Source organism: Aeromonas sp. s7(2024) (genome assembly GCF_040907825.1).
GTDB lineage: Bacteria > Pseudomonadota > Gammaproteobacteria > Enterobacterales > Aeromonadaceae > Aeromonas > Aeromonas veronii.
In genome coordinates, this window is sequence record NZ_JBFOCM010000021.1 from 55,844 (window position 1) to 113,514 (window position 57,671).

The following is a 57,671-nucleotide window of genomic DNA, read 5'->3' on the forward strand; positions in this document are numbered from 1 at the left end:
GGCCTTTATCGTGCCCTGAGCGCCCCACTTTGCCGCGGATGTGACTAACCGCTTACTCACTGTCATCACGTCGTTTTATGGCGTGATGACAGGGAGTGATGGATAAAAAACCAGTTCTGATCGCCATCTCGGGCTATAACCTGCGGGCGCATCTGGTATAGTTAGGCCCGCATTTTATCCCCATCTGGCTCGCAGGAATTTCAAGATGTCCAAATTTGCCCGTTCAGTTCTTCTGGCCTCACTGATCAGCGTAACCGCCCAGGCCAATACGCCGGTGCCGACACCGACCCCGAATGCCATGCCCATGGTGGTTCCCGCCGCGCCGGAGATCTCCGCCAAGGCCCATATTCTGATCGACTACTACTCCGGTCAGGTGCTGGCCGAGCAGAACGCCGAAGAGCGTCTGCCGCCCGCCAGTCTGACCAAGATGATGACCTCCTACATCATCGGCCAGGAGCTGCTGAAGGGGAACATCAAGCGCACCGACATGGTGACCATCAGCCAGAACGCCTGGTCCAAGAACTACTCTGACTCCTCCAAGATGTTTATCGAGGTGGGCAAGCAGGTCTCCGTCGATGATCTCAACAAGGGCATCATCATCCAGTCCGGCAACGATGCCTGCGTCGCCATGGCCGAATTCCTGGCGGGCAGCACCGACTCCTTCGCCAGCCTGATGAACAGCTGGGCCGCCAAGCTCGGCATGAACGACAGCCACTTCATGAACCCGCACGGTCTGGATGCGGAAGGTCACTACAGTACCGCTCACGATATGGCCCGTCTGGGTCAGGCGCTGATCCGCGACCTGCCGGAGGAGTACAAGATCTACTCCCAGAAATCCTTTGTGTTCAACGGCATCACCCAGCACAACCGCAACCGTCTGCTGTGGGATCAATCCCTGCAGGTGGATGGCATCAAGACCGGCCACGTCAGCCAGGTCGGCTATAACCTGGTCTCCTCTGCCACCAACAACGAAGGCATGCGCCTGATCGCCGTGGTACTGGGCGCCAGCAGCGAAGCCTCTCGCGCCGCCGAGAGCAAAAAACTGCTCACCTACGGCTTTCGCTTCTTCCAGAGCCTGACCCCGTACAAGGCAGGCACCGAGCTGGTCACCCAGAAGATCTGGATGGGCGACAAACCGGAAGTGAAACTGGGCGTCGACAAAGATGTCTCCGTGCTGGTCACCCGCGGTCAGGGCAACAACCTGAAGGCTGACTTCCAGCTCGACAGCGAACTGAAAGCGCCGCTGGCCAAGGGTCAGCGCGTCGGTACCGTGTTCCTGAAGCAGGGCGACAAAGAGATCAAGCAGGTGCCGCTGGTTGCCCTGGAAGAGGTGCAGGAAGGTGGCTTGATGAGCCGTCTGTGGGACTATCTGGTACTGCTGGTCACCAGCTGGTTCAAGTAATCCAACGCACAATCCTCACCAAACAGCGGCGCCAACAGGCGCCGCTGCTGTCTGTGACGGACAAAGGCAGTGAATAACCCTGTAAACTGCAGGTTCCGCCTTACCCTGATTTGTGGTAAAAAGCAGCACTTCCATCCTTGTCTGACCGATCCTGGCCTTGATCCCGGTCCGGGCAGCGCCCATATAGTTATGAGCCGTGCCCATATAGACTTGAAATGGCGGCCTCCACGGGCCATCGGCCACTAGCCATCCAAGATGAAGTCATCCCGGTGATGACGCAAAAGGTGAGTAAATGAATACCAAGTTTGATGAACTGCTGGAGTTTCCCTGCAAATTCCCGTTCAAGGTACTCGGCGTTGCCGACCCGGCACTGCCGGAAATGGTGGTTGAAGTGCTGCAGCAGCACGCCCCCGGCACCTACAGCCCGACAGTCCAGCCCAGCTCCAAGGGCAACTACCACTCGGTCCGCGTGACCGTGACTGCCCAGAGCAAAGAGCACATCGAAGCGATGTACCACGCCCTTGGCAAGATCGAGCTGGTGAAATACGTACTGTAATTTCTCTCTCGCCCCGTTCTGCGGGGCGACTGTTTTTGGCCGCAGCACGCCGCGAGGACGCCATGTCATCCCAGATCCCCGCCCAGTCCAGCCTGATTGTCAGGCAGCTGGGTCGCCGCCCCTACCAGCCGGTATGGGACGCCATGAAAGCCTTCACCGACAACCGCACCAGCGACACCCCGGACGAGTTCTGGGTGGTCGAGCACGATCCCGTCTACACCCAGGGCCAGGCCGGCAAGGCCGAACACCTGCTCAATCCGGGCAATATCCCGGTGGTGCAGAGCGATCGCGGCGGTCAGGTGACCTATCACGGCCCGGGCCAGCTGGTGCTCTACGTACTGGTGGATGTCCGCCGCTGCAAATTCTCGGTTCGCGAGCTGGTGACCGCGCTGGAGACAGCCATCATCAATACCCTCGCCAAAAGCGATATCCAGGCTTATGCCAAGGCCGATGCCCCCGGGGTCTATGTGAAAAATGACCTTGGCATGGAGGCAAAACTGGCCTCGCTGGGGCTGCGCATCCGCAAGGGGTGCTCGTTCCACGGGCTGGCCCTCAACATCAACATGGACATGACCCCCTTCCTGCACATCAATCCGTGCGGCTATGCGGGCATGGCCATGACCCAGACCAGCGCCTTGGGCGGCCCGCAGAGCGTGGCCGAGGCGCAATCCATTCTGGTGGCCGAGCTGGCTCGCCTGATTGGCTATCAAACAATAACAAACACCGAGAGTGAATCATGAGCAAACCCGTTCGTATGGAGCCGGGCGTCAAGCTGCGCGATGGCGACAAGATGGCCCTGATCCCGGTGAAATTCATGCCGGATCCCAACGAAGAACTCCTTCGCAAGCCGGACTGGATGCGGATCAAACTGCCCCCCTCCAGCCAGAAGATCGAACACATCAAGAGCACCTTGCGCAAGAACAAGCTGCACTCGGTCTGTGAAGAGGCCTCCTGCCCCAATCTGGCGGAGTGTTTCAACCACGGCACCGCCACCTTCATGATCATGGGCGCCATCTGCACCCGCCGTTGCCCCTTCTGCGACGTGGCCCACGGCCGCCCGCTGGCACTCGATCCGGAAGAGCCGAAGAAGCTGGCGCTGACCATCAAGGAGATGAACCTCAAGTATGTGGTGATCACCTCGGTGGACCGCGACGATCTGCGCGACGGCGGTGCCCAGCACTTCGCCGACTGCATCCGCGAGATCCGCGAGCACAGCCCGCAGACCCGCATCGAGATCCTGACTCCGGATTTCCGTGGCCGAATGGAGCAGGCCCTTGAGGTGTTCCGCGAGACCCCGCCGGACGTCTTCAACCACAACCTGGAAACCGCACCGCGCATGTATCGCGTTGCCCGCCCGGGTGCCGACTACAAGTGGTCGCTGGAGCTGCTGCGCCGCATCAAGGAGATGCACCCCCACGTACCGACCAAATCCGGTCTGATGATGGGCCTTGGCGAGACCAACGAAGAGATCGTCGAGGTGCTCAAGGATCTCCGCGCCCACGGCGTCAACATGCTGACCCTGGGTCAGTATCTGCAGCCGAGCCGCCACCACCTGCCGGTGAAACGCTACGTGCCGCCAGCAGAGTTTGACGAGCTGAAAGATGTCGCCATGGAGTTGGGCTTTACCCACGCCGCCTGCGGTCCTTTCGTTCGCTCTTCCTACCATGCTGATCTGCAAGCCAAGGGCGAAGAGGTCAAATGATCTCGCACGACAGAGTGGCCAAGTAACCGCCACCCTCACAATAAAAAAGAGCGCCTATTGGCGCTCTTTTTGTTGGTATCACTGACAGTTGCAGCTTGATGTACTCAGTAGCCTTGGTCGAAGATCCCCTGCTGATGCCAGCGTTGCAGCTGGGCCAGCACCCGGGTCTCTCGCGCCGTCCACTGGGGACAGGGTCCCGCCAGCTGGGTCTTGTTGGTTTGCAGCGCTTCGTCGAGGGCAAACCAGCCGGGCACGAAGCCAAGGCGGATCTCGTAGGGCTGCGGCTGCGGGGCCACCAGCTGATCGCCAATCCGGCACAAGTAGTAGAGCGAGCGGATACAGTAGGCATCAAACCCCGGCTCGCGGGCGGCGCGATATTCACGGGTCTCGCCAAGCAGGCCCCCCACTTCCCGCAGCTCGGCACCGCACTCCTCCAGCAGCTCGCGAGCGAGCGCCACATGGTGGCTCTCCCCCGCTTCAATGCCGCCCCCGGGGAACATCAGATCGCCATTGACCCGGGAGTGCACCAGCAGCAGCTCGTCACCACGGGGCACCACGGCGCGCACCGTGAGGCGCTCCAGAGTACGGCCATCGGTACGTACCTCGCCATGAACGAAAGAGAGATCGAACGGATTGGGCCAGCAGCTGGCCGGGGAGAACATCGTCATCACTGCATCAGGGCCGGTAGTTGCCATGCTTTAGCTGCTCGACAATTTCGGCAGCCCGCACATCGTAACCATCCTGCTCTGTCTTGCTCAGGGTGTGGTAGATGCCAAAACGCTTGGCTGAGACCTCGGGGCTATCCTGAAACGACTCGCTCACCTTGCCCCACAGATAGGCCAGCCCATACTGTTTCTGGCCCATATAGAGGGTGCTGAGGGAGGTGAATATGCGGCTGTTCACCTTATCTCCCTCCTGATAGAGGGAGAGTCCGTGCTGCAGGGTGGCGATGGCCTTTTCGGGGTCGCTCTTGGCGTAGATACCGCCGAGCGCCAGTTGCAGCTCGGGTTCATCCAGCGCCTTGGTGCCTTCCAGCGCCATAAACTGCTGACGAGCCAACTCGTTGGTGTTGTTGGTCCAGTGCCAGAGCAACAGGTAGGGCTCTTGCGAATTGCGGGTCGCCGCATCGAGCTGAGCCAACTGATCCCCGGCCGCCAGCATACCCTCGACCCGTGGACTCTTCTGCTCGCGGGCATTCTTGTATTCAATGCTGGTGGAGCGCTCGGCACACTTGAGATAGCGCTCAAGGTTGCGCATCAGCTCGTACTTGCGCCGATCCGTCCCCTCTTCCTTGAGATAGAAGCGACTGCGGATCACATCGGTACGCTCGTAGCGACACCAGCCATCGTCCACCAGATCCTGGCAGAGCTCGGGATGATTGCCACAGATATTGTGGATCCGATCGTCATTGCAGCCAGCCACGGCAAGGCCGACTGAAAGCATGATGAAGGTCTGTCGCAGGGGGAAATTGGCCATGGTTCACATCTTGTTGGTAACGCGGGTTGGTAACAACTGGCGCCTTTACGGGCCACCTCCGGCTAGCAAACCGGTTACATATCCATTACAATGCGCGCGCCATATAAGGCCGCGATTGCAGAATAATATAACGAAATATACACCCCTACACTGATCTGCATTCGACGAATTTTCTATTTACACCAACAACGTGAAATAAAGGATCTGGTCAATGACCCACGAGCACTACTTGCAAGCGTGGCAGGAGAGCCAGGAGCTCGCCGAAGCCATGCAGCCCTTGATTGGTCGCCTCTACCGACAACAAGGGGTCGAGATCACCCTCTACGGCCGCCCGCTGCAAAACGCCTCCACCATCGATATCCTCAAGGCCCACCGGGTCGTCCGCCGCCACCAGGGCGCGCCCCTCCCCATCCAGCAAAGCTTCCCCCTGCTTCAGGCCATCGTTGCCCTCAAACCCACCGCCGCCGAGGTTGACCTTGGCAAGCTGGCGGTTGGTTACTGGCAGGATCATCAGGATGAGGCGGGGATCGAGGACTATCTGCAAGCGCGACTGGCTCCGGCCCTTGGCCGCAGCCAGATGCCGCAGCCGACCGACGTGGTGCTCTACGGCTTTGGCCGCATCGGCCGCCTGCTGGCCCGCCTGCTGATCGAGCGCACCGGCGCTGCCAATCCGCTGCGTCTGCGCGCCATCGTGGTACGCGGTGGTCGCGACGGGGATCTGGAGAAACGCGCCAGCCTGCTGCGCCGCGACTCGGTGCACGGTCCCTTCAATGGCTCCATCGAGGTGGATGTGGAGCGCAGCGCCATCATCGCCAACGGCACCTTCATTCAGGTGATCTACGCCAATAGCCCGGCCGACATCGACTACACCGCCTACGGCATTCACGATGCGCTGATCGTCGACAACACCGGCGTCTGGCGTGATGAAGCTGCTCTCTCCGAGCACCTGAAGGCGCGCGGTGCTGGCAAGGTGCTGCTGACCGCCCCCGGCAAGGGCGAGATGAAGAACGTGGTGTTCGGGGTCAACCATGAGGTGATAGGCCCGGGTGACAGGATCATCTCCGCCGCCTCCTGTACCACCAATGCCATCACTCCGGTGCTCAAGGTGATGCAGGAGCAGTACGGCATCCGCCACGGCCACGTGGAGACGGTCCACTCCTACACCAACGATCAGAACCTCATCGACAACTATCACAAGGGGGAGCGCCGCGGTCGCAGCGCCGCCCTCAACATGGTGATGACCAGCACCGGCGCCGCCAAGGCGGTGGCCAAGGCGCTGCCCGAGCTCAAGGGCAAGCTGACCGGCAACGCCATCCGGGTGCCGACCCCCAACGTCTCGCTGGCGATTATCAATCTGTCGCTGGAGCAGGCCACCGATCGGGAGAGCCTCAACGCCTATCTGCAGCAGATGGCGCTAAGCTCGGCCCTCCATCGCCAGATCGACTTCAGCGCCAGCACTGAGCTGGTCTCCTCCGATATGGTGGGTTCCCGTTATGCGGGCATCGTCGACTCCCAGGCGACCATCGCCGAGGGGGATCACTGCGTGCTCTACGTATGGTATGACAACGAATTCGGGTACAGTTGTCAGGTAGTGCGGGTGATGGAGCAGATGGCTGGCGTAGTCCGCCAGGATCTACCGGCATAGCCCGCCAGGAGCTGCCGGGCTGACCCCGAAGTTTATGGCTCAATAGTTCAAGGAGAAGGCCGGATGTCGTTTCAACAGGGTGAGTTTTTACAAGCAATCAGGCAGATGCCCGAAGAGGTGTACGAGCGGCTCAAGACCGCAGTCGAGCTTGGCAAGTGGCCCGATGGCAAGCCCCTCACCGACGAGCAGAAGGCCACCTCCCTGCAAGCCGTGATGGCCTGGCAGGCGATGCATCTCGACAACCCGGAGCACATGAACATCGGCCGTGACGGCGAGATCGTGATGAAGAGCAAGAGCGAGCTAAAGCGTCAGTATCGCGACGAGGAAGAGATAGTGCGGGTCGACCTCAACCACTGAGTCTTACCCGGCAGGCCGCCCGCTGCGGCCACAACAGAGAGGGGAGCCATAATGGCTCCCCTCTTTTTTCCTAACTTATCACCCCTCGTCACCGGTGCAATGCGCTGCGCTTATTGCACCCTACCGCGAGGGTTATCAGGGAGTCAGCTCCCCACGCAGGGACTGCTGCATCAACTCGCGAATGCGGTGGGATGGCAAGTCCTGACTCAGCAGGAAGTGCAGCTTGGTGAGCGCCGCTTCGGCGGTCATGTCAAAGCCCGAGATCACCCCGGCCCGCGACAGGGCGTTGCCGGTGGCATAACCCCCCATATTGACCTTGCCGTGCAGGCACTGGCTCAGGTTGACGATGATGACGCCACGGGCCGAGGCCTCGGAGAGCAGTGCCAGCATGGCCGGGTTCTGCGGCGCATTGCCGACCCCGAACGAGAGCAGGATCAGCGCCTTCACCGGCTGTTGCAGGATATTGGCGATCACCTCGCTGGAGATCCCCGGATAGAGGGTCACCACGCCGATCGGCTGGGGGGTGATGTCATGCAGCACCAGCGGCCGCTCGGACGGCACGCCCAGCTCGCCCGCCTCCAGCGAGATGGCGATCCCGGCATTGAGCAGCGGCGGATAGTTGGGCGAATCGAAGGCGTGGAAGCCGTCGGCGTGCACCTTCTTGCTGCGGTTGCCGCGATAGAGCTGGTTGTTGAAGAACAGCGTCACCTCGTGGATCGGGTAGTTGGCCGCGATATAGAGGGCGTTGAGCAGGTTCTGCTGACCGTCGGAGCGCAACTCGGCCAGCGGGATCTGGGAACCGGTGATGATGACCGGCTTGTGCAGATCTTCCAGCATGAAAGAGAGCGCCGAGGCGGTGAACGACATGGTGTCGGTGCCATGCAGGATCACGAAGCCATCGTATTTCTCGTAGTTGTCTCGAATGTCCTCGGCGATACGCTGCCAATCCGCCGGGGTCATGTCGGAGGAGTCGATGAGGGGCGCATATTCGTGGATATGGTAATCCGGCATCTCGGGGCGGTGGAACTCGGGCATCCGGGCCAGACAGTCTTCCATAAAGCCCGCCATCGGTACATAACCGTGGTCGGAACGCTGCATCCCAATGGTGCCGCCTGTGTAGGCAATGTAGATAGACTTCTTCACACCCTCTCCTCTTGATGAAGTGAACACCGCCAAAACATGAACCATGTCGGGGTGAACCACAATGTCAACGCCCGCCAGAGCCTCTGCATGCAGCGGAAACCGGCGAATTATAGAGACTGGCGCCCCAAATGACAGCCGTTCCATGCACCCTTTTCGGCTTTTCTGCCCTCTACCCACATAGTGTTAAATGTCACAATAAACCACTAAAACGAGCATTAATACGACAAAGATGGAATTAAACGATGCTTTTTGCTACAATCCGCCGGATTTTACTAAAATCTCATCTGGATGCCTGAGCATTTCAGGCCCGCACAAGCCCCATCTTTCCTGGGGCGGGGAGATGTTTCCCCTTCTTTGCTGGCACATAAGCCACACTGTTTTCATCCCGGCTGAATCTGTAAGTCTTTTGCTATGAAAGACACAGCCAATCAACATGGGAGTACTGAATGTTACAACTTGATTCCTACGCAACGCTGGTCGCTGCCACTCTGGTATTGCTGCTTGGCCGGGTGTTGGTTACCCGAGTCGGGCTGCTGCGTACCTTCAACATCCCCAAACCGGTAGCCGGCGGCCTGGTGGTCGCGCTGGTACTGCTGCTGCTGCGCTCCACCCTGCAGATGGAGCTGCAATTTGATACCAGCCTGCAAACCCCGCTGATGTTGGCCTTCTTCGCCTCCATCGGTCTCTCCGCCGATCTCGCCAGCCTGAAACGCGGCGGCAAGGCGGTGGTTACCTTCCTGATGGTGGTCACCGGCCTGCTGCTGGTGCAGAACAGTCTGGGTGTCGGTCTGGCGACCCTGCTCGGTCTGGATCCCCACATGGGGCTGCTGGCCGGCTCCATCACTCTCTCCGGCGGCCACGGCACCGGGGCGGCCTGGAGTGCCACCTTCTCCGAGAAATACGGGGTGCAATCCGCCGCCGAACTCGCCATCGCCTGTGCCACCTTCGGTCTGGTGCTGGGCGGCCTGATCGGCGGCCCGGTGGCTCGCTATCTGGTGAAGAAAGTGCAGGTGCCCGGTGAGGAGCACAATCAGGATGAGGCCCCCCAGGGCTTCGAAATGCCCGACATGGAGCGCCCCCTCACCACTTTCAGCGTTATCGAAACGCTGGCACTGATCGCCATCAGCCTCAAGGGCGGCGAGCTGCTCTCCGCCTCGCTCAAAGGGGGCGCCTTCGAGCTGCCGATCTTTGTCTGCGTGCTGTTTGTCGGCGTGCTGCTGCGCAACGTCCTGACCCTGCTGAACTGGCATGAGGTGAGCGATCGCGAGGTCTCCCTGCTGGGCAACGTCAGCCTGTCGCTGTTCCTCGCTATGGCACTGATGAGCCTGAAACTGTGGGATCTGGCCAGCCTGGCACTGCCCATCTTCATCCTGCTGGCCGCCCAGACAGTGGCGATGGCGCTCTACGCCATCTTCGTCACCTTCCGGGTGATGGGCAAAAATTACGATGCAGCCGTGCTGGCGGCGGGTCACTGTGGCTTTGGCCTGGGGGCCACCCCGACAGCCATCGCCAACATGCAAGCCATTACCCAGCGCTTCGGACCCTCCCACCTGGCGTTTCTGGTGGTGCCCATGGTGGGCGCCTTCTTTATCGACATCATCAACACCATGGTGATCAAGCTGTTTATGGCGATGCCATTCCTGTAATTCCCTTTCCGTCAGACGTATATGATCAGAGCCCACCTTTCGGTGGGCTCTTTGTTTGTTATCGACTCGCCAGCTGACGCAGGCAGAGCCGGGGCTCGTATCCGCCACCTGGGTGACCCGTGAGCAACCCGAACTACCCGGAATCCCCCGAACAACAAAAAGCCCCGCACTCGACAGAGAGCGGGGCTTGTTTATCTCAGCCGGAACAGACCGGGACGTGCACCTTACAGGATAAAGGTCGACACCTGCTGGTTAAGGTCAGCGGCACGCCCTTTAAGGCTGTGGGCCTGATCCAGATCGCGCATGGCAGATGCGGTGATCTCGTCACTCACATCCTTGATGGCGGTGGTGTTCTGGGTGATTTCGCCGGTCACCTGGGTCTGCTCCTCGGCGGCGGTGGCGATCTGGCCCGCCATGTCGGAGATGAGGGAGATGGCGCTGGTGATCTCTTCCAACGCGCGTACCGCCTGATCCGCATCCTGCACGCTGTTGTCCGCCAGCCCCTGACTGGTCTGCATCAGGCTCACCGCACGGGCAGTGGTCTGTTGCAGGGTCTCGATGGTGGACTGGATCTGCTGGGTGGAGTCCTGGGTACGGCGCGACAGCACCCGCACCTCGTCAGCGACCACCGCAAAACCACGACCCTGCTCACCGGCGCGAGCCGCTTCGATGGCTGCGTTCAGTGCCAGCAGGTTGGTCTGCTCGGCAATCCCCTGAATGGTGGAGAGGATGCTGGTGATCGCCTGCGCGTGGCGGCTCAGCTCGCCGATCACCTCGGTCGCCTGCCCTACCTCTTCGGCCAGACCATTGATGGACTGGCGGGTCTTGTTGACCAGCATCTTGCCCTGCTCACTGCTCTGGGCAGATTGCTGGGCAGCGGCGGCGGTGTTCTCGGCGTTGCCGGCGATCTCCATGGTGGCGCTCGCCATCTCGGTGACCGCAGTGGCGACCATGGTCACCTCCTGCTGCTGACGCTGCAGCTCGTCCACCGCGGCCTGGTTGGTCACCAGACTGCGCTCGGCATCGGCGTTCAACTCGTTGGCCAGCTGACGGATATTACCGATCAGCTGATGCTGGCTGCCGACGAAACGGTTGAAGCTGTTGGCCAGTTGGCCCACTTCGTCGTTGGCGTCGATCTTGATGCGCTGGGTCAGATCGCCGTTACCATCGGCAATGCGGGCCAGTGCCTGGGAGACCTTGGTTAGCGGGCCAAGCAGCATGCTGACCAGCCAGGAGATAGCGAGGATGCTGCCCACCAGCACCAGCAACGCCATCCCCAGCTGGGTCATCAGCAGGGAGGAGAGCGGCGCTTCCAGCGCGGCCTTGTCCAGCACCAGCACCAGCTCCCAATCCGTGTCAGGGATATCAGCCGCCCACAGCAGCTTGTCGCGACCTTCGCTGTCAAAATAAGCTGGTACCAAATCCTTGCTCGACTTGCTCTGCTCGATCAGCGCATTGGTCAGATCGTTGTCGATCTCGCTGGCCGGTTTCATCGCCTTGGCGGCATCCTTGTAGGCGATGATGGTGCCATCCTTGTGCATCATGATGGCGAAACCGTCGGCAGGCAGCTGCATCTTGGTCACGTCTTCCACCAGCGAAGCGATGGAGAGGTCACCACCGACTACCCCGCCAGAAACCGGCTGGGCCAGGGTCACCACCATGATGTTGTAAGCCACGTCGAGATAGGGTTTGGTGACAATCAGGCCACCTTTGCTCATCGCCTCCTGATACCAGCCACGGGAGCGCGGGTCGTAGCCATCGCGGTTGATGGAGGGATCGGAGTCATTCATCTTGCCGCTGCTCTCACCGAAATAGGTGAGCTGGAAACGGCCGGAAACTTGTGCCTGTTGCAAGGCATTGAGGGGTTCGGCACCGGCCTTGTTGCCGAGCGCCTGGATCACGTCGCGACGGGCGGCGAGCCAGTCGCTGACACGCTCGGCCTGCTGGGTACCCAGCCGTTGCAACTGCTCCTGGCTGCCTTGCAGCAACAGGGACTTCTGGCTGCTATAGCTCTGCCAGGAGAGCAACAAAATCACCAACGAAAGGGCGATCACCACTGACAACAGTATCTTCTGCTTGAGTGACAGGTTTTTCATCATGTGTTCTTCTTATTGAGGTGAGGAGCGGGTTTTTCCCTAAATTGCACAACACTACACGTAGTCATTAGCGACCCGAATGGCCAAAACTGAACCTGAAAATGGGTCTGCGGGCGATATTTTCTACCGAGGTGGAGAAAAGTGCACCAGAAATTGACGGCATGAGCCGCACAAGCCAAGGCAACCCTGTTTATTCCTTCCACAATTGGCTAGAATATCCCGTTTTTAAATCACATCGACCCTGAGAGTTTTCACGATGTTCGAAGTTAATCCCGTATTAAATAAACTTAAGGAGCTGTCTGAGCGGACCGAGCTTCTTAGGGGGTACCTTTGACTATGACGCCAAGAAAGAGCGTCTAGAAGAGGTCAACGCCGAGCTGGAACAGCCGGACGTATGGAATGAGCCCGAGCGCGCACAGGCGCTGGGCAAAGAGCGCGTCGCGCTGGAAAACGTGGTCGGCACCATCGACACCCTGACCCAAGGCGTGGATGACGTCGAGATGCTGGTGAGCTTGGCCGTGGAAGGGGAAGACGAAGAGACCTTCAACGAAGCCATCGCCGAATCCGAACAGCTGGAAGCCAAGCTGGTGGATCTCGAATTCCGCCGCATGTTCTCCGGTCAGCACGACGGCTCCGACTGCTATATTGACATCCAGTCCGGCTCCGGTGGTACCGAAGCACAGGATTGGGCCAACATGGTACTGCGCATGTACCTGCGCTGGGGCGATGCCCACGGCTACAAGCCCGAGCTGATTGAATGCTCCGAAGGCGACGTGGCTGGTATCAAATCCGCCACCATCAAGTTCACCGGCGAATATGCGTTCGGCTGGCTGCGTACCGAAACCGGCGTACACCGTCTGGTTCGCAAGTCCCCGTTCGATTCCGGTGGCCGTCGTCACACCTCCTTCTGTTCTGTGTTCGTCTACCCCGAGATCGACGACGATATCGATATCGAGATCAATCCGGCGGATCTGCGGATCGACGTCTACCGCGCCTCTGGTGCCGGTGGTCAGCACGTTAACCGAACCGAATCCGCGGTGCGTATTACCCACGTTCCGACCGGTGTCGTGGTACAGTGCCAGAACGACCGTTCCCAGCACAAAAACAAAGACCAGTGTATGAAGCAGCTGAAAGCCAAGCTCTACGAGCTGGAAATTCAGAAGCAGAACGCTGAGAAACAAGCCCTGGAAGAGACCAAGTCTGATATCGGTTGGGGCAGCCAGATCCGTTCCTATGTGCTGGATGACTCCCGTATCAAGGATCTGCGCACCGGCGTCGAAACCCGTAATACCCAATCGGTGCTCGACGGTGACTTGGACAAGTTTATCGAAGCCAGCCTGAAATCAGGTCTGTAAACAAGCAGGAATCACCATGTCTGAACAAACCATCACTCCGGAAGTCGACCAAACTCTCGAACTCAACAACGAGATGACCGAGCGTCGTTCCAAGCTGGCCGCCCTGCGCGCCCAGGGTAATCCTTTCCCCAACGACTTCCGTCGCGACAGCCTCTCTGGCGATCTGCACGCAGAGTTCGACGACAAAAGCGCCGAGGAGCTGACGAGCCTGGGTAAACGGGTGAAGATTGCCGGTCGCATCATGACCCGCCGGATCATGGGCAAGGCTTCTTTCGCCACCCTGCAGGACATGGCCGGCAAGATCCAGGTCTACGTCACCCGTGACGACCTGCCGGAAGGTTTCTACAACGAGCAGTTCAAGAAGTGGGATCTGGGCGACATCGTGGGTGTCGAAGGTACCCTGTTCAAGACCCAGACCGGTGAGCTCTCCGTTCACGTTTCCGATATCCGCCTGCTGACCAAGGCGCTGCGTCCGCTGCCCGAGAAGCACAAAGGCCTGACCGACCAGGAAGCTCGCTGCCGCCAGCGCTACCTGGATCTGATCGCCAACGAAGAGTCCCGCAAGACCTTCATGATCCGCACCCAGGTGGTTGCCGGTATCCGCAAGTTCTTCAACGAAAAGCGCTTCATGGAAGTGGAAACCCCGATGATGCAAGTCATTCCGGGTGGTGCATCCGCACGTCCGTTCGTCACTCACCACAATGCGCTGGACATCGACATGTACCTGCGTATCGCTCCGGAGCTCTATCTGAAGCGTCTGGTGGTCGGTGGTTTCGAGCGTGTCTACGAGATCAACCGCAACTTCCGTAACGAAGGTATCTCGGTTCGTCACAACCCCGAGTTCACCATGATCGAGTTCTACATGGCCTACGCCGACTACATCGATCTGATGGACCTGACCGAAGAGCTGCTGCGTACCCTGGCGCAGGACATTCTGGGCGACACCAAGATCCGTTACGCCAAAGAGGGCGAAGAGGGTCTGACCATCGATTTCGGTCAGCCGTTCCAGCGCCTCACCATGGTCGAGTCCATCCTGAAGTTCAATCCGGATGTGACCTTGGATGATCTGGCTACCCTCGAGAGCGCCAAGGCCGTTGCCAAGCGTCTGCACATCGAGCTGATGAAGGGATGGGAATTGGGCCACGTGATCACCGCGATCTTCGAAGAGACCGTGGAGCACATGCTGCTGCAACCGACCTTCATCACCGAGTACCCGGCCGCCGTTTCTCCGTTGGCTCGCCGCAACGACGTGAACCCGGACGTAACCGACCGCTTCGAATTCTTCATCGGTGGCCGCGAGCTGGCCAACGGCTTCTCCGAGCTGAACGATGCAGAAGACCAGGCCAAGCGCTTCCAGGATCAGGTTGATCAGAAAGAAGCTGGCGACGACGAAGCCATGTTCTACGACGCTGACTTCGTCACCGCGCTGGAGCACGGCCTGCCGCCGACTGCCGGTCAGGGTATCGGTATCGACCGTCTGGTGATGCTGTTCACCAACAGCCACACCATCCGTGACGTCATTCTGTTCCCGGCCCTGCGTCCGCAGAAATAAGGCCCACAGAAGTCAGCTAAATCCCTTGGGTCAATCCCGAGCGTGATAGCCAATAAACACGCCCCGCAACTGCGGGGCGTTTTTCTATCTCCTATACCGCAAAATCACTTTCAAAATTCAATAATGGAATAAAGAAGATATTTTTATTCTTTGTTGTTAGCCAACACGCCCTTTAATCTGGCCAAAAATCAGACCATGGAAGACGCGTGTGATGCAATTGAAGGATTCCCCATTCAACCTCTCCCCCCTCTCTGACGAGCAGCAACGTCAGTTGGGTCAGGTACTCTCGACCCTCAATACCCAGCAACTGGCCTGGGTGAGCGGATATCTCTACGGCCTCTCCCAGACCGGTCAGCAGAGCGTTGCAGCCAGCGCCGCCGTGGCTGCGCCCAGCGGCAGCCTGACCATTCTCTACGGCTCCCAGACCGGCAACGCCAAAGGGGTCGCCAGTGCCATCAAGGCGCAGGCCGAGGCCCGCGGTCTACCGGTCACCCTAGCGTCGATGGCCGACTACAAACCCAAGCAGCTCAAGAAAGAGAGCCATCTGCTGATGGTAGTGAGCACTTACGGGGAGGGTGAACCGCCGGAGAGCGCCGTCGATCTGTTCGAGCAGCTTAAAAAAGGCAAGATTGGCAAGCTGGACGGCCTCAAGTTCGCGGTGCTGGGGCTGGGTGACAGCTCCTACGAATTTTTCTGCCAGACCGGCAAAGATTTTGACAACTTCCTCGCCACCGCTGGAGCCGAGCGCATTTATGAACTCGCCAACCTCGATGTGGACTATCAGGATTCAGCCAAGTCGTGGGGCGAACAAGCGCTCAACGCCATTGCCACGACCCTCTCTACCGGAGCGGCCAGCAGCAGCGTGACCAGCGCGGTGCAGCAGGCGGTTGGCCACAGCCAGTACAGCAAGGAGAACCCCTTCCCTGCCCGCCTGTCGGTCAATCAGAAGATCACCGGCCGGGATTCCACCAAGGATATCCGCCATATCGAGATCAATCTGGCCGACTCCGGCCTCACCTATCAGCCGGGGGATGCCCTCGGTGTCTGGTTCGACAATGACGCCGACCTGGTGGGGGAAGTGCTGGCCCTGACCGGCCTCTCTGGTGATGAAGCCACAGCCCACGGCACCTTGCGTACCGCACTGACCGGTCACTTCGAACTGACCCGGCTGCACGGCGGCTTTATCACAGGACTCGCTGACATATCGGAGAACGCAGCGCTGAAAGACTTGGCTGGCGACAAGGCCCAGGTCAATGCACTGGTCGCCTCTGCCCAAGTGGTGGATGTACTGAAACGCTTCCCGACCGCGCTCACGGCCGAGCAGCTGGCCAGCCTGCTGCGACCCCTCACCCCGCGCCTCTACTCCATCGCCTCCGCCCAGAGCGAAGTGGAAGAGGAGGTACACCTGACCGTCGGCGTGGTGCGTTACCCGCAGGAAGATGGCACTGTGCGCTCTGGCGCCGCCTCCTCCTATCTGGCGGATCGGCTCATTGAGGATGGTGAGGTGCGGGTGTTTGTCGAGCACAACGACAACTTCCGCTTGCCGCAAAACCCCGATACCCCCGTCATCATGGTGGGCCCGGGAACCGGCATCGCCCCGTTCCGCGCCTTTATGCAGGAGCGGGAAGCTCAGGGCGCGGAAGGCAAGAACTGGCTCTTCTTCGGCAACCCCCACTTTACCCAGGATTTCCTCTATCAGGTGGAGTGGCAGCGTTATGTGAAATCGGGGCTGCTGTCGAAGATCTCGCTAGCCTTCAGCCGGGATCAGGCCAACAAGATCTATGTGCAGGACCGCCTGCGCGAGGCAGGGCTTGAGCTCTACCAGTGGCTGGAAGCAGGCGCTCACTTCTATGTGTGTGGTGACGCCAACAAGATGGCCAAGGATGTACAGGAGGCCCTGCTGGATGTGATTGCCGAACACGGTCACAAGAGCCGTGAGGAAGCAGAAGAGTATTTGAGCGAATTGCGTCGTGCCAAACGTTATCAAAGGGATGTCTATTGATGAGCAAACAACCTCTTTCTCACCCAAAAGCGGGACCGGTCGAAGGGCCGCTGGCCGACAACGAGCGCCTCAAGCGCGAGAGTAACTTCCTGCGTGGCACCATTGAGCAAGATCTGCAGGATCCGCTCACCGGCGGCTTCAACGGCGACAACTTCCAGCTGATCCGCTTTCACGGCATGTACCAGCAGGATGACCGCGACATCCGCCCGGAGCGCGCTGCCCAGAAGCTGGAGCCGCTGCACAACGTCATGCTGCGTGCCCGCCTGCCGGGTGGGATCATCACCCCGGCCCAGTGGCAGATCATCGACAAGTTCGCCGAAGAGCACAGCCTCTACGGCAGCATCCGCCTGACCACCCGTCAGACCTTCCAGTTCCACGGGGTATTGAAGCGCGACATCAAGCTGATGCACCAGACCCTCAACAGCACCGGCATCGATTCCATCGCCACCGCCGGCGATGTGAACCGCAACGTGCTCTGCACCAGCAACCCGGTGGAGTCCGAGCTGCATCAGGAGGCCTACGAGTGGGCCAAGAAGATATCCGAACACCTGCTACCCAAGACCCGCGCCTACGTGGAGATCTGGCTGGACGGTGAAAAACTGGGGCAGGATGAGGAGCCGATCCTGGGTTCCAACTACCTGCCGCGCAAATTCAAGACCACTGTGGTGATCCCGCCTCATAACGACGTGGATATCCACGCCAACGATCTCAACTTCGTAGCGATTGCCGAACACGGCAAGCTGGTAGGCTTCAACGTGCTGGTGGGCGGCGGGCTGGCCATGACCCACGGCGACACCAGCACCTACCCGCGCAAGGCGAGCGATTTTGGCTTTATTCCGCTCTCCCACGTGCTGGAGGTGGCGGCCGCCGTGGTCAGCACCCAGCGCGACTGGGGCAACCGGGTCAACCGCAAGAACGCCAAGACCAAGTACACCCTGGAGCGCGTTGGCGTCGAAGCCTTCAAGGCCGAGGTGGAGAGCCGCGCCGGCATCCAGTTCGGGCCGGTTCGTCCCTATGAGTTCACCAGCCGGGGCGATCGCTTCGGTTGGGTCGAGGGGATCGACGGCAAGCACCACCTCACCCTGTTTATCGAGAATGGCCGCCTGCTGGACTTCCCGGGCAAGCCGCTCAAAACCGGCATGCTGGAGATCGCCAAGGTGCATCAGGGGGATTTTCGCCTGACCGCCAACCAGAACCTGATCATCGCAGGGGTGCCTGCCAGCGAGAAGGCCCGCATCGAAGGGCTGGCGCGCCAATACGGCCTGTTGGATGACGGCGTAAGCGAGCAACGCAAGCAGTCCATGGCTTGTGTGGCACTGCCCACCTGCCCGCTGGCGATGGCCGAGGCTGAGCGCATGCTGCCCGCCTTTGTCACCGACATCGAAGGGCTGCTGGCCAAGCACGGCCTGGCGGATGACGCCATCATCTTCCGGGTCACCGGTTGCCCCAACGGCTGCGGCCGCGCCATGCTGGCGGAAGTGGGTCTGGTGGGCAAGGCGCCCGGCCGCTACAACCTCCATCTTGGGGGCAATCTGGAGGGCACTCGCATTCCGCGCCTCTATCAGGAGAACATCACAGAGCCGCAGATTTTGGCCGAACTGGACACGTTGATCGGCCGCTGGGCCAGCGAGCGCAATCAGGGTGAGTGCTTCGGCGACTTCGTGATCCGGGTTGGGGTAATTGCACCCGTTATCGATTCTGCGAGGGACTTCTATGCCGCTTAATGTCACTGAAGATGGCCGCCTTGACCTGCAGGCGCTGCTGGCCCTCGGCCGTGAGGAGCAGACCGAGGCGCTGGCGCCCCTCAACCGGGAGCTGGATACCATGAGTGCCCCCGAGCGGGTGCGCTGGGCCTTGGCCAATCTGCCGGGGGAGCATGTGCTCTCATCCAGCTTCGGCATTCAGGCGGCGCTGATGCTCCATCTGGTAAGCCGCGAGCGGGCCGACGTGCCGGTAGTACTGACCGATACCGGTTATCTCTTCCCGGAGACCTACCGTTTCATCGACGAGCTGACCGAGCACCTCGCGCTCAACCTGAAGATCTATCGGGCCGAGTTGTCACCGGCCTGGCAGGAGGCGCGATTTGGTCTCTTGTGGGAGCAGGGGGTGGAGGGGATCACCCGCTACAACCAGCTCAACAAGGTGGAGCCGATGGACCGCGCCCTGCGTGAGCTGGGGGCCCAGACCTGGTTCTCCGGCCTGCGCCGGGAGCAGTCCGGCAGCCGTGGCAAGCTGCCGGTGCTGGGCATCCAGCGCGGCCGCTTCAAGTTCCTGCCGGTGATCGACTGGAGCAACAAGGACGTCTTCTACTACTTCAAGGAGTTCGACCTCCCCTACCACCCGCTGTGGGAGCAAGGTTATCTCTCGGTGGGCGATGTCCACACCACCGCCAAGTGGGAACCGGGCATGAGCGAGGAGCAGACCCGCTTCTTCGGACTCAAGCGCGAGTGCGGTTTGCACGAGGAAAATGGCGAGAACGACGGCTCAGGCATCTAATCTCGTCTTGAAACCCCAACAGAACAACAAGGGCATCCGAAGATGCCCTTGTTGTTATTTGCCCATTAGCATTCGTCCGTCAGCGGCGCTGCCAGGTCTCGAAGCTATAAGGGTGCGGGTTCTTTTCATCGGCAGGGTGGCTCTCGCAATCAACGCGTTGCCAGTGGGCATCGTCAAAAGCGGGGAAACGGGTATCTCCCTCCACCGCCAGATCGATTTGCGTCAGATAGAGGCAATCCGCGCTCGGCAACATCTCGGCATAGAGATGACCACCACCGATCACCATCAACTCCTCCACCGAGCTGCCTGCCAACAGCGCCAGCGCCGCCTCGACGGAGCCCACCACCTCAATGCCCTCAGCCTGATAATCGGGATTGCGGCTGATCACCAAATTGCGCCGTCCGGGTAGCGGTCGACCGATGGATTCGAAGGTTTTGCGCCCCATCAATACCGGTTTACCGAGGGTGACACGCTTGAAGTGAGCCAGATCGGCAGGCAGATGCCAGGGCATCTGGTTGTCCTTGCCGATCACCCTGTCGTGGGCCATGGCGGCAATCATGGAAATCTTCATGGGGCCTCTCACCGTCTGTCAGATTATGGGGCGGTTACGGTACACGACCAGAGAGGGGATCGCCAAACCGAAACTGAGGGCACCGACGATAAACAGCGCCTTGAGGCCGTTCTCCACCGCACTCTGGATCAACTCCATAGTCACGCCGTTGATGTTGAGCTCTACCACCGCAATCATGGTCTTGAACGCATAACTGCCCGGGATCATCGGAATGATGGAAGCAACGCTGAACACCGGACGCGGCGCCAGCAGACGGCGCGACCAGTAGACGCAGACAAAGCCGACCGTGGTCGCCGCCGCCAACGTCGCCCACTCGATGGGCATACCATAGTGGATCAGCAGGGTACGCAGGCTGTGGGCCAGCGCGCCGCCCATGGCGCAATATTTCAGCATCCGTGGCGGCACGTTGAACAGCATGGCAAACCCCACCGCCGGAATGGAGGACCAGAAGGCATCCTTGGCCAGTAGCCAGAGCAAATCCATCATACTTTCCACCCCCAGATCCCCGTGACCGACATGGCCAAAATGATACCTATGGCGGCGCTGATGGTCAGCAGGGTCGCGGTCCCCCAGCGGGCCAGCCCCATGTTGAAGTAGCCCTTCACCATGTCTGAGACCGCATTGATCAGCGGAAAGCCCGGCACCAGCAGCAGCACGCTGGCCGCCATGGCGAGATAGGGCTGGTCACCCCAGTTAAAGAAGGTGGCGCTGGAGGAGAGCAAGGTAGCGATAAAGCCGGTGGCGGCAAAGTTGATGAGCGGGCTATGGTGATGGCGGGCCATCAGCTGGCGCACCCGCATCGCCACGGCAGACGAGAAACAGGTCACCAGGAAGATGGGCCAGTCACCGCCAAACAGCAGGCTAAAGGCACCACAGGAAAGCCCCACCATGGGGACCACCAACCAGGGGTGATAGTGAAAGGGGACGATGGCCTCGAGGCGCTGACGCACTTCACGGGCGCCGATCAGCTCTTTCTCCGCCATGATGCAGATCCGCTGGATCTCGCACACCACCTGCATGTTGATGCCATGTTCGCGCACCCGCCGGGTAGTGGTGACGCAACCCCCCTGATAGAGACTGGTGAGCACGATGGCACTGGAAGAGATGGCCATTTCGACACTCTCCAGCCCCAGCGCCATCCCCAGCCGCACCGTGGTCTGCTCGATGATCCGGCTCTCCGCCCCGAACTGGGCCAACATCTGACCCACCTTGACGATAATGCGGGTGATCTCTGTCTGTTGCTCCCGCGACAACACCCGTCTTGGTGTGATACTTCTCATAATCCCTTCGAGTCGTAGCAATAAAAATTTCGGCCATATTAGCCTAACTTTTACTGTTATTCATCCACCCCTATCACAACCTGACTAATTAGTTATTACAAGAAAGAGAAAAGAGGTTACATCACAAATACATTACGACTAACATTAAAAACCATAACAATCAGGTTGCCAGCAATTCCCTTTATTATGGCTTCACCGATTTGGCTGAAATATCAACCAAGGGGGTTATTGCAGATTATTTGCGACGTTGATAGTCCGCCAGACGGATTATTTTACCACTGCCATCGCTTTCAGGCGGAGGGTCCCCCTCTTCCCTGAACTGGCTCATTTCGCTGCGCATCAAATAAAAAGATTCCCGCATCATGTTGGTAATCCGGATACAGCTATCAAGATTGTTTTTCGCCAGCCGGCGCTGACCATCAATCTTGAACTGCAACCCGCGCAGACGGCGCTGCTGATCAGGGCTCGCTCGGGCCATCAACTGGTCGATCTGCTGCTCCAGAATCGCATCCAGCCGGGAGGGCTCACTCGCAGCCAACTCCTTCAGGGTGTCAAAATCAGGCAACTCCATATGCCCTCCTTGGCGACTATTGCTGGCAACACACTGCGGTACCACACCATCACGTCCCAGCCATATAAATCTGTATATACGATGCGGCGAAAAAGGGTTCAATCCATCCACTGGCGACTAAACCGGACAATGGTCACTACGAGGGTGTCTATCTATTTTAATTGTGTTTGGAAACAAGCGATTGTTTTTAATTCAGGCGAGATAAAACACTTATACATTTTAGGTTGTGATTTTCTGTTTTTTATTGCAAATAAAAATCCGGGTGGCCTTATTTTGCTTCATTCGACACTTTATTCTTCCCTCACCGACCCGCGTCATCTCCTGACGGTTTAACATATCTCACTGATTATGTTATTTTAATTGCCACTTTTATCGGACATTCAAGAGCAGACCATGAGCAAGGCAAAAATCGGTATCGTCACCGTCAGCGATCGCGCCAGCGCGGGCATCTATGAAGACCTCTCCGGCAAGGCCATCATCGACACCCTGAACGCCTATCTGACCTCGGAGTGGGAACCTGTCTATCAGGTGATCCCCGATGAGCAGGAGCAGATTGAAGCGACCCTGATCCGGCTGGCGGATGAGGAGCAGTGCTGTCTCATCGTCACCACAGGCGGCACCGGTCCGGCCAAGCGGGATGTCACGCCGGAAGCGACCGAGGCGGTATGTGACCGCATGATGCCGGGCTTTGGCGAGCTGATGCGGGCCGAATCCCTCAAATTTGTGCCGACCGCCATTCTTTCGCGCCAGACTGCCGGGCTGCGCGACGATACCCTGATCGTCAATCTGCCGGGCAAGCCCAAATCAATCCGCGAATGTCTGGATGCAGTTTTCCCCGCCATCCCCTACTGTATCGATTTGATGGAAGGGCCGTATCTCGAGTGCGATGAAACTGTCATCAAGCCGTTTCGGCCGAAAAAATAGCGAACCCGGCCATAAAAAATAATGGCGAGCCACGGCTCGCCATTATTTTTAACTCATCTGTCTGCGCAGAAAGACCGCATCAATTATTTGCGGCCGAATACTTTTACGCCCGCTTTGCTGCGCTCTGAATTACCGTACACTTCGATTTTTTTCACACAACGGCGCGAGCCCAGTGATTTCCACTCGGTCTCTTTATCACTGCTCATTTCCCGATCGAAACGAATGGTCTTGGTACGATCACCACCATAGGTCACCACCACCCGATCCAGGGTCAAATCACGCTCCGCCTTCACCTTGATATATTTGGTCTGACGGCAAACCACCAAAGGAATTGTCGCACCATGATCACCGGCTCCCAGCAAAATAGTCCGCCCCAGCGTGAACTGATCGTCACCGGCATGGCTGGCTGACGCCACCACCAGCAAGGCACCACCCAGCAAGCTGCGCGCGGAAAAACGGGAATTCCAGATAGACATCAGGGACATAACACCTCCAATAAAAAATGGAGTGTGATGATAAGGGTTAAACCATAACGGAAGCTGTATCACGGCTGAATTTGCTGCGAATGTGCGGGGATAAACAGAGAAACAGCGCGACTTTTCGGCAAAAATGAGAAGGGCCGCAGATAGCGACCCTTGCGGCAAGAGAACGCTTAGCGCTCCATGATTTGGGTCACGTCATCTTTCTTGATCATCACCTCGCGCCCTTCATGATCGTAATAGCGATACATGCCGGTGCTCTCGTCCAGCTTGGGTTTGCTCTCTGTGGTGATCATCTTGCCATCCTTGGTGCTCATGATGTATTGGGAGCTGCATGCCACCAGCCCCAGGGCACACACCAGGATCATCATCAGTTTTTTCATTGCGGCCTCTTCTGCGATCATCCTCACCACGAGGATGTTTCTTGAAGCCTAGTTCAATCGCACGGCACGGGATGACGGGATGAGCAAAGCGGGATCGCCGTCAATAATCAGCGACTTAGCCTAGTGATCTGGCCGGGTGGCGAGCGCAATGAAAAAGGCCGGACATCTCTGTCCGGCCTCTTCTGTTCAGAGCAAGTACGCAATCATGACTTGGCAGGCTGGCGCTCACCAGTCACGGTCGGGTTCTTGGGATCGGAACTCCACTCGTACCAACCGCCGTCGTAGACGCTGATCTGTTTCCAGTCCATCAGCCAGGCGTAGAAGAAAGCCTCGGAGGCGCGCCAGCCGGTACCGCAGTAGAACGCCGCCTGCTGAGTTGGCTCGATATTCCACTGCTTCCACATGGCGAGGATCTCGCGGGCCGGCTTCATGGTGCCGTCCGGGTTGTGGAAGTCGCTCATGCTGTTGGCATCGACGCCACCATGACCCCACTTGGCCCCCGGGATATCGCCCTTCGGCTTGATGTAGCTGTAGCCAGAGGTGTTGCCGACAAACTCGTCCCAGGTACGCACACTGACCAGTGCGCTATCGGGCTGCTTGAGCAGCTCTTTCGCCTGACTTAGCGTGGTGTAGTACTCGGGGTGAGCGGGAATGGCCACGCCAAACTCCTTCACCGGCTCATATTTGTTGGGCAGACCGGTTTCGGTACGCAGGTGCTGGATAAACCAGGCATCCAGACCACCGTCCAGCAGGCGTACATCTTTCACCCCCGCATACATCATCAGGTGCGCGGCACGGGCAGCTGCCATGGTGTTGCGACCATAGAGGATAACGGTGGTGTCGTGACGGATGCCGTTATCCAGCAGCAGCTTCTTGAGCGCTTCGTCAGAGACTTTGTTCCACAGCGGCTCCTCTTCGAGGCTGTTGGTATCGATATAACCGGCCCCCGGGATGTGGCTGATGAGGTAGGCCTTGGGTGAACCCCAATCCACTTCAAACAGCTTCCAGTCACCCTTGGGCGCCGCGGCAACCGGCTTGCCCTCTTGCAGATCCGCCAACCAGCGCGGATAGACCAGCTGCTGCCAGCGTGCCAGCGACTCGCGCGGTGCGGCTTGCCAGCCTTGCAACTCGAACAGCTGCTTGATCCCCTGCTTGCGCAGCAGACGGGCCACTTCGGCCACTTCGCGGGACGCACCGTAGAGGGCAACCGGACGATCGGCCTTCAGTCCCTTGATCTCGAGCGCCTTTGGCCACTCTTCATCGCTGTATTTCCACTCGGCAGAGAGGTTCTCGGCGCCCGCCACATGGCCGCCCTGCTTCTCCCCTTCCATCGGCCACCCCTGATAGAAGTAGCTGGCGCGGGTATCCAGGATGACAGCCTGTTTGGCCTTGGCATCGGCCAGCGAGAGCGGTGGCAACTCCCCTGCCACGGCGGGCAGGGCACACCAGAGCAGTAAGGTCGCCAGCGCGGCCTGCAGGAAGCGAAGATGTCGTTTCATGGTGATTTCTCGATTCATAGTGAACAAGGTTAAAAAATGGAGCGACCCAGCCGCTCGGCCAGCAGCTCCAGTGCCGCCGTGCCCGCCAGCGAGTTGCCGGCTTTGTTGAGCTCGGGCGACCAGACACAGACACAGAGCTCGCCCGGGATCAGGGCGATGATGCCGCCGCCGACACCCGATTTGCCCGGCATGCCGACCCGATAGGCAAAATCGCCCGCCTCGTCATAGAGGCCGCAGGTGGCGAGCAGGGCGTTGACCTGCTTGGTGGTGCGGGCGGGCAGCAGCGGTACACTCTCGCCCAGTGGCACACCACGGTTGGCCAGATAGATGAATGCCCGCGCCAGATCGACGCAGCTCATGCGAATGGCACAGGCATTGAAGTAGCTTTGCAGCACCTTGTCCACTTCGTTTTCGAAGTTGCCATAGGCCTTCATCAGATAGGCGATGGCGGCGTTGCGGGCAGAGTGCTGATATTCGGAGCGGGCTACCACCTGATCCGCCATGATGGCCGGATTGCCGGAAAGGCGGCGCACCAGCTCGAGGGTACGCTGACGGGGCGCAGTGAGGCGGGTCTCCAGCAGATCGCTCACTACCAGCGCCCCGGCATTGATAAAGGGGTTGCGGGGGATCCCCTGCTCGAACTCGAGCTGTACCAGCGAGTTGAAGGGCTGGCCGGAGGGCTCCTTGCCAACACGGGCCCAGATCTCCTCCTCCTGATAGAGAGTGAGTGCCAGGGTCAGGCTCAGGGCCTTGGAGATACTCTGGATGGAGAAGGGTTCAAAAGCGTCACCGGCGGTGAACAGCTCCCCCTCGACGGTACAGACTGCAATACCAAGCCGATCGGCCGGTACCTGAGCCAGTGCCGGAATGTAGTCGGCCACCTTGCCTTGTCCCAGCAACGGGCGCACCTCTTCAAGGATGCTGGCCAGTAATTCGGATGACAACACCATAAGCAATAAGCGATTCCATGACTAAAACAGCGGTGGAGATCCCATCCCCACTGACAAAAATCCCGCCAGCGGCGGGATTTTTCAGTTACCCACAACAAGGCGCCAGATGCGGCAGCCTTGTATCAGGCCGGTTCACCGTACCAGAGGTCGAACAGCTCGGTAACGACCACGGCTTCCATCCCCTTGCCTTCCAGCCAGGATTTGACGGCGGCGCGGTCTTCTTCGGTACACTTGCCCAGTTGCTGGGTGCAGATCATCCCTTCCCAGGCCAGGTGACCGGAGCCGGCAAAAGCCAGTTTACGGGGTTCAACAACCTCATCGATCATCGCATCGACTACCGCATCGATGGTCTCTTCGGCAGTGCCGACCGGGAAGTTGAAACTGATGTCGAAACCCATTTCCTGGAATTCATCGACGCGCAGTTTCTTGCGCAGGCGGCGGCTACGATTGGCCATGATAGCTCCTCAAGTTAGTTGATACGCTAGGTGTGTTGACGTGCCAGCTTAGCTGACACGCTTGAAAATCAGATCCCAAACCCCGTGGCCGAGACGGTGGCCACGTTGTTCAAATTTGGTCAGCGGACGCCAGTCCGGACGGGGCACCCAGTTGCCGGTGGCAGAGGTGTTCTCGTAACCCTCGGCGGCGCTCATCACTTCCAGCATGTGCTCGGCATAGTTTTCCCAATCGGTCGCCATGTGGAACACGCCACCGATGGCCAGCTTCTGGCGAATATCCTGGGCAAACGCAGGCTGTACGATGCGGCGCTTGTGGTGACGGCTCTTGTGCCAGGGATCCGGGAAGAAGAGCTGCAGGCAGGAGAGTGAACCGTTCGGGATCATGTGCTCCAGCACCTCGACCGCATCGTGGCAGATCACCTTCAGATTGGTGACGCCCGCTTCCTGAGCGGTACCCAGACAGGCGCCCACGCCCGGGGAGTGCACTTCGATGCCGATGAAGTTCTTCTCGGGGGCATTCTTGGCCATCTCCACCAGAGAGGCGCCCATGCCAAAGCCGATCTCCAGCACCACAGGTGCTTCACGGCCAAACAGCGCGACCAGATCGAGCTGCTTTGGCTCGAAATCGATGCCCATGACCGGCCAAAGCTCTTCCAGGGCCTTCTCCTGCCCTTTGGTCAGGCGGCCTTCGCGACGGACAAAGCTGCGGATCTTGCGCATGAACTTGCCGTCTTCGTTAAATACATCTTGGGTCACAGGCATAATGGTCTCGTTATTTCATCAATCCGGGTAATACATCTTGTGTTCGATCCCGAGCGGGACCGCTCGCAGCTCGGCATTTCATCGACCCGCGAAAACAGGGGAGCGAATTATCCCAAGATAGGCCCAAGGCGCAAGTGTTTCGCGCAACAAATATTCCGGCCATCCACTTCCCAGCTCCCTCACTGGCATCACCACACCGACTAACCGTCCAATATAATCCGCAGTAGAGTCGTTCCAGCCCTTTTTTGGCGATTTTTGTGACAATCATTGCCTCATTTCTGAAATCTGATACAAACGGATAACCTGGCGGTCGAATGGAGCGACCGCCCACATGCCGAGAGAATTGTCTATGCAGCCGTTTTTTGCCCAGCGCTTCGAGAAGGTTGAACCTTCCTTTATCCGTGAAATCCTCAAAGTTGCCGCCAATCCGGAGATCATCTCCTTCGCCGGTGGCTTGCCCAATCCCCACCTGTTTCCGGTCAAGGCGATCGATCAGGCCTGTCAGGATGTGCTGCGCGAGCAAGGGGCTGCCGCTCTGCAATATGCGGCGACCGAGGGCTTCGCCCCGCTGCGCCAGTATATTGCCGACCGCTATCTGACCCGCCACGGCATGCAGATCAATCCGGACAACATCCTGATCACCAGCGGCTCCCAGCAGGCGCTGGATCTGCTGGGCAAGGTGCTGATCGACGAGGCTCAGGATCTCATCATCGAAGAGCCGGGTTACCTTGGCGCCATTCAGGCTTTTTCCGTCTATCAACCGAATTTCAAGCCGATCACCCTCGAAGAAGCCGGGCTGGATCTGACTGCGCTGGATGCGCTGCTGGCAAACGGCTCCAATGCCAAACTGCTCTACGGCGTGCCCAACTTCCAAAACCCGAGCGGTGTCTCCTATAGCCGTGCCAACCGCGAGGCACTGGCCGAGCGACTGGTTCGCCACGAGCTGTTGATGGTGGAAGATGATCCCTACGGCGAGCTGCGCTTCGAAGGGGAGCATCTCCCCCCGATTGCCAAGCTGGCGCCAAACAATACCGTGCTGCTCGGCTCGTTTTCCAAAACCGTGGTGCCCGCCTTCCGTCTGGGCTGGATGGTGATGCCGGAGTGGCTGCGCAAGAAGGTGACCATCGCCAAGCAGGCGACCGATCTGCACAGCAATGCCTTCAGCCAGCAGGTGCTGCACCGCTTCCTGACCGACAACTCCCTCGACGCTCACTTGGAGAAGATCAAGGAGGTCTATGGCCGCCAGCGCGCCGCCATGGAGGCCGCGCTGGCCCGTCACTGCCCGCCCGGTGTCAGCTACACCCGACCGGAAGGGGGCATGTTCCTCTGGCTGACCCTGCCAGCCCACATCAGTGCCATGGCGCTGTTTGACGAGGCGATCAAGGAGAAGGTGGCTTTCGTACCCGGCGCCCCCTTCTACGTGCGCCCCGAGATCAAGAACACCCTGCGCCTGAGCTTCTCCTGCGTCGATGAAGCGACCATCGAGGAGGGGGTCAAACGCTTGGCCCGCGCCCTCCAGCGCATGCTCTGAACGCCCAAGCCAAACCGTATTAACAAAAAACCAGCGAGCGATCGCTGGTTTTTTATGCTCCCCATTCAACCGTTCAGCCAAACAGGGTCTTGCAAAACTGCTTCATCGGAATGGGGCGGCTGTAACGATACCCTTGCAGATAGTCAACGTGCCTAGCCCGCAGGTAGTCCGCGTGCGACTGCTTCTCGACCCCCTCCGCGATCAGGATCAATTCAAGTCGCTTCGCCAGATCAATCACGTTTTCAACGATATGGCTGGAGAGTGCATCCGTGCCGATCATCTCCACAAAGCTCCGGTCAATCTTGAGTGCATCGACCTGAAACTGTTGCAGATAGGTGAGACTGGAGTGACCGGTGCCAAAATCATCGATAGAGATCAACACGCCCAGTTTGCGCAATTCGGCAAACATCCGGGCGGTTGTCTCATCGGCCACCAGCAGCTCCCGCTCGGTCAGCTCCAGCCCCAAATCAACGGGATTGTCTTTAAATGCGTCAAGAAACGCCTTGCAGTCAGCCAACAGGTCGAGATCCTGAAAGTGCCTGGCGCTGATATTGAAGCAAAAATGGAACTTTGCCGGCAGCTTGCGGGCATAAGGGGAGAAGTGGTCGCGCACCTGCGCCATCAACAGGCTGGTCATGGGCACGATCAGCCCGCTATCTTCCGCCAGCGGAATAAAGCGATCCGGCGAGATCATCCCTTGCTTGGGATGCTGCCAGCGCATCAGCACCTCACAGCCACGCCACTGCTCATCCTCACCGGAGACCACCGGCTGCAGATAGGGGATAAACTCCTCTTCGATCAATGCCCGCTTGAGCTCCTCCGCTGGTGAGCTGCTACGCCCCATCAACCTGAAGGTGCCGAATCCAATCAGCAGCGCCAGCAGCGGAGAGAGGAACAAGGTATATCTGGAGTATCGCCATGCGTGACTCCAGTAGTCATGCACCGTCACCCGGGTGACGACCTGGTAGGGGAAATCGGCCGAAGCGAGGGCAATATAACCCTCTTCTGTCGGAGAGGGCGCCGCCCCGACCTGACCTGAGCCAAACAGAGCTCTCTGCCCCACAACCAGAGCCATCGGGGAGTTCTTGCTGGAGATCTCCAGGGTATTGCGCAGGTAGTAGCCATCTACACCGATCAGCACACTCCCCTTGTCCGTTTCATGACGCAGCACGATCAAGGGGCGATCCGGTGTGACCTCATTGCCAGGCAACAGTTGCAGCCTGCCATCCACATAGCGGTCGGGATTGAAGGGGCCATCGTAGTCACCATAGAGCGAGGTGCAGTAGATGTGGCTGCCGACAGCCAGATTGGCGGAACGGACATCGGGCACAGTGGCCACCTGTTCGCGCAGCAGTTGTGCCGCCTCCTTGCAGGAGTGACCAAGCATCCCCTCCACATTGATGGCCGCCTGCCGGGCATGGCCGATGGAGCGATCAAACATCATACGGGCATGCTGCAACCGTGAATCGGCATCACGCTCTATCTCCGTCACCGTCTGCCAGATAACGGCAACAACCCCCAGCAGCAGGATCCCGCCCCCCATCAGCAGCGCCAACAGAATCCTCGAGTAAAGCTGGCGAAGTTTCAAACGACGAAATGGCATGGCGGCCTCTTTGATGCTCGGATAATGGGTGACAGCCTCGGTGGACAGGCGAAAAGGGTCGCCATAATAGCGATTGTTCAACAAATGTCCACCCAACAAAAATCAATCAATTCAAACTATTGTTCAACAATATGTCGTAAGAAGAGGATAGAGTTAACAAACGTCAAACAGAAAACTCCCGAAGCACGTCTCACTTGTTGAAGGGAAGCCACACCATTAAAGTTGAGCAAACGGCAGCAGGAGCATGCAGCGATGAAGATTCTTATTACCGGAGGAACCGGCTTTATCGGCCGCAAGCTGGTTGCCCATCTCAAGGTCAATCACGAGGTCGTGGTATTGAGCAGGCAGGGGAGCCGCGCTTACTCCCTGCTGGGCCACGATATCAAGGTATTGGATAACCTCGACCGGCTTGATGACCTCAATGACGTGGACGCGGTGATCAATCTGGCCGGTGAACCCATCGCCGCCGGACGCTGGAGCGAGTCGCGCAAACAGCTGCTCTGCGATAGCCGCTGGCTGTTGACCGAGCAGCTGGTGGATCTCATCAAGCTATCCAGCACGCCGCCCAAGGTGCTGATCAACGCCTCCGCCATCGGCTGGTATGGCAGACAGGGCACCGAAACCCTCGATGAGCAGTGCCGCTCTCCCAACGACGAGTTTACCCACCAACTCTGCCAGCAGTGGGAAACCCTGGCGCAGGAGGCCCAGAGCCGCCAAACCCGGGTCTGTATCGTGCGGATCGGGCTGGTGCTTGGCATGGATGGCGGCGCCCTGCCCAAAATGCTCCCCCCTTACCGACTCGGACTCGGCGGCCCCATGGGATCGGGCAGCCAGATGATGAGCTGGATCCATGTGCAGGATCTGGTGCGCGCAATGCTCTTCCTGCTGGAACACGAGGAGTGCAGCGGCATTTTCAACGGCACTGCGCCCCATCCGGTCAGCAACCGGGAGTTCAGCCAGACCCTTGCCACCACGCTGCACCGTCCACACATCTTCTTCGTCCCAGCGCCGCTGTTGCAACTGGTGATGGGTGAGGCGGCAGATCTGCTGCTGACCGGACAAAAGGTGATACCAGCAAGGCTGCAACAGGCCGGTTTTCACTTCAGCTATCCCGAACTGCCGAGCGCCCTCACCAATCTGCTGCGTGAGCCCCGCTAACTCACACCCGCTCGCTGCGTCCACTCGTCAGCACCTCATATAGCAAGCAGCCCGGCCAATGGCCGGGCTGCTTGTTTATGGTGGCTGCGCTATTGCACCTTGTGTGCATCGGCTCGCGTTGGCGGGATTACAACAGTCCCTGACCCAGCCCTCGCAGCCGATCGCTCAGGGTGCCAGCCAGCAGCTGGCGCTGCATCCCCTGCCCCGCCAGCGTCACCAGCAGTGCCCCCAGCGTCGGCAGGCCGAGCCAGATGGCCCAGTGGAACTGCCACTGCCCCTCGAACCACCACCACTGCAGGCCAAAGGAGCAGAGCTCCACCACCATGGCGGCACAGAGCCCCGCCAGCGCACCACTGGCCACCAGCTCCCAGCGCAGCATCTTTTTCAGTAGTTCGCTGCTGGCGCCCAAGGTACGCATCAGCAACAGCTCGCGCCGACGCTGGGCCATGCTGGCCTGAGTCTGGGTCAGCAGCACCAGCAGCGCGGCCACTGTCACCAGCCCCAGCATCAACGCCAGTGCCCGGCTCACCTGCTCCGATACCTGAGTGAGCCGCGCAATCAGGTCATCCACATCGATAAGACTCACCGTGGGGTGGCGGCGAATAAGCTCCACCTCGGCAGAGCGCCCCGCCTCGGGCAATCGGTAACTACCAAGCCAGGTTCGGGAGAAGGGTGCCAGCAGATCCTCGGAGAAGATCATGTAGAAGTTGGGGCGCATGTTGTCCCACTTGATGCTGCGCAAACTGGTGACCCTGGCGCCGAAGCTGCGCCCCTCGATGGTAAAGGCGAGCATGTCCCCCAGCTTGATATCGAGTCGCTTGGCTAACTCGCTATCCACCGACACCTCGCCGGGCCCGGCAAGCCATTTACCGGCCACCAGCTTGTTGTCGATTGGCAGGGTTGCCGTGGTAGTGAAGTTGAGCTCCCGATCGACCCCCTCGCGGCCACTGCTGGCCCCCTCGCCCACCGCCTCACCGGCGATATGGGTCAGCCTGCCGCGCACCATGGGGTAGAAGTCGGAGGTGTTGGCCCCGGCTGCCGCCAGCTCGCTCAGGATCCCCTCCCGCTCGTTCTCAGCCACATTGACCAGAAAACGGTTAGGCGCATCGACGGGAAGACGTGCCGAAAACTCATCCAGCAGATCGACCCGGGCCGCCCATAGCAAGCCAAAGAGCATCAATGCCAGCGCAAAGCCCGCCAGCTGGAACAGGCCACTGCTGCGCTCGCGCGACAGGTGGGCCAGCGCCAGCCGCAAGGCATGAGGCCCGCTCACTCTTGCCCCCAGCCGCAACATCAGCGCCGCCAGCAGGGCCAGCAGCCCCATCAGCAAGCCCATGCCCCCCACCAGACCCAGCGCCAGCCGTACATCGGCGGTAAAGCCCCAGACCAGCGCAAACAGCCCGAACAGGCCGACCGGCAGGGCCAGCCAGGGGGGAATACCCGCCTCCAGCTCCCGGCGCAATACCCGCAGCGGCGGCACTTTCAGCAGCCGCAAGAAGGGCACAAAAGCGAGCAGCAGGGTGATAAAGAGCGCCACCGCCACCCCCAGCGCAAAGGGACGCCAGGAGGGAGGTGGCAGATCCGGCGGCAGCAGGTCCCCCAGCAGCTGCAAGGTGATCCACTGCATGGCTGTGCCCGCCACCAGACCCAGCAACGCACCAATCAGCGTCAGCGACAGCAGCAGGGTTCCCATCAGTTGCCAGAGCGAGCGACGGGATGCCCCCAGCGTCTTGAGCAGCGCCACCATATTGGTCTGGCGCTCGGCAAAGTGGCGCACCGCAATCCCCATCGCCAACGCCCCCAGCAACACCCCGCTTAGCGAGGCAAGCCGGAAGAAACGTTCGGCATTGGCCAGCGAGCGGCCCACCTGGGATTCGCTGTCATCCGGTTTGATCCACTTCTGTCCGGCCTGCAACTGCGGCAGCAGCCAGCGTTCATAGCGGGCCAGCGCCTCTCGCGACCCTTTGAAGAGATAGCGCCACTGCTGACGACTGCCCGGCAACAGGGCGCCGGTCGCCTCGATATCGGCACTGTGGATCAGCGCACGCGGCGCCAACAGGAAGGGGCTGAAGCCCTGATCGGGCTCCTCGCCAAGCAGGCCTGCCACCTTGAGCACCGTATTGCCTACCTCCAGCTCATCCCCCGTTTTGGCCTTGAGCAGCTGTATTACCCGGGCGGAGAGCCAGATCTCGCCGGGAGCAGGGGCACGGGCAGGTTCCAGAGTGAGTTTGCCATAGAAGGGAAAACCGTCGGGCACTGCCCGAATGGAGGCGAGCTGCAACGCATCACCGTGAAACAGCATGCTGTTGAAGCTGACGGTGGTCTGCACCGCCAAACCATCCTGTTTCGCTCGGGCTAGCCAGCCATCCGGCAGGGCGGCGGCGGTGCGCAGCACCCGATCCGCCCCGATAAAGTCGCGGCCCGACGCCTTGAGTCCGGCATCGAGCCGATCCGCCACCAATGCCACACTCAAGACACACGCCACGCTCAGGGCCAGCGCCAGCACAAACCAGCGCAGCTCGCCGCTGAAACCTTCCCGGCGCAGCAGTCGCCATCCCAATCGCCACTGCATCATCCCTTGCATCTCCCGCCTGACCCGCAGCTCACCCCGTTACACCACATCATGGGCCACCTCGCGATCCAGTCTGCCCGCCGTCATGACCAGTTGCCGCTGGCAGCGTTCGGCCAGCTGATGGTCATGGGTTACCACCACTAGCGTGGTGCCGTGCTTGCGATTGAGTTCAAACAGCAGCTCTATCACCTTCTCGCCGGTCTTGCTGTCGAGGTTGCCGGTCGGTTCGTCCGCCAACAGCAGACTGGGACGGGTCATAAAGGCACGGGCAATGGCCACCCGCTGCTGCTCACCGCCAGAGAGCCGTGGCGGCAGATGGTGCAACCGCTCGCCAAGCCCGACCGCAGCCAGCAGCTCGCGAGCTCTTGGTTCGCAATCACGCTCGCCGCGCAGCTCGGCGGGCAGCATCACATTCTCCAGCGCCGTCATGGTCGGGAGCAGCAGGAACGACTGGAACACAAAGCCGATCTGCTCGGCGCGCAATCGGGCCCGCCCCTCCTCATCCAGCTCACCAAGGGATTTGCCGAGGATCTCGATCTCCCCCTGACTCGGCAGATCGAGCCCGGCCAGCAATCCCAGCAGGGTGGACTTGCCGGAGCCGGAGGCACCGACCAGAGCCACCGTCTCGCCACTATTGACTTGCAGATCGATCCCTTCAAGGATGGTGAGGCTTTCCTGGCCGAGGCGAACCGATTTGCCGAGGCCCTTGACGACAATAATGGGGGTTGAACTCATGCTCTGTATCCTTTGTTCCAATCCTTTGATGACAATCCATAGCGGGAGTTGAATTGATGGTGCGTATTCTGTTTGCCTTGTTCGTTGGCCTCGGCAGCCTGCTCTCGTCGACTCAGGCCCAGACCCTGCTGGTGCTGGGAGACAGCCTGAGCGCCGGCTATCAAATGCAGGTTGAGCAGAGCTGGCCTGCCCTGCTCAACCAGAAATGGCAGGAAGAGGGGGGCAAACACACCCTGCTCAATGCCAGCATCAGCGGTGAAACGACCCAGGGGGCGCTGGCCCGTCTGCCCGCTCTGCTGAAGGAGCACAAGCCGGACTGGCTGCTGATCGAACTGGGAGGCAACGATGGCCTGCGCGGCTTCGCACCGACCATTACCCGCCAGAATCTGGCCAGCATGATCGCGCTCGCCAAGGAGCAGCAGACCCGTGTGGTGTTGACCCAAATCCAGCTGCCCCGCAACTACGGTGCCCGCTATCTGCGCCAGTTCGAACAGATCTTTCCCGAGTTGGCCCAGGCTAACGATCTGCCCCTGCTGCCCTTCTTTATGGATGATATTGCGCTGCGCCCTGAACTTATGATGAACGATGGTATTCATCCCACCCCGGCGGCCCAGCCACAAATCCGCGATAAAGTCGCCCGCTTTATGGAGCCGCTGCTCAGCCAATAAACCCACCGTCTATCACCAATATCCCATAACAAAATATCCCGCCAAAATCGGATGTTTTGAATGGTCGACGATCTCTGCGTGGCACCTTGATTCAACCAATCCATCGCCAATACCCAATAACAACACATCCCGCCGAAGCGGGATGTGTTGTTATTGATTTAGCATAACCTGCAGGCAACTTCTCAGCTTTCCAGCACCTGACGCAGCCGCTCCTGGGCCACGCCGACCAGCAAGTCGGGCTGGAATTTGGAGATAAAGCGGTCGCACCCCACCTTCTTGACCATGGCTTCGTTGAAGTTGCCGCTCAGGGAGGTGTTGAGGGTGATAAAGAGGTCAGACATGCGCGGATCGCTGCGCACCTCGTGGGTCAGGCGGTAGCCGTCCATCTCCGGCATTTCGGCATCGGTGATCATCAGCAGGATCTCGTCAGTCACCTTCTTGCCAGCATCGCACCACCCCTTGAGCAGGGTCAGCGCCTGCAAGCCATCCTGACACTCGATCACCTCAAGTCCAAGCTGGCCCAGGGTCTCGCGCACCAGATTGCGCGCGGTGCTGGAGTCATCGACGATCAGCACTTTGCGGCCATGCATCTCGGGCAGGATCTCCCGATCCAGCACCTCTTCGGAGATGCGGATGTCATAGGTGATGATCTCCGCCAACACCTTCTCTACATCGATGATCTCGACGATCTGATCCACTCCATCTTCGGGAATGCGGGTGATGGCAGTGAGGTAGTTGGCGCGCCCGGCGGAGCGCGGCGGTGGCAGGATATCCTTCCAGGTCATGTTGACGATATTGGCCACCTGCCCCACCAGAAAGCCCTGAATGGTACGGTTGTACTCGGTGATGATGAGGTTGGATTCACTGTCGATGGGCATGGGGCGCATACCGATGGCGCTGCGCAGGTTAATCACCGGGATCGAGGTACCGCGGATATTGGCTACCCCGCTGATATTGTGATGGGAGCCCGGCATCTTGCTCAGATGGGGCAACTTGACCACTTCCCGCACCTTGAAGACGTTGATGGCGAACATCTGACGGGTGCCGAGACGAAACATCAACAACTCGAGGCGGTTTTCACCCACCAGTTGAGTTCGTTGATCAACGGAATCCAATATACTCGCCATACGCTGATATCCATCTGATTATTAATCGACTCTATTATAGAGGCTGCCCGCCAGGAAAGGCAGGCGCATTTTCAACCAGAGCGACCAACCAGACAAAAAAAGTGAGGCCGAAGCCTCACTTATCTCATTGATTTTAAAATCAATAGCTACAGACAGACTTCCAGCTGCCATCGGTTGCCTTGGGCTCGCTGCTGGTCCACCAGTTCGCCTGCCACACTACCTTGTTATGGGTGATGCTATCGCCGCCATTGGCATGATCCCCCTGTGGCCAGCTCGGATAGGCCTTGTAGGCCGCCGGATTGACGTTCTGGCTGCTGCAGCTGGTGCCCGGATTCTCGCCGCCACCCGAGCCCAGCACGGCCTCCGGCAGGGTCGGGAACTCGGCCTTGAGACCAATGGTCTGGCTGCCGCTGATGATGCGCATACCGCTCGGCACGCCAGCGGCGGGCAGGTAGTAGGTCATGGCGACTTCAATCTCGGCCCCCGGCGCCAGAGTCTGCCAACCCGGCAGGTTCATGGCGACCTTGTGGAAGTCCTTCTCATTGGCAATGCCTTCCGAGTTGTCGTTGCCACCGCTCTCCACCACTTTCAGGCCCATGCCACTCTGATCCGTGATGGTGTCAGAGGTGGAGGTGGGCACCAGAAACTCGATGCGCGCGCCGCCCGGAATGGTCTGGGTCGACTTGTTGACCAGCTTGAGTTTCGGGTTGATCGGATAGTTGGAGTCCCCTTCCTTGAAGCCGGAGAGGCTGACCTGGATGTCGAGCTGGGCGCTCGGCGCGGCCAGATCGTTTTGCTTGGTGTTGTACGGAGTTGCCTTGGCAAACTTCTCATAAGCCAGGGTGGTCAGGGTACTGCCCATGCCGTACTCGTTCTTGGCCGGATCGAAGGCGTAATCACCCGCCATCTCCCAGAACATCACGCCACCCAGACCGCGCTTGATGATGTAGTCGAGCTTGTGGCCCATGGACTCTTCATCTTCGGTTGAGAGGAACACCTTCTTCTCTTCGTTCCACAGCCAGGGGGCGTGGGCCTTCTCATCGTAGTAACGCACATACTTGCCCTGCATCACGTGAGCCGGATTGTTGGGATCCAGATCCCAGGCAGTGCCATAACTCGGCAGCGTGGTGATGCCGAGGCTGGCTGCATGCTCCAGGTTTTTGGCATGCCACATGGGCACGGCGCCACCGCCGATCTCTTTGCCGTTCTTGTCGAGATCATGCCAGATGTTGTCGATGCCGACCGCCCCGTTGCCGCACGGAATGGTGCTGCCACCTGTGCCCGGCTGGCACTCGTTCTGGCTCGGCAGGGCTGCCTTGCCACCCAACCCATGACTGCCACCGCTCACCCCCTGCCAACCGCGGGTGTAATAGGGCACGCCAACGTTGATCTTGCCAGCCGCCAGCGCACCGCGGAAGTAGTGGGCAGACCAGGCGGCGTTGAGGTAACCGATGCCACCAAACTGGGTCTGGGTATAGACGCCCCAGTGGGAGAGCTCGGGGTCGGCATTGTTGTCGAACAGGGCCGCGTTGTGACCGACAAAGTGGTTCCAGGCACCGTGGAAGTCATAGGTCATCAGGTTGACATAATCGAGGTACTGGGTGACCTGGAAGTTCTCCATCCCGCGCAGCAGATAGGCCGAGGCCGGTGAGGCGATGGTCAGCATATACTTGCGGCCATCTTCGTTACCGGCGTTGTCGAGCCGCGCCCGCAAGGTCTTCATCAGCACCTCGTAGTTGGCAAACAGCTTGGCCCGGCAATGGTTGGAGAGCGGGAAGTCGTTGGGATTGCCTGCATCCTTCATCGAGGTGGGGTATTCGTAGTCGATATCGACCCCGTCAAAACCGTACTGGCGGATAAAGCTCACCGCCGAGTCAGCCAGGGTGTTGATACCGGCAGTATTGACCGAGCAGTCACCCTTGGTAGTGGCAGTGTAGAAGCCGCGGGTATCGGCCCAGCCGCCGACCGAGATGAGGGTCTTCACGTCCGGATACTGCTTCTTGTACTTCGACAGCAGGTTGAAGTGGCCCTTGTAGGCGAATTCAGGATCCATCTCGGCACCCGGCACGCCATCCCAGGTCATCTTGGTGGCTGCATCGTCCACCTTGATGGTGTGGCTCTGCTCATCCACCGCCGCGAAGGCGTAGTTGATGTGGGTGATCTTGTTCCATGGAATATCGCTCACCAGATAGGCGGGCAGGCCGTTCTTGCCGGTGCGCCAGGAGGTGAAGTAGCCGATGACCCGGCGGGCATGGTCATCCCCCATGCACTCGTAACCATCCGGACGATAGATCTGGCGAATGTCACAAGAGAGGTTGCCACCGGTGGGCGGCAGCGCGGCCTCCTCGACATTGACGGTCACCGCCGCCGACTCACCGCTCAGATTGGTCTTGTCAGTAGCCACCAGCTTGAGGGCGGCACTGCCTTTGACATCCGGCGTCCAGTTCACCTGCCAGGGGGCAGTGGTATCTTCGCCCACCTTCTTGCCGTCGACATAGAGCTCGACTTTGGCCACATCGTTGTTGGCATCGGTAACGTTACCGCTCACCGCCACACTGCGACCCAGCGTCACCTTGGCGCCATTGGCCGGGCTGCTGATGCTCGCCTTGGGCGCCTCTGGCGCGACCACGGCGGCGACGTTGAAGCTGGAATCCGCCTCGCTCAGCACCTTGCCATCTTTATCCAGCGCGCGAGCTTTGAGGGTATGGGCCCCTACTCCGGCGGCGCTCCAGCTGGCACTCCAGGGCGAGGCGCTGGCCGTGGCCACCAGCTTGCCGTCGACAAGGTATTCCACTTTAACCAGCGCCGTCACCGGGCCGCTCAAGGTCACCGCCAGCGCCACACTGGTACCTTCGTTGAAGCTGGCGCCAGCAGCTGGCGAGCTGACGGCTACGCCGAGTGCAGGAGGGGGCACCTCGCCACCATAGGGCTTCCAGGCATCAGCCCAGACCACACCGACACCCGGCTCATAGTGATAGGGGGATGCCCCGCACCAGCCTGAATAGGGAAATTCTTTGCACTCGTAGAGGGCACCGACGTTGCTGACGATATCGCCAGCCTTGTAGGCAGTACCGGATTTATAGGCGGGATAAGCGGCCTGAGCCCAGGCGGGCGCAGCCGCAAGGGCGACCAGCATGGCAAGCCTGCTGGGTCTGAAGAGCTGTTGCATATTGTTATCTTCCTTGTTTTGTCTTGGCTTGGTCACCAAGGCAAAGAACAATCGCAACCTGCATGATGGGCGCAGACAACTGGCAATGGACCTGCCACAAAAACAACCCCTCACCCAGGGAAACCCCGCTATCTGGATCCACGATCGAGACCGGAAGCATTGCGCCCCGACATCACTGCCGGTTTGCCCTTTACCTGGGTTCCGTGAGGAACGAACCCAGTATAGGAAGGCGACAAGATCCCCTCAATCTTTATTCTCAAAGAGAATTATCCCCTGCCACAAAAGCGTCATGATCACAGGGTTAGAATTGATTGAATTATCAAAAAAATCATACTGTTACTGGGATCATAAAAACGCTTTTCCTCATCTTCCCAGATTCGTTTAATGTGCGTTGGCTCACTGGTATGACATGCCAGAAATGTGACAATGCGCGCCCTTGGTCAACGAGCCAAGGCTATGGAATCACTGGCAAAAATAAAAAAGGAACACCTATGAAAGGTACTCGTACCCTGCTGTCGCTGGCCGTGGGGCTGGCACTTGCATCCTCAGGCGCCCATGCGGCATTTGTCTGCCCGTCCGATCCGGCTCAATTCACCCCCATCCCGACCATTCAGGGCACAGGCTCCGCCAGCGCGCTGGCCACCCAGACCGTGACCGACAAGAACGGCAATGTGACCGGTAAAATCAGCCCGGGCACCTTCAACGTTCGCGGTATCGTGACGACGCTGGGCCAAAGCCTGACCAAGGGTTTCTATCTGACCGACCCGGTGGGCGATGGCAATCCAGCCACCTCTGATGGCATCTTTGTCTATCTGAACGACAAGGACTTCGCGACCAAATATAAAGACATCAAACCGGGGGCTGAACTCTGCCTCGAAGCCAAGGTCGAGGAGTATTACGGCGGCACCCAGCTCAAGCCCTCCTTCGAATCCAGCAAAGCCCGCCTGCAAGTCACCGCACAAGGGCTGAATGTGCCGACCAGTGTACTGCAGGTCAATGAAGGGGAGACGCTGGCGCAAGCGCTCAATCGCCACGAAGGGATGCGGGTACATCTCGACAGCAGCAGTGACCTGCACCTGACCCGCAACTACGGCTTCGACTACAAGGTCTATCGCAACAACGTAGAGTTGGCCCACAAAACCCCGCTGATCAAACCGACCCAACTTCATGTTGCCAGCAGTACGGACGCTGTCGCACTGGCCACCAAAAATGGCAGCAACCGTCTGGTGATTGAGTCTGATTACAAAGCACTGGATGGCGTACTGCCCTGGTTCCCTGGCTGGGATGCCGATCAGGGATATCTGCGCATCGGTGATCAACTGACCGGGCTGGAGGGGGTGATCGTATACAACAAGGATGCCTTCCGTCTGGTGGTACCGAGCGATTTCACCCTGACTGCCGGCGCCCTGCTGCGCAGCCCTGAAGAGGATCGTCAAGACGCGCCGGCTCGCCTCTCTGGCAGCGATCTGCGGATCGGCAGCTTCAACGTGCTCAACTACTTCACCAGTCACTCCAGCATTGGCGGCGCACTCAATATCCTGTGCAAGGATCAGGCGGATGCCGACAACGCCAAAGGTTGCAACCGGGGTGCCAAGAGCCAGCCCGAGTTCGAGAAGCAGCGCACCAAGATCGTCAATGCCATTACCGCAATGGATGCCGATCTGCTCGGCCTGATGGAGATGGAGAACAACGGCTTCGAGGATAACTCGGCCCTCCACAATCTGGTGACCCGCCTCAACGAACAGCAGAAGGATGCGAGCAAACACTACGCCTATGTGCGTCTGCCGGTCACTGCCCTTACCGATGGCAAGTTCTTCGGCGGCGACGCCATCATGGTGGCGATGATCTACCGTCCTGCCTTGCTCACCCCCAGCGGAGATGCCAGCGTCATCAAGCTGCCGGAGCAGCGCTATACCACAGGTGGTGTGGCCAAGACAGCCGGTCAGCGCGATTCTCTGGTTCAGACCTTCACCCTCGCCAAGAGCAAGGAGCCGTTGACGCTGGTGGTCAACCACCTCAAATCCAAGGGGTCAGGCTGCTACGAAAATGGCGATGGCAAGACAGAACCGGCCGACCTGCAAGGCAAGTGCACCGAGTTCCGGGTCTCTGCCGCCAAGGTGCTAGGTGAGGCGGTCAGTAAACTGCCGGGCCAGGTGTTGCTGGTAGGCGACTTCAACTCCTACGCCAAGGAAGATCCGATCCGGGTGCTGACCGACTACAACCCGGCCACCAGCGAGCGGAAGATCGTATCGGCCTCTCACACCTTTATCGGTGATCAGCCCTATGAACAGCTCGGTCGCGAAGTGACTCGCAGCTACGGCCTGATCGATCTCAACGTCAAATTCAACAAGGAGAAAGCCATCTCCTACAGCTACGACGGGGAGCTGGGCACCCTGGACTATGCCCTCGCCAACCCGGCGCTGGCCAGCAAGGTGGCAGGTGTCGCCGACTGGCACATCAACTCCTTCGAGAGCTCCCTGTTCGAATACGGCAGCCAGTACACCGGCACATTGCTCAAGTCTGACAACCCCTTCAGTGCCTCCGACCATGATCCCATCATCGTCGACCTGAGACTGGAGAGCGATGCCACCAAACCTGACACCTCCTCAGGCGGTGGTGCACTGGGACTCGGCCTGCTGGCCCTGTTACCGCTGGCCTGGCGACGTCGCCGTTAACCACAGGCGCATTTGAATAGTGCAAGCAAAGCCCGCGACTCTCGCGGGCTTTTTCATTCAGGTCATTGGATTTACAAATGAAAGGCGCGGACGTATGGAGAAAATAAATGATGGAGAAAACAAAAGGCCACCGCGATGCGGTGGCCTTTTGCTTCTTGTAACAAGAATTTGGTGGAGCTACGCGGGATCGAACCGCGGACCTCTTGCATGCCATGCAAGCGCTCTCCCAGCTGAGCTATAACCCCGATTTTTGTGAATGACAGGCAGTCACTCTGAATTTGGTGGAGCTACGCGGGATCGAACCGCGGACCTCTTGCATGCCATGCAAGCGCTCTCCCAGCTGAGCTATAACCCCAAATTCGGTACTGAATGAATGGTTCTGGCGGCCATTCATCCTAAATAATGGTGGAGCTACGCGGGATCGAACCGCGGACCTCTTGCATGCCATGCAAGCGCTCTCCCAGCTGAGCTATAACCCCACAAAGGTCGGCTTGGGTGATACACACCACACTGCCCTGGGTATTCAATAAAACAATCAAGAATCTGGTGGAGCTACGCGGGATCGAACCGCGGACCTCTTGCATGCCATGCAAGCGCTCTCCCAGCTGAGCTATAACCCCTTTGATTCCAGATTGTTCGAGGAGAATTTGGTGGAGCTACGCGGGATCGAACCGCGGACCTCTTGCATGCCATGCAAGCGCTCTCCCAGCTGAGCTATAACCCCAACTCACCTCGGCGCTGACGAAGTTATCTCCGGCAACGGAGGCGCATGATAGGCATCACCCGCTTTGCTGTCAACCCTAAAATAACCGCGACTGATTCGTTTAGTCAAAATTGCAGCAGTTCGCTGTTTTTACCAGCAAGGCGCGTGCTATCTCTCTGTTTTATGTCACAAATCGGCTCAAGCACCTATACAGGAGAGGCCGTGCAGCAAGCCTCTTTCCCCGTGCAACGCCCCCGCTCTTAGGCATCCTTTGCAGGCTGATCGTCAGCTTCTCCCCCGTCACCTCGGGAAAGCCTTTCCATAAAGGGCATTGCATTTGAAAACCCTTTCCATGATTTTTGTAAATTTACAACACAGAAAGTTGATCTGGCTCACAAATGACCATAGGATCAAACCGTGACCCAGGTCACACACCATAACCATAAATGACAGAGCGATGAGGTAAACCATGTTTGAGAATCTGGCAGTCCTGTTCCACCTGCGCGGTGCAACCACCAAGAACGGCGTTGTAGAGAAAGATGCCTATGCCCCCTCCACCCGTGAATACTACTTCCGCTACGGCAAGTAATTGCTGAAAGCCTTTCACGGAAAACGTAATAAAACTACAACACACATCATCACACAGCCCTTTCGAGGCGCTGTCCTGTCCGGGCCAGATGTTCCACGGCCAAACCTGAACTCCACCAAACAAGAATGGGGCCCGCAGGCCCCATCTTTTATTGCTCCGGATTGTCATTGCACTGAATAGTGCGCTGGCTTGTCGGCAAGCCTTGTAACCCTGAAACGGCTCAGAGCTTGATCCAGGCATCGGCCCAGGCCGTACCCTTGCCCGGCTCATAAGCCCAGGCAGCACCTGCACACCAGCCGGTGTAGGGGTGCGGTTTGCACTCGTAGCTGGCACCGCCGTTGCTGACCCGCTCGCCCGCCTTGTAGGGAGTCCCCTCTTTATAGGCCGGATAGTCAGGCGGCGTCACGCCCCCCTCCTCCCCTTTCACCAGCAGGCTATGGGTAGTGCTGCGGCTCAGATTACCTTCATCTGTGACCGTCAGTTTGATCTCCAGCTTGGTATCGCTGGCCGGCTTGGGCAGAGTCAACTCAAGCGTCACCTGCTCCAGCGCAGGCGCAGAAGCTCCAGCCGGGATTGTCCAGGCATAAGAGAGTTGCTTGCCTTCCGGATCGCTGGAGTGCTGGCCGGAGAGGGTCACCTTGCTGCCACCTTCGGCCTGCGCCGGGCCCGTGATATTGGCCACCGGTGGCAGGTTGGTGCCACCGCCGTTATCCTCGATCACCACCTCCGGATAGAAGTGCTGAACGCAGCGGCTGTAATCCCCTGCCTTGAAGGCGCTGAAACGGGTCTGGTAGCCCACCAGCTTGCACGCGTAACTCTTGCCGCCGTTGGGGTTCTCTGCCACATAGCTCCAGTCCTGCTCCCAATAGATGAGCAAGGCACCGGCGCCATTGTCGTCAAACACCTTCATGTTCTTGCAACCCAGCACTTCGTCGGATGGCACCGCCACTCCGAGGTAGTTGGCAAACTCGCGGTAGTAGTTGATGCGGTTCTGGGACTGGGCATGCTCGACCGGACCACCGCACTCCACCCCGCCGTTGATGATCTGGGTGGTGACCCCGAAGCCCGGCACCAGACCGTTCTGTTTGTCGTGCTCGTTTGGCTGCCAGGTGCCATCGATGACATGGAGCATGGAGGGCTTGGGCGGCTGCGGATAGGTATAGAAGAACACCGCACTGGCGAGGTTCAGCCAGGTGTCGGCCACCAGATCGGGGCGGTCGAGCAGGGTGCGCACAGTGCCGAACATCGCCTCGGAAAAGGGGCCGTAGTTGTAGTTGTAAGAGAGTTGCTTGGCGCCGCGGCCAAAGTAGCTCTTGAACTCGCCATTATCGAAGGTGCCGCACGGCCACTGCTGACCCTGCCACACATCCGGGCTGCACTCGGCGTTGTAACCGCCGCGCATGGTCTCATTCCATCCCATCTCGCGCACGTAGACCAGCGCCTGACGCCACTCGGCTTCCGGGCGCCAGTTTTCATGGCCGCCGGTCTCTTGAGCGAAGTGAGCGAACATGGTCGCCAGAGTCTTGCGGCAGATGGCGTCAGCATCGCGGCCGTCGCTGTAATCGCTGCACAGGGCCGGGAACTTGGCCGCCGCCTGCAACAGGCCACGATAGGTGTACTCGGGGGCGCGTAGCGGGAAGAGGTAGTTGAACTGGCTCTCGCTCAGCAGGCTTTCGACCCGCTTGACGTTGCCCGGGTTGTCGGCACGACCCGGCTGCACCGCCTCGACTACCAGATTGTCCCGGGTAGCGATGGAGGCCTTGACCGCTTCCATCGCCGGGAAGTCGGTCAGCGCCTTCTCTTTGGCATCCAGCTCGGCCTGGCTCATATAGACGGGGGTGGTGCTGCCATCCGGCGGGGTAGGCGTTGGCGGATTGGGCTTGTCATCGCCACCGGTGTCCGGCGGGGTCACTTCCCCTTCGCCGACAAGCTTCCACGGGGTATCCCACTCATTGGCGGCCGCCATGCCGGGAGTCTGACCCGGGTTGACCCACCACTTGGCCTCGAAAACCTGGCCGTTGTAATTGACCTGGCTGCCGCCCGGGTAGGATTTGTTGATGTCGTATGCCTCGGCCGCCCACAGGTGGCCGCTCAGCATCATGCCGGCAAGCAGAAGGGTGATGCGGTTTTTTTTCATTATTGTTGCTCTCTATGGTTTTGTGGCAAAAGGCGGAGCCCGCCTGAACAGGCTCCGCCATCTTCATCATGGACTCAACCTAGGGGCAGCTTGCCGCCCCGACATCCAGCCAGACATCGTGTTTGCCCGGCTCGTTGCCTTGAGTCCACCACTTGGCCTTCCACTGACGGCCGTTGTGGTTGGTCAGCTCACCGCCGTTGTAGGCAACGGCTGCGTTCCAACCCAGCTCAACCTGACTCACCAGCGCCCACTGATCGGCGGCGCGGCTCGGCTCATTACCCTGAGTCCAGTACTTGGCCTGCCATACCAGCTGGTTGTGGCTCACCTTGTCACCGCCGTTGTAGACCTTGCTGGCCTGCCATGCGGGAACGTTGGCCGCTTCCGGGTCGGTGGTGTTGCAAGAGCCGTCGACCACGGGCGCCAGCGTCAGCATGACGCGCCCTTCGCTCTGATGTACCCCATCCGAGACGCTCACACTCAGCTCATGCTGCTCGCTGGTGGTGACAACTGGCGGTAACAGACGCAGGTTGGCACTGGTCTCGCCGTCCGCCTGCCAGCCAGCTGGGAAGTGCCAGCGGTAGCTGAGCGCATCCCCCTCGGGATCGCTCGCCTCGGCGGTGATGGTCAGCCACTCACCGCCGATGCCGCCGAGCTGCGCCGGCACGGTCACCACCGGAGGCTGGTTCTCGACCACGCCCTGCTCCAGCGGCCGCCCGTTGACGGTAAAGGAGAGGGTTTGCTGCGGTGGCAGCAAGCTCTGCTGTACCAGTGTCTGGCCACGGCACTGGATGGTGGCGCGGCCGGGCTCGCTGGCGGTGGGCAGGTTGATGTGGAACTTGTTCATGACGCTGCTCGCCGCTCTGTGATTGGCCAGCCTGAAGCGCTGCAGACCATCGCGGGTCTCCACCTGCAGCTGACAGTCACTGCCGGACAGGGTGCTGCTGTCATCCGGGTAGGTGAAGCCGTAGGCTCCGTGCAGCGCCGGATAGATGTAGCTGCGCAGGGCTCCTTGCGGATCGTAATAGCCCACCAGGGTGGTCACCGGCACGCCGAACTGCTCGGGCTTGCGCGCAACCTTGGTATCGATTGGGGAGATCTCCACCCAGCTCTGGCCATCCGAGGTGAAGCTCTTCTTGAAGCCCCGGTTCACCAGAATCTCCTTGCCGTTGATAAAAAGGCGACTGTTGTAACCGGCCCCGTGATCGATGGTCAGACTGCGTCCCCGGTTGTCCGCAGATGCAACCGGCACCCGGATATCACGAGTCCAGCGTCCATCCCACATGGCAACCCTGACCAAGCCGTAATCCGCCAGCAGGGCACTCAGTCCGGCCTCGCTCAGGGCATCCATGGGAGCATCGACCTTCTCGATCCCCTCGATTGTGTGCTGATAGGGCTCCATTCTGGCCGTCGCACTGTTCCACTTGCTAAAGCCAGTGGCCGAGTTGGCATCGAACACCGCCTTGCTCTCCAGAAAACGCTGGATGATGGCAGCGGAATTGGGGGTATAGAGGGTGAAACGGTTGGCGCCGGAAAGAGGGCTGCCGCCCGCCATCGCATCGTAGCCAAACTTGCGGCCATCGAACGGTGGCTGGCACTGGCCATCCAGACAGGCATCCTCATTAGTGCGGGTCGGCGAGAAGTTGGGGATGAAACGGTGTTTGTCACTGTCCCAGCCCCAGCTGGAGTTGATCTGCTCGGCACTGCGATGAACCGAGCCGCGGAAACCATCCACATAGTGGCCAAGGCCGAAGTTGTGGCCCACCTCGTGGCTGAACTCGTTGCCCAGCGAATCATCCAGCGTGACGATGCCACCGCCACCGGAACCTCCGTGCACCTGAACTCCATTGGCATACTTGCCGCGACTGTTGTGCGCCGTCAGCTGGGCCGCCACAAAGGGATGGCTTCCCTCCCCTTCACCGGCACTGCTGTTGATGCCGTAGTTGGCATTGTCGATGCCGTGGGAGATAAGCTCCTTGCCGATGCGCTGACGCATGGTGCCGCCATGCCAGCCCCCTTCGCTCGGGTCAAAATCAGTCAGTAATGTGCCGTTGGGCAGCATCACCTCAGGCAGGGAGAGCGGTGCATACTGACTGACAATCATCCGGCTGGCCGGAATGGTCTGGAAGTATTCGCGATGGGCCTCCTTGTCATTGGCAAAGGCAAAGCGATCCCGTGGTGTGGTGAGCATGCCGATGTCGATGGTGTGCAGCAGCAGCTCGCCGGGGGCGCCGACCTTGATGTCACGCAGTTCACCACTAAGATTGCCCTGACGAACGGAGAGGGTCAGTCCGGGCTGGATCCACTCGGCAGGCAGCTCGCCGCTCCAGGTATCCGCTGCATAGGTGATGCGGTTGTTCTCCAGCTCCCCCTCGCGGAACCACTGCCCATTGGCAAACTTGAACTGCAGGGTCTGGCCACGGGAGACGGTCACCTGCCGCTCGCCATAGAAAATCGTCGAGTTGTAGCCTGCGCTGGAACGCAAGCGCACCATCTTACCCTCCAGCTCCGGGCTCACGGGCAGGTAGATATCCCGAACCCAGCGGCCGTCGGCGGTCTGGATCTCCACCAGCGCACGCCCGGTCAGCCGATCCTTGAGGAAGGCGCCGCTCTTGTCGCTCAGTTTGGCCAGATCAGCACTGCTGCTGATGACGGCAGTGGTGCCGCTCTCCGGGACGAAGCTCACTCCGCCTTCGGGAACCCCCGCGAGGTGGTAGACCGTCTCGGGCAGCGCCGATGGCGGCGACAAGGTCAGGGTGCCAAGCAGCTTGCCGCTGCCGTCACGGGCCTCCACCGTCATCGGGGTCACCCCGTCGGCCTGGAGCGGTTGCACAAGCAGCAGACTCTTGCGCAGGCTGGTCAGGATGGGTTGGCGATCCCCCTCCTTGAGATGGGATGGCAGGATCTGGCTCTGGGCAAACTGCACTCTGGCAGCCAGACTGCCCGCCAGATCGCTTTGCGGTGTCGTGTCATTGAATATCAGGGGCAAGGTGGCGGCAGACAGGGGGCCAGCCGCCAGGGTTGCCATGATGAGGGCAGCGATTCGGGTCACATTTGTGGTCATTGTCGGGTTCTCGTTCATATTGCTACCGGGAATGAGGGGCATGTCGCCATGCCCCGTCATCGGTGAGGAGGCCTCAGTTACAGCTTGCTGCCCCGACATCCAGCCAGACATCGTGCTTGCCCGGCTCATTGCCTTGAGTCCACCACTTGGCCTTCCACTGACGGCCGTTGTGGTTGGTGAGATCCCCGCCGTTGTAGGCAACGGCAGCGTTCCAACCCAGATCAACCTGACTCACCAGCGCCCACTGATCGGCGGCGCGGCTCGGCTCATTACCCTGAGTCCAGTACTTGGCCTGCCATACCAGCTGGTTATGGCTCACCTTGTCACCGCCGTTGTAGACCTTGCTGGCCTGCCATGCGGGAACGTTGGCTGCTTCCGGATCTGTGGTGTTGCAAGAGCCACCCTCACCACCTTCGTTGATTGGCGTGACGGTGAGACGGGTGGCCGCGTTGGCATCGAGTGCGCCATCGGAGACGGTCACAGAGAGGTCATAACCGGTTTCGACATCCACCGCCGGGCCGGTGACCACCAGGGTGGCGCTGTTCTGGCCGGTCGCCGTGATACCGGCAGGCACTTGCCATTGATAGATCAGCTCGTCGCCATTGGGGTCGGATGCCTTGGCGGTGATGCTCACCTGCTTGCCCTCTTCCACCTTGACGCTGGCGGGCAGAGTGACCACTGGAGGCAGGTTGGGCTGCGGCGCCTTGTTGGTCACCACCACCTGATCCCTGGCGGTCAGTTGATGGTCATCAGTTACCGTCAGCTCGAACACCAGATTGATGTCGGCAGTCACCGCATCGAGTACAACCCGGGCCTTGGCCTGAGTGGCATCAAGCAGAGCGGCCTGCGGGCCGGAGACCTGCTTCCAGCTATAGGTGAGGGTGCCATTTTCCGGGTCGTGGGAGGCGGAGCCATCCAGCGTCAGGGTAGCCGGGCCGGTCACCGCCACATCGCTGCCTGCGTTAGCCACTGGCGGCTTGTTGGCTGGTGGGGTAACCCCTTCACCGTGACCGAGACCTTCATGCATGGCGTTGAGGATGTCGCCATTGTCGGCATCGATCTCCCAGGAGAAGAGCCCGCCCAGCTTGTTGGCCAGCACATATTGGCCTTTCGCCTTGACCGAGCGCTCGTCGTCATAGGTGATCAGCTCGCCGGTGGAGGGCTTGAACAGGGTGGCCGCTTCGGCAGTCTCGTCGTAGTTGTACTCCCAGCCTGAGCCCATATGGCTGTTGACGATGTGGCGATAATCCAGCACGCCATCTTCCCAGGTGCCCTTGATCTTGCCGGTGGCGGTGCCGGTGAAGGGATCGTTGCCCTGATAGCCGCTCACCCCTTTCCAGCCGCGACCGTAGGCGGCGGCACCGATCACCAGCTTCCCGGAGTCGACCCCCTGCGCCAGCAACTGCTGCACCGCTGCATCAGTGTTGTAGCGCTTGTTGGCCGAGCCGTTGGTGGCCTGATAGAGGTTGGCCTGATGGCCCAGGGAGGTATTGCTCCAGGCACCGTTGTAGTCGTAACTCATCACGAAGAGGTGGTCCATGTACTGCTGGGCAGCCTTGTAATCCACATCCTCAATCTTGTCGTAACCGGCACCGATGGCAGAGGTGAGCTGATAGGTGCGACCGGTCTCGGCCTCCAGCTCGTCGAGCATGGCGCGCAGATCCTTCATGATCAGCACATAGGTTTCACCATCTTTGGTCTTGTCCCCCAGATTGGGGTTGGCGCCATCGCCGCCCGGGAACTCATAGTCGATATCGACACCGTCGAAGAACTTCCAGGTCTGCAGGAACTCTTTGACCGAGGCGACGAACACATCACGCTTGGCCTTGTCATGCATGAAGAAGAAGGGGTCGGAGAGGGTCCAGCCACCGACGGAGGGGAGGATCTTCAGGTCCGGATAGGCCTGTTTGAGGGCCATCAGGTTGCCAAAGTTACCCTTGTAGGGCTCATCCCAGGCGACCAGTGACCCCTGCCCTTTTTGCAGCGCGGCCCAAGGATCGTGAATGGCGACCTGGAAATCCTTGCGCCCGGCACAGGCACGTTGCAGCGCCTGGAAGCTGCCAGAAATCTCTTTGAGGCTGTCGTTGAGGCCATCACCGCCACAGATCGGGGTGAAGCCATAGAGGATATGGGTCAGGTTCTGGGCTGGCAGCTTGTCCACGGTGAAGTTGCGATCATAGACCCCCCACTCCACATAGTAGGTGCCGACCACCTTGCCGGACTTGTTGACATAGGGTTTGTTATTCTCCTGCAGAGCAGGCTTGAGCGGCGCAAGGTGGCTGCCATCGGTATCGGCGACCACGATCTCCTTGGCATCAGACAGGGTGCAGCCATCGCCGTTGCACAGCGCGACCTGCATCTGATAGCGGCCCCCCTTGTGCACCTTGAAGGTGGCTGTGCCAGCGGCGGAAGAGGGACCGGACCAGACTTCCTTGCCATCCAGCAGCACCTTGGCACTCTGGCCAATATCGCCGTTCCAGAGATTCCAGGTGACGGTCACATCGGCGCCATCCTTCACCTTGACCAGCTCGTTATAAGCGGTCGCGGACTGGCTGACTTCGACGATGGCAAACTTGGTGGGACCCCAACCGATGGCGGGTTTGCCGGGAGCCGCCGCATAAGCGGCGGAGGAGGCGAGCAGGGTACCGACCATCATGGCCAGCAGTGCGGGTTTTGGACTTAGCATATTGCTTTCCTTTTCGTTATTGGAAAAACGAAAGGGCAACGCAACACGACAGGTGACACAAAAACGGCCACCCCTTGGCAAAGGCAGCCTGCATTCTACTGTGGTGGCCCCGCTATCCTAGGTCGTCTTGACCCTTAGACCGGAAGCTTTGCGTCCCGACTTTTCAATCGGTTTGCCCTTGTCACAACGTTATTTCTGGCGATAAATAATCGCCGATTGACTGTAGGGTAATTCTGATAAGTAAGCAAATCGGACCATTGCCAGCCCACCAGTTACCAACCCCGACAATTACCCACTTTCAAGAAATTAATGTTTAAAAAACAGCCGGATATACAGACCTAATCTCATCACCTCCAACCAGATACCTCACACCATTTTTTTGATCTGCATCACACCAAATTGAGAAAAATCAATGAGTAAGAACAATATGCGACAAAAGACCCATCTGTATCGCAACTAATGAATTTATGATCGCCGCTTTGCATGGTCAGCAGGTGTCTTCATGCCCAGCGAATTGCCCTCACGCACCCGGTTATCCAGATACGACAAATTTGTTCGTTTGACGATTTATGCCTTGCCACTGGCCGGGATGATCTGGCTTATCAACATCCTCAATGGCTGGCAAAGGGCAGCGTGCGGCACAGATGCCAGCTATCAGGGAGAGCATTAATCACTAGCCCGGAAGGGCCGCTTTGCAGGCACAAAAGAGAAGCTGGGTGGGGAAACCGGTTGGCAGGCCCGCCAGAATATGGCGAAGCGGGGAGAAAAAACGGGGCATGACTGGCATGCCCCGCCACCATTCAATGCTTATTTACAGCTGGCGGCTCCCACATCCTGCCAGACGTCGTGTTTGCCAGGCTCATTGCCCTTGGTCCAGTACTGCGCCTTCCACTGACGGCCGTTATGGGTGGTGATCTCACCACCGTTGTAGGCCACATTGGCATCCCAACCCAGTTGCACCTTGCTCACCAGCAGCCACTGATCCGCGGTGCGGCTCGGCTCGTTGCCCTGGGTCCAGTACTTGGCCTGCCACACCAGCTGGTTGTGGCTCACCTTGTCGCCGCTGTTATAGGTGCTGGCCGCTTTCCTGACTGGCCAGTTGGCCGCATCCGGATCGGTCGCCGTGCAACCACCGCCGCTGCTGGCCGGTTTGACCGTCAGACGGGTTGCCGCGCTGGCATCCAGCCCGCCGTCAGAGACGGTGACGCTCAGGTCATAGCCGGTGTCGCTGGTTACGCTCGGGCCGGTGACCACCAGAGTGGCGCTGTTCTGGCCCGTTGCGGTGATGCCTGCCGGCACACTCCACTGATAAGTCAAAGGATCACCGTTCGGATCAGAGGCGGTCGCCTTGATGGTCACCTGCTTGCCCGCCTCCACAGAGGCCGTTGCAGCTACACTCACCACAGGCGACAGATTGGCCTGCGGCGCCTTGTTGGTGACCACCACCTGATCGCGGGCGGTGAGGTTATGGTCGTCAGTCACGGCCAGCTCGAACACCAGATTAATGTCGGCAGTCACCGCATCGAGTACAACACGGGCCTTGGCCTGAGTGGCATCAAGCAGGGCAGCCTGCGGCCCGGAGATCTGCTTCCAGCTGTAGCTGAGCGCGCTGTTTTCCGGATCGTGGGAGGCCGAACCATCCAGCGTCACCTCGGTCGGGCCGGTCACCTTGAGGTCACTGCCTGCATTGGCCAATGGCGGCTTGTTGGCTGGTGGAGTCGTCCCCTCGCCGTGGCCCAACCCTTCATGCATGGCATTGAGGATGTCGCCGTTGTCGGCGTCGATCTCCCACGAGAAGAGGCCACCGAGCTTGTTGACCAGCACGTACTGCCCCTTGGCCTTGACCGAGCGCTCGTTGTCATAGGTGATGAGGTCGCCGGTCGCCGCCTTGAACAGATAGGGCGCCTCTGCCACCTCGTCATAGCCCTTCTCCCAGCCCGCCCCCATCCGGTTGTTGACGATGTCGCGGTAATCCACCACCCCGTCCTCCCAGGTGCCTTTCACCTTACCGGTAGCCTTGCCGGTGAAGGGGTTGTTGCCCTGATAACCGCTTACCCCGGTCCAGCCACGACCATACATGGCGGCACCGACCACCAGCTTGCCCGGCTCAACCCCCTGCGCCAGCAGCTGATTGACCGCCTTGTCGGTGGTGTACTTGGTATCGGGATCCCAGCTTGCCGCATAGAGGTTGGTCTGGTGACCCAGCTCGGTGTTGCTCCAGGCACCGTTGTAGTCGTAGGTCATCATGAAGATGTGGTCCATGTAGGGCTGGGCTGCCTTGTAGTCCACATCCTGGATCTTGTCGCCCCCCGCCCCGATGGCCGAGGTGAGCTCATACTGGCGCCCGGTCTCGGCCTCCAGCTCGTCGAGCATGGCCCGCAGCTCCTTCATCAGGGCAACATAGGTGGCACCATCACTCGGGCTGCCCAGTTTCGGGTTGGCACCCTGTCCGCCTGGGTACTCCCAGTCGATGTCCACACCGTCGAAGAACTTCCAGGTCTGCAGGAACTCTTTCACCGAGCCGACGAACACGTCACGCTTGGTTTTGTCACCGAGGAAATAGAAGGGGTCGGAGAGGGTCCAACCGCCGACCGAGGGGAGGATCTTGAGGTTCGGATAGGCCTGCTTGAGCGCCATCAGGGCGCCAAAGTTGCCCTTGTAGGGCTCGTCATGGGCAGTGAGGCTGCCTTGCGGCATCTGGATGGCGGCCCAGGGATCGTGCATCGCCACCTTGAAGTCGGCGCGACCGGCACACGCCCGTTGCAGTGCCTGGAAGCTCCCTTCGATCTCCTTGAGGCTGTCGTTGAGGCCATCCCCGCCGCAGATGGGGGTAAAACCGTAGAGGATATGGGTCAGGTTCTGGGCCGGGATCTTGTCGACGGTAAACTTGCGGCCATAGACGCCCCACTCCACATAGTAAGTCCCCACCACCTTGCCAGACTTGTTGGCGTAGGGCTTGTTGTTCTCCTGCAACGGGGACTTGAGCGGTGCCAGATGGCTGCCATCGGTATCGGCGACCACGATCTCCTTGGCATCAGAGAGGGTGCAGCCATCGGCGTTGCACAGCGCCACCTGCATCTGATAGCGCCCCCCTTTCTTCACCTTCAATTTGGCGCTGCCCGCAGCGGCGGAGGGACCGGACCACACCTCCTGACCATTGAGCAGCACCTTGGCACTTTGGCCAACGTCACCGCTCCAGAGGTTCCAGTTCACCTCCACATCGGCGGCATCCTTCACCTTGACCAGATTGTTGTAGGCAGTGGCCGCCTGATCGACTTCAACGATGGAAAACTTGGTGGGGCCCCATCCGATGGTCGGCTTGCCGGGCGCCGCAGCATAAGCGGACGAGGCGCAGCACAGACCGACCGCAAGGGCCAGCATGGTAGGCTTTGGACTTAGCATTTTTATATTTCCCTATTTCGTTATGTTGGCAACGAAAAGGGCTACGCCCTGACAGGTAACGCAGACGGCAGTGCGGCCTCTTGGCAAAGGTGCACAACAACCTGTGGTGGCCCCGCTATCTCAAGTACGGCTCATCCCTGGACCGGAAGCTTTGCGTCCCGATCTTGCGATCGGTTTGCCCTTCGGTTACTTCATTTGCGATGCAAAAAATCGCATCCCGACTATAGAGTGTGCCAATCCGGTCTGCCACTGTCGGCGTTCACCGAAAGTGGTAAGCTAATAGAGTAACTGGCAGCCATTACTCAGGAAGATGAAGATATCTTCGCCAATAAATCTCTGTTCTCGGCATTCATCCATGACAAGGGTCCACAGGATCATTGCGCGGTTTTGTGAGCCGGTTCACGGCTAGCTGCCCCGGATGCGGCTAGCGCAGCAGCAGGCTGTTCATCAGGGCCCGCAGTTTGAGCGGTTTGACCGGTTTGCTGATGTAGCCATACCCCCGCTCGCGGATCTGCGCCTGCAGCTCGCTCTTGCGATCGGCACTGATGATGATCCCTCCCAGTTCATCGCCACACACCCGCTGCAGGGCAGCCAGCGCCTCCAACCCGGTCTTGCCATCGTCGAGGTGGTAATCGGAGAGCACCAGCCGTGGCACAAACCCGTCAGCCACCAGCGCCTCGGCTTCGGCCAGATCGACGGCGCAGCGCACCTCGCAGCCCCAGCGGCCGAGCAGGGTGCTCATGGCGGTCAGAATGTCCCGCTCGTTGTCGATACAGAGCACGGCTACACCTTCCAGCTGGCTGTCGCGCGCCACCGGCGGCGCCAACTGATGGGCCGTGACCGGCCGGGTCGCCAGATTGAGGGTCACCGCAAAGACCGATCCCTTGCCCGGCCAGCTCTGCAATGTGAGCTGATGACCGAGCACCTGCGAGATGCCACGGGCGATGGCGAGCCCCAGACCCAGCCCCTGCTCCTTGGCGGTACGGGAGTGATCGAGGCGGGAGAACTCGTCGAAGATCGCCTCCTGCTTGTCTTGCGGGATGCCGGGGCCGTTGTCCCACACCTCGATGCGGATCTTCTCCCCCATCCGGCGGCAACCAAGCAGCACCCGGCCCCCCGGGTTGTAGCGAAACGCATTGGTGAGGAAGTTCTGCAGCACCCGGCGCAGCAGCCGCACATCGCTGTGTACCGCGTGCTTGCTCTCCACCACCGAGAAGTGGATCCCCCCAGCCTGCGCCAGCACGCCAAACTCCGCCTTGAGGTTGTCGAGCAGATCGCGCAGGGCAAAGTCGAGCTTCTTGGCCTTGAACTTGCCCGCTTCGAGCCGCGAGATATCGAGCAGATCGGTGATGAGATCCTCGGTCGCCCCCAGCGCATCGTCGATATGGCGGGCGATGCGGGCCTGCTCGCCAGCATCGGGCAACATCTCCAGCAAGGAGGAGGTAAACAGCTTGGCGGCATTAAGAGGTTGGGTCAGATCGTGGCTGACCGCCGCCAAAAAACGGCTCTTGGATTGATTGGCCCGCTCCACCTGCTGGTTCACCAGCAGCAGTTGGCGGTTAAGTTCGGAGAGCTCACGGGTACGCTCGGCCACCCGCGCCTCCAGATGTTCGTTCGCTTCGCGCAGCACCCGCTCCGCATCGCGAAACGGCGTGATGTCGGTAAAGGTCATGACAAAACCGCCGGCGGGCATGGGGTTGCCCTGCATCTCGATCACCCGCCCGTCCGGGCGCTCCCGCGCCGAGATATGGGCGCTGCCCCGCTTCATAAAGGCGACCCGCCGCGCCACGTGATCCTCGATATCGCCGGGGCCACAGAGCCCCTGCTGGGCGTTGTAGCGGATGATCTCTTCAATGGGGCGCCCTGCCTGAATAAGCCCAGGCGGATAGTGGAACAGCTCGATATAGCGGCGGTTCCAGGCCACCAGCCGAAGCTCCCTGTCCACCACCGAGATCCCCTGCCCGATATGCTCGATCGCCCCCTGCAGCAGGCCGCGGTTGAAGCGAAACACGTCGGAGGCCTCATCGACTATGGTGGCGATCTCCTCAAGCTGCATGTTGCGCCCCTGCAGAGCAGAGGCGAGCACCAGCCGTGCCGACGAGGTGCCAAACACCCCCGCCAGCAGCCGCTCGGTGTGGGCAATCAGCTCGGCCGAGGCCTGCATCTGCGGAGCAAGGGTGCCGCCCCGCTCACCGGCGAAGCGACCAAAAGCGCGCTTGACCCGGCTTGAGCCGACGAAGCGGGCCGCCAGCATCTCCAGCTCCTTGACCGAGACCCGCGCCTGATAGAGGGCGGCGGTATCGCGGCTCGGCTTGCCGACAAAGTTGGCCGCCTGCAGCCGCTCGCTCACCGCAGGGCGCGATAGCAAGGAACCAGCCACATAGCCGAGCAGGTTGAAGAGCAGGCTCAGGAAGATGCACCAGGCCCCGAGACTCAGCTCGCGAAACGCGGGCCAGTCCGGCGGCGCCAGCAGTTCAGCCAGCGGTGAACCGGCCAGCAGCCCGCTCTCCACCAGCAAGGTCACGAACCAGAGGCTCACCCCGAGGCTCAACC

General features: G+C 59.7%; 43 protein-coding genes, 5 tRNA genes and 3 riboswitches (2 of these 51 running past the window's edge). Of the genes, 19 read left to right on the forward strand and 29 right to left on the reverse strand.

What is annotated here, in order from left to right:
- The 5 genes from AB5Y73_RS08905 to lipA form a co-directional block, all read left to right on the forward strand.
- Positions 1-19: the 3' portion of a septal ring lytic transglycosylase RlpA family protein gene (locus AB5Y73_RS08905; protein ID WP_181497114.1), read on the forward strand. Its footprint begins 962 nt before the window's first position; the window shows 19 of its 981 coding nt (coding positions 963-981); its start codon lies off the left edge, out of view; the stop codon is at positions 17-19.
- 186 nt (positions 20-205) lie between these two features.
- A complete protein-coding gene (locus AB5Y73_RS08910; protein WP_005335176.1) occupies positions 206-1,402 on the forward strand; it encodes a D-alanyl-D-alanine carboxypeptidase family protein in 1,197 nt (398 codons plus the stop codon).
- 292 nt (positions 1,403-1,694) lie between these two features.
- Complete coding sequence (ybeD, locus tag AB5Y73_RS08915; RefSeq protein ID WP_005335178.1) at positions 1,695-1,958, forward strand: DUF493 family protein YbeD; 264 nt, start codon at positions 1,695-1,697, stop codon at positions 1,956-1,958.
- A 62-nt stretch (positions 1,959-2,020) separates the two neighbouring features.
- Entirely contained in the window at positions 2,021-2,698 is a 678-nt protein-coding gene (gene lipB, locus AB5Y73_RS08920; protein WP_040066806.1) for a lipoyl(octanoyl) transferase LipB, read from the forward strand.
- Positions 2,695-3,660 (forward strand): lipoyl synthase, encoded by a 966-nt coding sequence (gene lipA / locus AB5Y73_RS08925; RefSeq protein ID WP_005335190.1) that lies wholly within the window; start codon positions 2,695-2,697, stop codon positions 3,658-3,660. The genes lipB and lipA overlap by 4 nt, the downstream gene beginning before the upstream one ends.
- A 104-nt stretch (positions 3,661-3,764) precedes the next feature.
- Here the strand turns inward: lipA and AB5Y73_RS08930 are convergent, their stop codons facing one another.
- Together AB5Y73_RS08930 and AB5Y73_RS08935 are read right to left on the reverse strand one after the other, a co-directional pair.
- Positions 3,765-4,328, reverse strand: a complete 564-nt coding sequence (locus tag AB5Y73_RS08930) for an NUDIX domain-containing protein (RefSeq protein ID WP_107683543.1) — start codon at positions 4,326-4,328, stop codon at positions 3,765-3,767.
- Between the two features lie 7 nt (positions 4,329-4,335).
- Complete coding sequence (locus AB5Y73_RS08935) at positions 4,336-5,136, reverse strand: DUF2989 domain-containing protein (protein WP_107683542.1); 801 nt, start codon at positions 5,134-5,136, stop codon at positions 4,336-4,338.
- 211 nt (positions 5,137-5,347) lie between these two features.
- Here AB5Y73_RS08935 and AB5Y73_RS08940 point away from each other — a divergent pair, with 211 nt between their 5' ends.
- Together AB5Y73_RS08940 and AB5Y73_RS08945 are read left to right on the forward strand one after the other, a co-directional pair.
- A complete protein-coding gene (locus AB5Y73_RS08940; RefSeq protein ID WP_107683541.1) occupies positions 5,348-6,781 on the forward strand; it encodes a glyceraldehyde-3-phosphate dehydrogenase in 1,434 nt (477 codons plus the stop codon).
- A gap of 63 nt (positions 6,782-6,844) precedes the next feature.
- The gene (locus AB5Y73_RS08945) at positions 6,845-7,138 is read left to right on the forward strand and encodes a YeaC family protein (RefSeq protein ID WP_005335194.1); all 294 of its coding nucleotides are present in this window, start codon (positions 6,845-6,847) and stop codon (positions 7,136-7,138) included.
- 135 nt (positions 7,139-7,273) lie between these two features.
- Here AB5Y73_RS08945 and ansA read toward each other — a convergent pair whose 3' ends face one another.
- A complete protein-coding gene (gene ansA, locus AB5Y73_RS08950; RefSeq protein WP_005335195.1) occupies positions 7,274-8,281 on the reverse strand; it encodes an asparaginase in 1,008 nt (335 codons plus the stop codon).
- 446 nt (positions 8,282-8,727) lie between these two features.
- Between ansA and gltS the strand changes: the two genes are divergently transcribed.
- A complete protein-coding gene (gene gltS / locus AB5Y73_RS08955) occupies positions 8,728-9,927 on the forward strand; it encodes a sodium/glutamate symporter (RefSeq protein ID WP_107683540.1) in 1,200 nt (399 codons plus the stop codon).
- Between the two features lie 224 nt (positions 9,928-10,151).
- Here gltS and AB5Y73_RS08960 read toward each other — a convergent pair whose 3' ends face one another.
- Positions 10,152-12,023 carry a methyl-accepting chemotaxis protein gene (locus AB5Y73_RS08960; protein WP_047438069.1) on the reverse strand — a complete coding sequence of 624 codons (1,872 nt, stop codon included), beginning with the start codon at positions 12,021-12,023 and terminating at the stop codon, positions 10,152-10,154.
- A 256-nt stretch (positions 12,024-12,279) separates the two neighbouring features.
- Between AB5Y73_RS08960 and prfB the strand changes: the two genes are divergently transcribed.
- The 5 genes from prfB (at position 12,280) to AB5Y73_RS08985 (ending at position 19,428) form a co-directional block, all read left to right on the forward strand.
- Positions 12,280-13,378 (forward strand): peptide chain release factor 2 gene (gene prfB / locus AB5Y73_RS08965; protein WP_100645262.1). Its coding sequence is split into 2 segments (ribosomal slippage): positions 12,280-12,354 and positions 12,356-13,378, totalling 1,098 coding nucleotides; the frame shifts between segments, so codons are not numbered across the junction.
- Between the two features lie 16 nt (positions 13,379-13,394).
- The gene (gene lysS, locus AB5Y73_RS08970; RefSeq protein WP_005335201.1) at positions 13,395-14,930 is read left to right on the forward strand and encodes a lysine--tRNA ligase; all 1,536 of its coding nucleotides are present in this window, start codon (positions 13,395-13,397) and stop codon (positions 14,928-14,930) included.
- Positions 14,931-15,141: 211 nt separating this feature from the next.
- Positions 15,142-16,932, forward strand: coding sequence for an assimilatory sulfite reductase (NADPH) flavoprotein subunit (locus AB5Y73_RS08975; protein ID WP_162895457.1), 1,791 nt, complete (start codon positions 15,142-15,144; stop codon positions 16,930-16,932).
- A complete protein-coding gene (gene cysI / locus AB5Y73_RS08980; protein WP_107683538.1) occupies positions 16,932-18,656 on the forward strand; it encodes an assimilatory sulfite reductase (NADPH) hemoprotein subunit in 1,725 nt (574 codons plus the stop codon). The genes AB5Y73_RS08975 and cysI overlap by 1 nt, the downstream gene beginning before the upstream one ends.
- Positions 18,646-19,428 carry a phosphoadenylyl-sulfate reductase gene (locus tag AB5Y73_RS08985; protein WP_021229723.1) on the forward strand — a complete coding sequence of 261 codons (783 nt, stop codon included), beginning with the start codon at positions 18,646-18,648 and terminating at the stop codon, positions 19,426-19,428. Before cysI ends, AB5Y73_RS08985 begins: the two co-directional genes overlap by 11 nt.
- Before the next feature lie 79 nt (positions 19,429-19,507).
- Here AB5Y73_RS08985 and folA read toward each other — a convergent pair whose 3' ends face one another.
- The 4 genes from folA to AB5Y73_RS09005 form a co-directional block, all read right to left on the reverse strand.
- Positions 19,508-19,999 carry a type 3 dihydrofolate reductase gene (gene folA, locus AB5Y73_RS08990; protein WP_107683537.1) on the reverse strand — a complete coding sequence of 164 codons (492 nt, stop codon included), beginning with the start codon at positions 19,997-19,999 and terminating at the stop codon, positions 19,508-19,510.
- A gap of 18 nt (positions 20,000-20,017) precedes the next feature.
- Complete coding sequence (locus AB5Y73_RS08995; RefSeq protein WP_026035076.1) at positions 20,018-20,485, reverse strand: threonine/serine exporter family protein; 468 nt, start codon at positions 20,483-20,485, stop codon at positions 20,018-20,020.
- On the reverse strand, positions 20,482-21,279 hold the full coding sequence (locus AB5Y73_RS09000) for a threonine/serine exporter family protein (RefSeq protein WP_005348133.1): 798 nt from the start codon (positions 21,277-21,279) through the stop codon (positions 20,482-20,484). The genes AB5Y73_RS08995 and AB5Y73_RS09000 overlap by 4 nt, the downstream gene beginning before the upstream one ends.
- Before the next feature lie 235 nt (positions 21,280-21,514).
- Entirely contained in the window at positions 21,515-21,850 is a 336-nt protein-coding gene (locus AB5Y73_RS09005) for a DUF3135 domain-containing protein (RefSeq protein WP_005335213.1), read from the reverse strand.
- A 393-nt stretch (positions 21,851-22,243) separates the two neighbouring features.
- Between AB5Y73_RS09005 and mog the strand changes: the two genes are divergently transcribed.
- On the forward strand, positions 22,244-22,774 hold the full coding sequence (gene mog / locus AB5Y73_RS09010) for a molybdopterin adenylyltransferase (protein WP_005348144.1): 531 nt from the start codon (positions 22,244-22,246) through the stop codon (positions 22,772-22,774).
- Between the two features lie 83 nt (positions 22,775-22,857).
- On the opposite strand, the gene AB5Y73_RS09015 is transcribed toward mog, so the two are convergent.
- From AB5Y73_RS09015 to trmB, 6 genes are all read right to left on the reverse strand, one after another.
- Positions 22,858-23,259 carry a DUF2541 family protein gene (locus tag AB5Y73_RS09015; protein ID WP_005335217.1) on the reverse strand — a complete coding sequence of 134 codons (402 nt, stop codon included), beginning with the start codon at positions 23,257-23,259 and terminating at the stop codon, positions 22,858-22,860.
- A gap of 167 nt (positions 23,260-23,426) precedes the next feature.
- Entirely contained in the window at positions 23,427-23,636 is a 210-nt protein-coding gene (locus AB5Y73_RS09020) for a YgdI/YgdR family lipoprotein (protein WP_005335219.1), read from the reverse strand.
- A 203-nt stretch (positions 23,637-23,839) separates the two neighbouring features.
- Positions 23,840-25,135 carry a sulfurtransferase gene (locus AB5Y73_RS09025; protein ID WP_118854667.1) on the reverse strand — a complete coding sequence of 432 codons (1,296 nt, stop codon included), beginning with the start codon at positions 25,133-25,135 and terminating at the stop codon, positions 23,840-23,842.
- Between the two features lie 29 nt (positions 25,136-25,164).
- Positions 25,165-26,085, reverse strand: coding sequence for a glutaminase B (gene glsB / locus AB5Y73_RS09030; RefSeq protein WP_005348151.1), 921 nt, complete (start codon positions 26,083-26,085; stop codon positions 25,165-25,167).
- Positions 26,086-26,207: 122 nt separating this feature from the next.
- Complete coding sequence (locus AB5Y73_RS09035; protein ID WP_005348158.1) at positions 26,208-26,540, reverse strand: YggL family protein; 333 nt, start codon at positions 26,538-26,540, stop codon at positions 26,208-26,210.
- A 48-nt stretch (positions 26,541-26,588) separates the two neighbouring features.
- Complete coding sequence (gene trmB / locus AB5Y73_RS09040; RefSeq protein WP_005335228.1) at positions 26,589-27,302, reverse strand: tRNA (guanosine(46)-N7)-methyltransferase TrmB; 714 nt, start codon at positions 27,300-27,302, stop codon at positions 26,589-26,591.
- Positions 27,303-27,651: 349 nt separating this feature from the next.
- On the opposite strand from trmB, the gene AB5Y73_RS09045 reads away from it, so the two are divergent.
- Positions 27,652-28,833 carry a PLP-dependent aminotransferase family protein gene (locus AB5Y73_RS09045; RefSeq protein WP_107683535.1) on the forward strand — a complete coding sequence of 394 codons (1,182 nt, stop codon included), beginning with the start codon at positions 27,652-27,654 and terminating at the stop codon, positions 28,831-28,833.
- Between the two features lie 73 nt (positions 28,834-28,906).
- On the opposite strand, the gene AB5Y73_RS09050 is transcribed toward AB5Y73_RS09045, so the two are convergent.
- Complete coding sequence (locus tag AB5Y73_RS09050; RefSeq protein ID WP_146163499.1) at positions 28,907-30,436, reverse strand: EAL domain-containing protein; 1,530 nt, start codon at positions 30,434-30,436, stop codon at positions 28,907-28,909.
- 252 nt (positions 30,437-30,688) lie between these two features.
- Here AB5Y73_RS09050 and AB5Y73_RS09055 point away from each other — a divergent pair, with 252 nt between their 5' ends.
- Positions 30,689-31,594, forward strand: a complete 906-nt coding sequence (locus tag AB5Y73_RS09055) for a TIGR01777 family oxidoreductase (RefSeq protein ID WP_047438091.1) — start codon at positions 30,689-30,691, stop codon at positions 31,592-31,594.
- 127 nt (positions 31,595-31,721) lie between these two features.
- On the opposite strand, the gene AB5Y73_RS09060 is transcribed toward AB5Y73_RS09055, so the two are convergent.
- Positions 31,722-34,169 carry an ABC transporter permease gene (locus tag AB5Y73_RS09060; RefSeq protein ID WP_118854666.1) on the reverse strand — a complete coding sequence of 816 codons (2,448 nt, stop codon included), beginning with the start codon at positions 34,167-34,169 and terminating at the stop codon, positions 31,722-31,724.
- Between the two features lie 36 nt (positions 34,170-34,205).
- Positions 34,206-34,901: an ABC transporter ATP-binding protein gene (locus tag AB5Y73_RS09065; RefSeq protein ID WP_040066770.1), complete on the reverse strand. Its 696-nt coding sequence runs from the start codon at positions 34,899-34,901 to the stop codon at positions 34,206-34,208.
- A gap of 56 nt (positions 34,902-34,957) precedes the next feature.
- Here AB5Y73_RS09065 and AB5Y73_RS09070 point away from each other — a divergent pair, with 56 nt between their 5' ends.
- On the forward strand, positions 34,958-35,569 hold the full coding sequence (locus AB5Y73_RS09070; RefSeq protein WP_118854665.1) for an arylesterase: 612 nt from the start codon (positions 34,958-34,960) through the stop codon (positions 35,567-35,569).
- 182 nt (positions 35,570-35,751) lie between these two features.
- Here the strand turns inward: AB5Y73_RS09070 and AB5Y73_RS09075 are convergent, their stop codons facing one another.
- Both AB5Y73_RS09075 and AB5Y73_RS09080 read right to left on the reverse strand, forming a co-directional pair.
- Entirely contained in the window at positions 35,752-36,696 is a 945-nt protein-coding gene (locus tag AB5Y73_RS09075; protein ID WP_005335238.1) for a chemotaxis protein CheV, read from the reverse strand.
- Positions 36,697-36,835: 139 nt separating this feature from the next.
- On the reverse strand, positions 36,836-39,832 hold the full coding sequence (locus tag AB5Y73_RS09080) for a glycosyl hydrolase family 18 protein (RefSeq protein ID WP_107683703.1): 2,997 nt from the start codon (positions 39,830-39,832) through the stop codon (positions 36,836-36,838).
- Positions 39,833-39,980: 148 nt separating this feature from the next.
- Positions 39,981-40,063, reverse strand: a riboswitch (cyclic di-GMP riboswitch).
- A 293-nt stretch (positions 40,064-40,356) separates the two neighbouring features.
- Between AB5Y73_RS09080 and AB5Y73_RS09085 the strand changes: the two genes are divergently transcribed.
- Positions 40,357-42,540, forward strand: a complete 2,184-nt coding sequence (locus AB5Y73_RS09085) for an ExeM/NucH family extracellular endonuclease (protein ID WP_107683530.1) — start codon at positions 40,357-40,359, stop codon at positions 42,538-42,540.
- Positions 42,541-42,709: 169 nt separating this feature from the next.
- Here AB5Y73_RS09085 and AB5Y73_RS09090 read toward each other — a convergent pair.
- The 8 genes from AB5Y73_RS09090 to AB5Y73_RS09125 all read right to left on the reverse strand — a co-directional run bounded on the left by AB5Y73_RS09090 (position 42,710) and on the right by AB5Y73_RS09125 (position 51,716).
- Positions 42,710-42,785, reverse strand: a tRNA-Ala gene (locus AB5Y73_RS09090).
- A 34-nt stretch (positions 42,786-42,819) separates the two neighbouring features.
- Positions 42,820-42,895 (reverse strand) — tRNA-Ala (locus tag AB5Y73_RS09095).
- 48 nt (positions 42,896-42,943) lie between these two features.
- A tRNA-Ala gene (locus AB5Y73_RS09100) sits at positions 42,944-43,019 on the reverse strand.
- A gap of 65 nt (positions 43,020-43,084) precedes the next feature.
- Positions 43,085-43,160: transfer RNA gene (locus AB5Y73_RS09105), tRNA-Ala, on the reverse strand.
- Positions 43,161-43,188: 28 nt separating this feature from the next.
- Positions 43,189-43,264 (reverse strand) — tRNA-Ala (locus tag AB5Y73_RS09110).
- Positions 43,265-44,052: 788 nt separating this feature from the next.
- Positions 44,053-45,969 (reverse strand): glycoside hydrolase family 19 protein, encoded by a 1,917-nt coding sequence (locus AB5Y73_RS09115; RefSeq protein WP_107683529.1) that lies wholly within the window; start codon positions 45,967-45,969, stop codon positions 44,053-44,055.
- A gap of 79 nt (positions 45,970-46,048) precedes the next feature.
- Positions 46,049-49,030: a M66 family metalloprotease gene (locus tag AB5Y73_RS09120; protein WP_235686270.1), complete on the reverse strand. Its 2,982-nt coding sequence runs from the start codon at positions 49,028-49,030 to the stop codon at positions 46,049-46,051.
- 73 nt (positions 49,031-49,103) lie between these two features.
- Positions 49,104-51,716: a glycosyl hydrolase family 18 protein gene (locus tag AB5Y73_RS09125; RefSeq protein ID WP_181497112.1), complete on the reverse strand. Its 2,613-nt coding sequence runs from the start codon at positions 51,714-51,716 to the stop codon at positions 49,104-49,106.
- Positions 51,717-51,815: 99 nt separating this feature from the next.
- Positions 51,816-51,903, reverse strand: a riboswitch (cyclic di-GMP riboswitch).
- Positions 51,904-52,218: 315 nt separating this feature from the next.
- Here AB5Y73_RS09125 and AB5Y73_RS09130 point away from each other — a divergent pair.
- Complete coding sequence (locus tag AB5Y73_RS09130) at positions 52,219-52,386, forward strand: hypothetical protein (RefSeq protein ID WP_235686269.1); 168 nt, start codon at positions 52,219-52,221, stop codon at positions 52,384-52,386.
- A gap of 137 nt (positions 52,387-52,523) precedes the next feature.
- Here AB5Y73_RS09130 and AB5Y73_RS09135 read toward each other — a convergent pair whose 3' ends face one another.
- Positions 52,524-55,118 (reverse strand): glycosyl hydrolase family 18 protein, encoded by a 2,595-nt coding sequence (locus AB5Y73_RS09135; RefSeq protein ID WP_368147497.1) that lies wholly within the window; start codon positions 55,116-55,118, stop codon positions 52,524-52,526.
- Positions 55,119-55,220: 102 nt separating this feature from the next.
- Positions 55,221-55,308, reverse strand: a riboswitch (cyclic di-GMP riboswitch).
- Between the two features lie 234 nt (positions 55,309-55,542).
- A protein-coding gene (locus AB5Y73_RS09140) for a PAS domain-containing hybrid sensor histidine kinase/response regulator (protein ID WP_107683525.1) crosses the window boundary here: on the reverse strand, positions 55,543-57,671 show its 3' portion. The gene runs 1,327 nt beyond the window's last position; the window shows 2,129 of its 3,456 coding nt (coding positions 1,328-3,456); the start codon falls outside the window, past its right edge; the stop codon is at positions 55,543-55,545.

Coding starts and splice junctions, on each gene's coding strand:
- AB5Y73_RS08910 (WP_005335176.1), top strand. CDS start 206: ATGTCCAAATTTGCCCGTTCAGTTCTTCTGGCCTCACTGATCAGCGTA.
- ybeD (WP_005335178.1), top strand. CDS start 1,695: ATGAATACCAAGTTTGATGAACTGCTGGAGTTTCCCTGCAAATTCCCG.
- lipB (WP_040066806.1), top strand. CDS start 2,021: ATGTCATCCCAGATCCCCGCCCAGTCCAGCCTGATTGTCAGGCAGCTG.
- lipA (WP_005335190.1), top strand. CDS start 2,695: ATGAGCAAACCCGTTCGTATGGAGCCGGGCGTCAAGCTGCGCGATGGC.
- AB5Y73_RS08930 (WP_107683543.1), bottom strand. CDS start 4,328: ATGACGATGTTCTCCCCGGCCAGCTGCTGGCCCAATCCGTTCGATCTC.
- AB5Y73_RS08935 (WP_107683542.1), bottom strand. CDS start 5,136: ATGGCCAATTTCCCCCTGCGACAGACCTTCATCATGCTTTCAGTCGGC.
- AB5Y73_RS08940 (WP_107683541.1), top strand. CDS start 5,348: ATGACCCACGAGCACTACTTGCAAGCGTGGCAGGAGAGCCAGGAGCTC.
- AB5Y73_RS08945 (WP_005335194.1), top strand. CDS start 6,845: ATGTCGTTTCAACAGGGTGAGTTTTTACAAGCAATCAGGCAGATGCCC.
- gltS (WP_107683540.1), top strand. CDS start 8,728: ATGTTACAACTTGATTCCTACGCAACGCTGGTCGCTGCCACTCTGGTA.
- AB5Y73_RS08960 (WP_047438069.1), bottom strand. CDS start 12,023: ATGAAAAACCTGTCACTCAAGCAGAAGATACTGTTGTCAGTGGTGATC.
- lysS (WP_005335201.1), top strand. CDS start 13,395: ATGTCTGAACAAACCATCACTCCGGAAGTCGACCAAACTCTCGAACTC.
- AB5Y73_RS08975 (WP_162895457.1), top strand. CDS start 15,142: ATGCAATTGAAGGATTCCCCATTCAACCTCTCCCCCCTCTCTGACGAG.
- cysI (WP_107683538.1), top strand. CDS start 16,932: ATGAGCAAACAACCTCTTTCTCACCCAAAAGCGGGACCGGTCGAAGGG.
- AB5Y73_RS08985 (WP_021229723.1), top strand. CDS start 18,646: ATGCCGCTTAATGTCACTGAAGATGGCCGCCTTGACCTGCAGGCGCTG.
- folA (WP_107683537.1), bottom strand. CDS start 19,999: ATGAAGATTTCCATGATTGCCGCCATGGCCCACGACAGGGTGATCGGC.
- AB5Y73_RS08995 (WP_026035076.1), bottom strand. CDS start 20,485: ATGATGGATTTGCTCTGGCTACTGGCCAAGGATGCCTTCTGGTCCTCC.
- AB5Y73_RS09000 (WP_005348133.1), bottom strand. CDS start 21,279: ATGAGAAGTATCACACCAAGACGGGTGTTGTCGCGGGAGCAACAGACA.
- AB5Y73_RS09005 (WP_005335213.1), bottom strand. CDS start 21,850: ATGGAGTTGCCTGATTTTGACACCCTGAAGGAGTTGGCTGCGAGTGAG.
- mog (WP_005348144.1), top strand. CDS start 22,244: ATGAGCAAGGCAAAAATCGGTATCGTCACCGTCAGCGATCGCGCCAGC.
- AB5Y73_RS09015 (WP_005335217.1), bottom strand. CDS start 23,259: ATGTCCCTGATGTCTATCTGGAATTCCCGTTTTTCCGCGCGCAGCTTG.
- AB5Y73_RS09020 (WP_005335219.1), bottom strand. CDS start 23,636: ATGAAAAAACTGATGATGATCCTGGTGTGTGCCCTGGGGCTGGTGGCA.
- AB5Y73_RS09025 (WP_118854667.1), bottom strand. CDS start 25,135: ATGAAACGACATCTTCGCTTCCTGCAGGCCGCGCTGGCGACCTTACTG.
- glsB (WP_005348151.1), bottom strand. CDS start 26,085: ATGGTGTTGTCATCCGAATTACTGGCCAGCATCCTTGAAGAGGTGCGC.
- AB5Y73_RS09035 (WP_005348158.1), bottom strand. CDS start 26,540: ATGGCCAATCGTAGCCGCCGCCTGCGCAAGAAACTGCGCGTCGATGAA.
- trmB (WP_005335228.1), bottom strand. CDS start 27,302: ATGCCTGTGACCCAAGATGTATTTAACGAAGACGGCAAGTTCATGCGC.
- AB5Y73_RS09045 (WP_107683535.1), top strand. CDS start 27,652: ATGCAGCCGTTTTTTGCCCAGCGCTTCGAGAAGGTTGAACCTTCCTTT.
- AB5Y73_RS09050 (WP_146163499.1), bottom strand. CDS start 30,436: ATGCCATTTCGTCGTTTGAAACTTCGCCAGCTTTACTCGAGGATTCTG.
- AB5Y73_RS09055 (WP_047438091.1), top strand. CDS start 30,689: ATGAAGATTCTTATTACCGGAGGAACCGGCTTTATCGGCCGCAAGCTG.
- AB5Y73_RS09060 (WP_118854666.1), bottom strand. CDS start 34,169: ATGATGCAGTGGCGATTGGGATGGCGACTGCTGCGCCGGGAAGGTTTC.
- AB5Y73_RS09065 (WP_040066770.1), bottom strand. CDS start 34,901: ATGAGTTCAACCCCCATTATTGTCGTCAAGGGCCTCGGCAAATCGGTT.
- AB5Y73_RS09070 (WP_118854665.1), top strand. CDS start 34,958: ATGGTGCGTATTCTGTTTGCCTTGTTCGTTGGCCTCGGCAGCCTGCTC.
- AB5Y73_RS09075 (WP_005335238.1), bottom strand. CDS start 36,696: ATGGCGAGTATATTGGATTCCGTTGATCAACGAACTCAACTGGTGGGT.
- AB5Y73_RS09080 (WP_107683703.1), bottom strand. CDS start 39,832: ATGCTGGTCGCCCTTGCGGCTGCGCCCGCCTGGGCTCAGGCCGCTTAT.
- AB5Y73_RS09085 (WP_107683530.1), top strand. CDS start 40,357: ATGAAAGGTACTCGTACCCTGCTGTCGCTGGCCGTGGGGCTGGCACTT.
- AB5Y73_RS09115 (WP_107683529.1), bottom strand. CDS start 45,969: ATGAAAAAAAACCGCATCACCCTTCTGCTTGCCGGCATGATGCTGAGC.
- AB5Y73_RS09120 (WP_235686270.1), bottom strand. CDS start 49,030: ATGACCACAAATGTGACCCGAATCGCTGCCCTCATCATGGCAACCCTG.
- AB5Y73_RS09125 (WP_181497112.1), bottom strand. CDS start 51,716: ATGCTAAGTCCAAAACCCGCACTGCTGGCCATGATGGTCGGTACCCTG.
- AB5Y73_RS09130 (WP_235686269.1), top strand. CDS start 52,219: ATGCCCAGCGAATTGCCCTCACGCACCCGGTTATCCAGATACGACAAA.
- AB5Y73_RS09135 (WP_368147497.1), bottom strand. CDS start 55,118: ATGCTAAGTCCAAAGCCTACCATGCTGGCCCTTGCGGTCGGTCTGTGC.